This window comes from Bacillus cereus group sp. BfR-BA-01350 (assembly GCF_022663775.1).
In the GTDB taxonomy this organism is placed as follows: domain Bacteria; phylum Bacillota; class Bacilli; order Bacillales; family Bacillaceae_G; genus Bacillus_A; species Bacillus_A paranthracis.
This window is the reverse complement of sequence record NZ_JAKUGD010000001.1, coordinates 634,386-692,056: the sequence shown is the minus strand read 5'-3', so window position 1 is coordinate 692,056 and position 57,671 is coordinate 634,386. Positions and strand designations below refer to the sequence as shown.

Genomic DNA, 57,671 nt, shown 5'->3' with positions numbered 1-57,671 from the left:
ATCTATCAATATAGCAATATGTGTTCTTTCTTTTTGCATTTTTAAAAATAAGTCGTGTATTGGGATGGAGTCGATAACTAAAATAATCGGCCTAATATATTGCTCTACTTTCTTATTACTAACCGCATTATGCTGCACAAAATCTGTGAAAATATCTTTAAAATTCACAAAGCCTATTACGTGATCTTTGTCGCCATCAACAACTGGATATCTCGTATATTTTTCCCGAGACATTTTTTGCAACGCTTCTTCAGCAGGCATTTCTTTACTTATAATATGCATCTCAGTTCGGGGTACCATTATCTCTTTTGCTATACGATCATCAAATTCAAAGATTTTATTTACATATTTATATTCAGACTGATTAATCTCTCCATTTTTGTAACTTTCTGAAACTAATAACCGTAATTCTTCTTCTGAATGAACTTCATCGTGCCCTTTCGGTGGTTTCAGCCCTAGCAACTTCGTAATTATTCGGGCTGATCCATTTAATAGCCAAATAAATGGAAACGCCATACGATAAAAGAAAGTTAACGGTTTAGCAACAAATAAACTCACCTGTTCAGCTTTTTGAATCGCAAATGTTTTTGGAGCCAATTCCCCTATTACAACATGTAAAAATGTAATAAACAAAAACACTAAAATTACAGCAAAAATATCTGCTAGTTGAGTAGAAATGTTCAAATTCACAAAAAATGTGTCAAACATTTGCTTTAACGCAGGTTTACCGAACCACCCAATTCCCAGTGCTGTAACTGTTATTCCTAGCTGACAAGCAGATAAATATTCGTCTAAGTTTGTAATGACTGTTTTGACAGATGTTGCGCGATTATTTCCTTCTGCAATTAAATAGTCAATTCTTGAACTTCGCACTTTAACAATTGCAAATTCTGCTGCAACGAAAAATGCCGTTAAGGCAATTAAAACAATCACTATACTTATACTATATATGTCCAAATACTTTTCCTTACTTACATTGTAAGCAAGGAAGCCACCTCCTACTTAATTTTATTCAAGTGAAGTAAGCATTCTAATACTCTAACAAAATTCTACATTAGCAACCACCTTTTTATATATTATATGCATACATAAAAAAGATATTTATCATTATGATAATCTAATTCATTTCCCTCAGTCAAATGATTCTAAATTTTAAGATAAAAACTTTTATATTCACGATATATTCTTCCTAGCTTCATTTCGTGAAAAAACACTTTCTTTGCCGATTCCACACTTCTTTTGTCACACTGGAAGGGAACTTACTTCATAGATCGAAATCATTCAACAGGATATATATAGGAGGGATTATTTTGGAATATAAAACACCATTTATCGCAAAAAAATTAGGTGTTAGCCCAAAGGCTGTTGTCCGGATTGCACAACAATTAAATCTTACTATAGAAAAAAATAAATATGGTCACTTTATTTTTACACAAGATGATTTAGACCAAATGTTAGAATACCATCTTTCACAAATAGAGAAGTCCCAAAACACTCACCCTACTCAAAAAACATCATCAAATGATGTTGAAGAATTGAAAACTCAAGTAAATACAATTGTTCAAAACATATCATCACATGATTTTGAGCAATTAACCGCTCAATTAAACACAATTACGAGAAGACTAGATCGAATGGAAGAACAAATGCAAGATAAGGCAAATGATGTTGTTACGTACCAACTTTTACAACATCGCCGTGAAATGGAGGAAATGTTAGAGCGAATTCAAAAACTAGAAGCTACCCTCAAGAAAGAAGAACCAATCTATATTACTCCCGATACAAAGCCAATATATGAACGTGAAAAGAAACCGAAGCGCCGTAAAATGATTTTTAGTATATTTGGATTATAATTTTTAGACCCTTATTAAAATAATAAGGGTCTTTTTCATGAAGAATGATTTCATTTTAAAATCGCATTCTCTTTATTATACATATTCATTTCGTTTTATTTGGTTAACATAATATTCTTACTGTATTCTGCGATTAATGCCTGTGCATGGGCATTTCCTTGAATTACATCTCGAAATTCTTTTAAAGAATACAAATGCGTAGCCCCTTTTCGGGCATGAATTCGTACTGGTACACCTTGTAAAGTATCATGAAATTGAAATGGCTTATCTATCGGTTCAATTGGGAAACCGAGTGTTAATAAATACATATACATTCTTTTTGTAACCGCTGCGATATACCATTCTGCTTTTGTTTCTAATGCATGCATAAATAAAATAGCTGTTAGTCTTTTGAAGTGCCCTCTCCCACGAGACGTTTTCGCAATACTTAACTTGCCTATTTCATATACATTTTGCAAATCTTTCACTAAATCATTTTTAGAAAACGGATAGAAAAACTCAGAATTTGATTGTTCTGGTACCGTATACTTCATACATTCTACTGTACCGATATGATGTTCATCTTCTATTAATAAAAATCGTGATGGATTTAAATTACGTTCTACGAACATTAAGTTTCTTTCTTCACAAAAATCTCCCCACAGTTGCTCGAACCAAAAATGTTCTTCCTTTGTTTGAACACGCTGGAACATATTTCCCCGCCTTTCCCATCGCCGCTCTGTTTTTGATAACGCTTTCACTATCTATCATATAAGAACAAATCTTCGTATGCAACTAAAAATATTTATGACTTATTATATTCTGCAAAACGAATTAAATTCCATCTTAATCGTCTTTTATCCCTCATGTACGGTTCTTCTAACAACATATTTATATTACTACCAAATTCATACCGTATGGAACTTTATTCCACACTGCATATAATTCTTCTTAATCTAAAAAAATCCTTTATAAAAAAGGATTTCTTTTACTTCTTCATGCTTTTTAACCACTTCTCAAAAATTTGTACCATTCCATGTTTCCCCGCTAATTTCTCTTCTCCTTGTTTCGTTTTATATGGATATAATTGCAAAAAAACACCGCATCCAGACTCAATTTTTTTACTATGCATATGACTTCCTGGGTATACACAAATGACTTCATAAATGGCCCTTCGATGATAGATTCGCTTTCCATCCTGTTCTTCTACAAATTTTATAGACCAGTACTTATACATTTGCTCAGTTGCTTTCGTATTCCCAACATGTTGAAAAATATTGTACATTGGGCTATACTTCACTTCAATAATAATAGAAGATTGATATACGTATTTCTCTTCCTCCTTTACATAACAGTCTAATCGAATATCTGGCTTCTTCGTGTCTTCTCCATTATAAAAATTACTCCCTTTACTTAATGCAATAAGAGGATGTGTTTCAATTAAATCATTAAATGCGACATGGACTTTCATATCCTCTCGATGTAAAACTACTGTCGTTCCATCTTGTAATCCATCTACATAAAAATGTTCTTGTATTTGTTCACGAATGGAATTTCTAGCTTCAAAACCAATTTGCTCTAACATGGAAATAACGATAAAAAAAGCGTAATATTCATACACTAAAAAAGTTGGTTTATAAACAAATAATAAAGATGGAGATTGATCTGTATATTGTGGAAGTAAATCTAAATGCTGTAGTAATTGTTGATGTGGTATCGGTAAATTATACGAATTCATCTTACCCGTTTCAGAAACTTCTCTCCAAAATGGAGAATGCATTAAAGTTTGAAAGTATTGTACACTATCATGTACAAAATGCGCTAAAATTTTATATTCTTGTATCTTCATAGAACTTTTTCGTAAATCCGCCTCTTTTAGTAAATGTATATTTTTATATTTTTGTTTCTCTCTATCGGTCACTGATCCATTACGCTCAATTGTTTGTATAATCGTTTTTACAGCTTGAAATTCTTCTGATTTCTTCTTTTTTTCTCTTTCTAATATTTCAATTGTTTGACACAAAAAATTTTCCGCTTCAAGTAAATAGAGATAAAATTGCATCGCTTTAAATTTAAGAAATGCATTTTCCATACTATTTTTTTGTTCAATAAACTTACGATTATAATATTTTGCATACGGTTTTCTTTCCGCTACTACCGCTCCTTTCCTCGTTGCTTTCCGCTCCTTTTCTTCCCATTTATATTCATGTATAAATTTTGAACTTGATTCTATTTTCTTAAAAATTCGCTTTATCTTTTTCATTTTTTGCGGCAACTTTCTAAGTAACACTAAATAAGAAGAATCTTCAATATCGCTAAGTGCAGAGAAAGTCTTTTTATAATAACCTCTATCTAAAATCAACTCATTTAAAATCGACTTCACATAGTTTTGAATCATTTCAAATTGATCATCAAAAAAATTTTTGGGGACGACTTGAAAAGCGCCATAATACGTTCGCTCTTCTATATTCACTTCAAAATGATATAAACCACAACGCCATGGATAAAAGAATTCCGTTTTTCCATGTTCATATATTAATACCTTTTGTTTTTGGTCATTTATTTCATATTTTGTCTCTTTTATATTCTTCTGTCCCTCATAGACTTTATTCCATATAAAAGTAATATTCATTGGATTTTCATAATGGTATTGCAATCTAATTGGTTTTAATTCTTGCACTTTATAAATACATTGAGCTAATGCTGTTGCAGAGGTACAAAGACGATTTAATAAAATATATTCTCCTTTTGACTCCGTTCCAATAATTAACTTTAATACAAAAGGAAGCGTTTCTTTCGTATCAACGATTTCTGTTTCGTATCGCCCATCATTTTGCATAACCATACAACTCCAGTTCTCTACGCTTTTCTCTTATATATGCTAAAGAGTGTTCAAATGTAGATACTCTGTTTGCAAGTGGAGATTGCAAAAGAGGTACTAATGTTGCCCCCCTTTTTACTTCCTCTGAAAGTAAAGACCCAACCATCATTTCAGTCCCTCTTATTTTCGTCAATACACGTTGCTTTATTTGTAAATCAAATCCTTCCTCTCTACTAATCATATAAGAATGATTATTTTGGAACGGTATATTTTGCAAATAAGTAGCAATTGCATTTGCACATCGAAAAGAAATTCCCTTTGACGTATCGTGTGATGACAATACACCATGTAACTTATCTAATAGCTCTAACTCTTCTTCAGAAAACACCTCAATCATCGTTTTATTCCTGACCCAATTTATGCGAAATTCTCCTGCAGTTACTTTCAGAGGTGGTTGTAATACAACTTTCTCTTGCTCCATACACATCTCACAAAACGGAATCTTTCGTAAAGTTATTACATTCGTCCGATCTAATAATCGATCTGAGAGCTCCTTCGTTGTTTCATCAAAATTCACAGTACCAACAAATATAATATTTTCTCCAATTTCAATTGTTGGCGGAATTGAATTTTCTTTTTCTTGCAAACCTTCATATAAATTTAAAATACGATTTTGTTTTTCAAGTTGAAGAACAGATAGAAATGGAGTAAACCAATGCTCAATATGTGACATATTCATTTCATCAAAAACGATTATATACAGCTGATTTTGATTTTCTTTTGCCTTCATTAACGCCCTAACTAATTTTGTTTCACTTTCAATAAAAGTACCATTTGGATGAAGGTAACCAAGTAAATCATGTGGTTCTTGATATGATGGTGAAATCGGGATCCAAACCAATTCTTCCCCGTATTGTAATCCAAGTGCTTCTGCATAAGCTTGCACAAAACGGGATTTTCCAGCACCTGGTATCCCCCCCAGAATCGTCAACATATTTGTTTTTGTACTTATATGAAAGTTATAAATATCTGTTTCATCCAAATATAGCCCTTTATTACGTACAAAACTTTTCACATACTGTAAAAAGACGGATTCACGCTCATCCCATTCCCATTCATCCTTTTGCACTTTTATTTCCTCTACCTCTACAAGCTTACCTTCTTCAGTTATTCGTTTTTTTAATTGCTCATACACATGATTACTTACAAAATATAATTGATCTTCTACCGCTATTTCTACATACTTCATCCAATCATTAAGTTCTATATACTTACATTCCCGCTGCTGTTCAAAATATGCGATTGAACTAATTGACGATGACTTTAAAGATATATTTCCATATAACCTTCCCTCATGCCACAATAACTCAGGAGGCTCAAAGTCTTTCGGATATTTTGGCATTAGAAATGACAAATAACCATTATTAAGTTTTCTTTCTAAAGACTCTCCCTTTTTATAATCGGAAACTTTAGGTACTGGAATCATTTTATAACCGTTTGCTATTTCTCGCGCTTCTTCTGTACAAATTAACTCCACGTATATATGTCCTCTTTCATAATAGAGACGAAACATAATCAATTGCTTTTCTAGTTTTCTTTTCTTTAATTCCGAAAAGACTTTTTCATTCTTTTTATTGCTACATAAACCTTCAAATACATATGGTTCATTTTTCAATTGCTCTTGCAATGTGAATGGTATTGGCGATAGGCATTGTACAAAGAAATTCTCTCCACTCTTCTCACTCTCTGCTTTTGTAAACTTCCCAATAAACCTCATATAGTACATTCGTTTTATAAAACTTGGCTGAAGAGCTTTATGTAATTTCACCTTCGTCACCTTCTTTTTTTCATACTATTCTTAGTGTATGAAAGAAACGCAAAACTAGAAACAAAAAACCTGACGTTATCCGCCAGGTTCAAAATGAAATCGTATATTAATGAGATGGAAATGCGTTTTTCTCTTGTAAGATGGCATTATGAGCAATTTTCATTTTAGCAAGTACATATCGTAAACGATCTTCAGCGTTTTCATCTTTATGTTGCTGTAATTCCGCCAAATTCTCTACCGCACTCGCTAAATTTTCAATCACTCCTCGCAGTTCAGGATGATGATTAAAAAAAGATTCTTGCACTAACACTTTCCTTACTTCACTCGCTAAATCAACAATTCTCGTCAACTGTTCTTTTCCTTCCATTTTCATCCCTCCTGAATATCTTATGTATTAAATATTCTATAAACAAAGAAAAAAGCCCTTTAAATGAAAAGGACTTTTACATTTTTATATTTCCAGTCAATAACATATAAAGAGATGTAACAGCTGCTACAACAATTGCCCACATTACATATCTCTCTATACGAGTAAAACAACGATTTCCTTTTTCTTTTCTTGCGTACACATAAACAATGATCCCAATTCCGTATACGATTGAAACGAGCAATAAATTCTTCAAACCAGCTGCATAAATAAGCCATACAGAGTAAAGTGAAGCAATTAAAGCTAGCGAACCATTTTTGACTTTTGCATCTTTTAGTTCATTTGTAATCACTAATTTGAATTGGAATAACGCTGATAATAAATATGGTACTAAAATTGATGTTGACGCTATGAAATACATAATTTGATATGTTGACTCTGAAAACAGAACGATTATAAATATAACTTGGGCAACGCCATTTGAGATCCATAATGCCATATGCGGCGTTTGTTTTTTATTTGTTTTCGTAAAGACTTTCGGAAACACACCATCTTTTCCTGCTACATGGGAAATTTCAGAAACAAGTAAAAACCAACCTATTAATGTACCTACAAGTGAAGCAACTAACCCGATGTTAATCGCTACTGCGCCCCACGTCCCAACAACATGTTCTAATACATGTCCCATTGACGGCGTTTCTAAAACAGAAAGCTCTCCTCTTGTCATCGCTCCCATTGACAAGACAGAAATTAAAATATAAATAGACATTACTAAAATAAGTCCTAATACTGTCGCTTTACCGACGTCTCGACTATTTTTCGCTCTTCCAGATAATACTACCGCTCCTTCAACCCCGATGAAAACCCAAAGAGTTACAAGCATTGTATTCTTCACTTGACCAAGTATAGAGGAAACTGAAATAGTTCCTTCTCCCCAAAAATCATGTGTAAATGTATCCCAGCGAAACGCTGTTACCATTACAACAATAAATAATACGATTGGAACCAATTTCCCTATTGTTGCAATCACATTCATAATAGATGCTTCACGAATGCCAAATAAAATTAGAAAATGAAGTGTCCATAATAAAAGTGATGCTCCTACGATAGACGCAACACTATTTCCACCTTTAAAAATGGGGAAGAAATAACCTAATGTACTAAACAGTAACATGATTGTTGCAACGTTTCCTAAAATTCCTGCTAACCAGTATCCCCAAGCACTGTTAAATCCGATATATTCACCGAAACCAGCACGTGCATAACTATAAATCCCGCCCTCAAGCTCTGGTTTCTTTCTTGCTAACGTTTGATATACGAGCGCGAGTGGAATCATTCCCATCGCTGTAATACACCAGCCAATTATGATAGAGCCGCTATTTGCTCCTACTGCTAAATCATGCGGTAAACTAAAAACACCGCCACCAACCATTGTTCCGACTACTAATGCAATTAATGGAAAAAATCCTAACTTCTTTTCTATTTGTACCACCCCATCTGTCATTCTAGGTGTTATGTTCGTTCAACTATTAAAGTCACCTTTTTCTCTAATAGACGCTTCTCTTATATTTTTTCAGGAAAACATTACTTATTCTAAAAGAAAATGAAGAAAAATGGAATACTTTTTTGAAAAAATGTATAAGTATGCACAAAAAAAACCGTTCATTTTATAATGAACGGTCATTTCATACATATGAATTTGTATATTTTTTGTAAATTTAACGAAGTAAATTCTCTTTTTGTAAAAATTGTTTTGCGACTTCTTCACCACTTTTACCATTCACATTTACTTCATAATTCATTTTTCGCATTTCTTCATCTGTAATTTTTCCAGATAATTTATTTAATACTTTTTCAAGTTCAGGATATTTTTGTAATGTCTCTTTTCTTAATAACGGTGCACCTTGATATGGTGGGAATAACCCTTTATCATCTTTTAACACTTTAAGTCCGTACTGTTCCAATTCACTATCTGTTGAATATGCATCGATTACATTAACATCCCCTGATTGAATTGCACTGTAACGTAATTTCGGTTCCATCGTTTTCACATTTGAAAATTTATAGTTATATATTTTTTGCATTCCTTTATAACCGTCTTCACGATCAGCAAATTCTAATGTGAACCCTACTTTAGCATCCTGTGCAATATTTCCTAAATCAGAAATTGTACTTATATTCTTTTGATCTGCTATTTTTTTCGGCATAGCTAGTGCATATGTATTGTTATACTCCATTGGTTTCAACATAACCATACTATATTTCTTTTCCATTCCAACTCGAGCCTGCTCATATACTTCATCCCGATTTGTACTTTTTGGCTCTTCTTTCACGAATGTAGATAAAGCTGTTCCCGAAAACTCAGGGTATATATCTACTTCCCCTGATTTCAATGCTTCGAATACAAATGATGTTTTTCCAAGACCTGGTTTTAATTGTACATGTAAATCGGTATCTTGTTCAATAAGCTGCTTATACATTTGAATTAAAATTTCAGGTTCTGATCCAAGTTTACCCGCAATAACAATATCTTTCTTTTCTGTATTCCAAAGAAATGGAGAAGCAACCATTATACAAACAATACATATCGTCAATATAACACGCTTAGACGAACGTTTTGGACTCTCAAGTACCCGAAGTACTATATCAAAGAATAAAGCAAGTAACGCGGCTGGTACGGCCCCTAAAATGATAAGCGCATGATCATTCCGATCGATACCAAGCAATATGAGTTTACCAAGCCCACCAGCACCTATAAGAGCTGCTAATGTAGCCGTTCCAACAATTAATACCATTGCCGTACGAATACCGGCCATAATAATTGGTAATGCAAGAGGAAGCTCTACCTTCCACAGTCTTCTCCAACTATTCATCCCCATAGCTTTCGCTGCTTCGATTAAAGATTCATCTAACTCCCGTATTCCTGTATATGTATTGCGTAAAATAGGTAATAGTGCATACACAACTAATGCGATAATCGCTGGAAGTTTTCCGATTCCTACTAACGGAATTAATAGTCCGAGCAATGCAAGTGATGGCACTGTCTGCATTACTGCAGAAGTTCCTATTATAAATTCAGCCATTCGCTCTTTTCTCGTTAATAAAATGCCAAGCGGTACCGCAATAATTACTGCAAAAAATAATGAAATAAGCGATATTTGTAAATGCTCACTTAATGCAGTTAGTAATTCTATTTTTCGTTCTTGAAACGTCTGTATAAAATTAGTCACTGTTTAGCCTCTTTCCTTCATTTGTTCAACGATATAATTGACAATATGACGACTTGTTAAAGCTCCAACATATCGACCATTTTCTTCAACTGGAACGACTTCATCAGCTCGCAGGCGAACTAATGCTTCTTGTAAAGAAGAATGTAATGATAGTGCCTCCCCTTCTATCCGCATACTTTCATCAAGTGGCAATACATCTTCAATACTTTTCCCCTCATACCAAGGTCTTCCACGATTCCCAATGAATTCTTCTACAAATTCATTTTTCGGGTTATGTATAATTCCTTCTGGCGTATCTAATTGAACAACTTTTCCTTCTTTCATAACACAAATGCGATCTCCAAGTGATAATGCTTCTTGCATATCATGTGTTACGAATACAATTGTTTTTTGAATCTTCTTTTGCAATTGTACGATATCCTTCTGAAGTTGCTCTCTACTTAACGGATCTAACGCACTAAATGGTTCATCCATAAGAACGATTTTCGGATTTGCGGCTAATGCCCGTACGACACCAATACGCTGCTTTTGCCCACCTGATAATTCATCAGGCATGCGATCGCGATATACATCTGGATCTAGCCCGACCATCTGGAGCAACTCATCGACACGAGCTTTTATTTTTTCTTTGCTCCACTTTCTCATTTCAGGAACAACTGCAACATTTTCAGCAATTGTCATATGAGGGAACAAAGCGATTTGCTGCAACACGTACCCTATATCCCAGCGTAATTCATTAATATTGTATTCTTGAATATCTTTTCCATCGATTAAAATTGAGCCTTCTGTCGTTTCAATTAAACGATTCATCATCTTCATTGTCGTTGTTTTCCCGCAACCACTCGGACCAATGAGAACAAAAAATTCTCCTTTTTTAATTTCTAAATGCAATGAATCCACTGCTTTTGTGCCATCTTCATATGATTTTGACACTTGATTAAACTGAATCACAAATACAACTCCTTTATCGTTGTTTCCTTTATTTTGATGGAATATGGAATTCATTTCAAATGATACGCATTATTCAACAAAAAAGAGCTCACATTTGAGCTCTAACGGTCTAACAATATTGTTTTCATTATAGCGGCATATTCACGCACATACATTTTTCTCTTAGAGCGCATTGGCGTTTCAGCAGCTAGTGCCTCCATCCTCATGCCTAAACGCTTTGCAATTATTTTCGTTCTATATAAATGATACGTATTGCTTACAACTACCGCATGTTTCACATCATATAAATCTATACTAAACTTTAAATTCTCATACGTATTTGTAGATTGATCTTCTATTAAAATACGACTCTCATCTATACCATGTACCATTAAATAGTTCCTCATACTATGAGCTTCCGGTATATCTTCATCTTCTCCTTGACCGCCTGAAACAATTACTTTCGCTTCAGGATGAGAAACTAAATATTCCAATGCTACATCCAAACGGTTTTGAAGAGATAAAGACGGTCTATCTCCAAATAACTTTGCACCTAATATAAGAACGTACGGAGAGTGATGGCTCAACTTTTCACGAGCAACTTTCTTCATTCGAAAGGTCATATAAAGGATGTATAGTGGTGGTAATAATAAGATTATAAGTAATATCCATTTGTTCATATATACGTTTGCACTCCCTTTCTTTTTAATTATATAGAAAAAGATAGGAAGGCAGAAGTATTTTTTATCCCGCTTTAATGGGCAGTAAGACCCCCACCTCAAAATTCAGCGAAAGCAAAAAAGTTAAGTGGGGATCGGGCTGCCCATTAAAGCCCGATTGGTGAGGGCTGATAATCAGTGGGATGGAAAAAAACCTACTGATTATTAGTTTCACTTTATATGATTGATTTATTAGAAACGTTCGTTCTTACTTTACGCTGTGAAAGTACATAATAGATAGCGATTCCTAATGAAAAGATCAATATGCAGCTTAATACGTAAAAAGGAAGCATTACCCCAGCTTTAGATACACCAGCTGTAAACAGCATTAATAATACAATTCTTATTCCTGTACCAATTAATCGAAATAAGCTGTCAACACGTCCCATTACTTCGTTTGGGATTTCCTCCATCATCAATACATTTCTCGCCACTCTTGTCCCCGCATTTCCAATCGCATGAAAAATCGCTAGTCCATATAACAACATTATGGAAGGTTCAATAATCATTGCGGTAATTGAAATTACATAAATGCACATCGTCATAACGATTGAAACTTCTGTTTTGACATATTTCATTATGAGTGGAATACAGATTCCTGCAACAACAGCTCCAACACCGTACATCATTCCCTCTATCGCGTATACAGAGGCATTAGCTTTAAGTATATCCGAAATATAAACTGGTATTAAATAATTTGCCATCATGACACCTATAAACGGCATATAAGTAGCAAGTAAGAACCAAAAGAGCTTAGGACAGTTTTTCATAAAGTGAATTCCTTCGAACAATTGCTTCTTAAATGTTATTTTCTTTTTAATCTCTTTTTTCTTGACATACGGTATACATAAAAATAGCAATAATGCTCCTGCAAAAGTTAACATATCTACTAACAATATCCACTTCAAAGACACAACTTCAATTAGGAAGCTCGCGGCTGCTCCTGAAATAACTTGTGTTAACTGTCCTTGTATTTCCATCGTTCCACTTAAACTTTTATAATGTTCTGCTTGAAAAATTTCTTGGTTGAACGCAAAAATTGTAGGATAAAATAATAGATAGTAAAAAGAGCCTGCTATATAAATAAGAATATAATGAATAGAATGATAGGATTGCCCAGCAAATCCCCATATAACCATTATTCCGATTACGGCTATCCCAATACCTTCATTGCATAATAATAAAGATTTTCTTGAAAAACGATCAATACTTTGCCCGATAAACGGAGTTAACAAAAACATAATCAGTGTTGAGATGATGGAAACATAACCAAACGTTGTCTCTCCTCCACTCTCTTTAATTAACAACCATGGAATCGTTATCATTACAATACCGGAACCAATAGCTGATAGACTATTGGCCCCTAGAATGAAATACAAGCGTGAATCTTTATAAAGAGATGACATATCACTCAACCCCTAGTTGCTTTTTCACCTCTTTATATACGCTCATATATGCTTTCAATTCTTTAACTAAATCATGAATTAATGGTTTTGCATCTTCACCCAGTTCACCGTCTTGTACATGAAGTCCATCAAGCACAACTTGTTTTGGGATGGCATTGGCGTATACCCCTCTAGCAACAGTACGCATACTGTTTAATGCGTTAATTCCACCTTTACCGCCTCCTGCAACTGCAAGTAATGCGACAGGTTTATGAACAAATTCACTACTACTTAAGTAATCTAGCGAATTTTTCAACGCCCCACTCATTGCATTATGATATTCAGGTGTACATAGCACTACGCCGTCTGCATTTTTCACTAACGCCTTTAATTTTTTCACCGCTTCTAATTCACGTTGTGATTCTTCCCCATTATATAAAGGTAGTTCTTCTACTGCTAAATCGAATAACTCCCCTTCAAATTGGTCAGCAATATATTTTGCCACCACGCGAGTTCTACCAAATTTTCTTGGTGTACCGTTAATAACAACTAGTTTCATGATTATTTCTCCCCTTTGTTTTCAATTTCTACTTATATATTATCAGAAATTTCTATACAAAACACAATATAAAAAGTTAACTTGTTTCATAAAATAGTATGATAAACAAAAAAGAACTCATACTTTCGTATGAGTTTCGTACAATTACTTTGTTTCATCTCTCATGCTCAATATACCTAAACTTTCATTTGCTTTAAAATGGTTATATGCTTTTTCCGCTAATCTTTTCCGTTCTTCTGGTAATTCTATATATTTCATTACGTTTTCAATTATTTTTTCATACGGAGTAAATACAATACCCGGCCAATCTATTTCGTCCTCTGGGTTGCTATTTTCCGAAATAATAAATTTCTTATTTGCCACTGCATAAGAAACTCGAGGAGTTTCAAGAATACCAGATAAGTAAAAGTGGATATTTAATATAATTTTAGACCTAGCAATTAACTCATTTCTAACAATTCCCCATGCATTATTTTTAAAAACAATATTTAAATTCGGGGCAACGACTTTTAATTGATCCAATATAGCTTGCCGTCTTGGGTTAAGAGCACCTATAAACAGTATATCAATGTCTTCAATTAATTCTTCATCAAATGCATCTTTTTTTATTTCTAAAGTTGGTGCATAGTTCATGCCTACATGTTTTATTTCTTTTCCTACTCCTCTTTGTTTTAACCATTCTATATTTTGTTTACTATAATCCCAAATTTCCTCATCTTTTAATAACATTAAATAAAGAGGATGCGCATAAGGGCTTCCTTCATATAGCTGTTCTAAATTATAAATAATTGCATTTTTCGGAAGGAGATGTGGGCTATGTGCATATGTATGCGCTCCAAAAACAATTGTATTCCCCACATTTTCGAGTATTGTTTCTGATATGATTGCTGTATTTCCCTCTTGCTCCAATCGCCATTTCAAAGCTCGCGCAACATCTATAAAACTACCATACGTCTTTGGGCATATAAACAAACAATAATCATATTCTTTATTCAAATAAGCTTCCATTAGCCTTAAATTATTCTTATATAAATCTACATCCGGATATTTCAGTAAAAGATCCTTTGCATGTTTTTTTGCTACTTTATATAGTCCAGCATAATAAGCAGCAATGCACCTTCTTAATTCAATTCTTTGCTGATGTTCATCTGATACGTCCATGTTTAACAGAAGATTTGCGATACAATACGCCTTTAAATGATCACGATCATAATAATAATCTAGTAGTGGCAACAATTCTTCATACGTATTTCCATGCACAGATTCTCCTAGTTCTAGCGCCCATCGTATTAATTCCATTATTACTCCACTACTCCTTTAACCGAAATTGTATTTAATAAAATTTCGCATTACTTTCTACCATATTTGCTATATGCAACGGTAACTCATCTTTTTTCGATTCCAAAAATTTTTGTGACACTGCACCTAAATGTTTTTTATGTGGTATATAAAAAGCACTTATAGAAATCTCATAGTCAAATAAGTAATCATATACATGATAATCTACAAATAGAAGATCATTTTTTGGAAAAGGAACTTCCTTCCCTTGCAGAGCATACATCAAAGCAATGTTATTTTGAGATTTTAATCGATACATTCTTGCAAGTTGATATAACGGCTCAGCCCTAGTTGGTCTATATTCCCACGCTTTTTGAAAATAAAGAACAGCTAATGCTGTAAATTGCTCTTCTTGTTTCTTAGCATTTTCTTTTTCATCCGCTTCTGTTACTTCAAGTTGTTTATTTGCTGAACGAGTTGCTAATTGTTCATAACAAAATCCTATTCGCAATAACGAATAGAATACCTCTTCAGCCCATCCCCCTGCTTCCACTCGTTTTTTATACCATTTAATCGAATCTTCAAATTGACTTAAATGAAAATACGTTTGGGCTAAATAAAATAAATATCTTATATGCAAATCTGGCGTAGTTTCTGGATCACTCAGCCCTTGTAACAACAGCCTCTCATCTCTTTCAAATTTATCCGCTTTACTCCCACCATCACCAGGGTCATTAACGACAAGCGTCTCCAGCCTAGCTACTCTCGTATTGTAATTCTCTCCAACTTTGGAACGATCTATATCCCAATACTCATGAGTAACACCGACTGATTTCCATGGTAAAGACGCTTTTAAAAGCCGTGTAAGCCAATACTTAATATGAATATCATATTGTAATGTAAGATAATGATCTTCCGTTAAGTTCGTTTTATCGAAATTCGGATCAACCTCTAAAATCATATCCGCATCTAATATTAATAAATAATCTGCTTCTGGGTATGTTTTTTGCGCTAACGAAACAGCTAGGCTTCTGTTATAACCAAAGTTTTTAAACGGCTCATGATGAACCGTCCCAGGTATCTCATTTTCCTTACACCAATTTTCAATAATTTCAGGCGTATTATCCGTCGATCCAGTATCACAAATAGAAACAAAATCTACAATTGATTTCGTAGCATTTAAACATCTTTCCATAATTCTAGACTCGTTTTTAACAATCATACAAAGACATAACTTTTTTTCTTTCTTTACAGACTTCACTTGCTCATTTCCCATTTAACCACCTCATATTTTATTAACACGCTCTTTTCATATGTAACATCATTTCTTAGCTACACTGATGACATAACCATCCTTTTACTATTTATGAAAACTTCATTTTATTTATTCTTATTTTTATGTTGGGACATATTTCATGCAGCGCTTTATACTTAATACAATCAATACAAAAAACATAATGCGGGAATCCGTACATTTCAAAGTCTAAGAGGAGGTTATATTTTGTTGGATTACATTTGGCTAGATGACAAATCGCCAATTTTAGAACAACTACCATGCACCTTTAAATCTGCAGCTATATTACTACACCCTTTTGTCCAAATGCCTTTAGGATGGGAAAAGTCTGTGAGAAAAAGATCATATGAGCACATCTATCCTAGCGCTGAAGAAATCATTCATAATGGGAAATCCGTTTCTTGGAAGGAAATGATGTCTTATAGTGGATTACATTCATACGCAGAATTAGCAATGGCCATGTTGACTTCCATTGGTGCTTTTACAGAAGAATATAAAAGAGAGGATTTAGCTGAAAAACTACATTCAAACTTAAAAGAAGATCTTTATTATCCAACAGAAGATTATACGTCTATATTTTTATTACATAAATTACTTAAACTCCTCGGTTCTAAAGGTGCAAAAAATTTATATTTCTCTGAACCAATTCTTGATATAAACGGATTATTAGAGGTAGATAATACTACTCCATTAGATATTTGGGACATTAGCAATAATGAGTTAATTATTACTGGCGAAGCCAATGAGTATGCATTTATGAGTATATTTGATTCCTTTACAACCTTATTATTAGCTAAAGAAGAAAATATAGAATATATTGTTCAATCAATGAACGTTGAAGCTGTCATTTGTGACAAAAAAACGATGATTGATTGGTATTTTTAAATTAGTAATTTCTTAAACTATAAAAAAGAAACTTGCGCTTATGCACAAGTTTCTTTTCAAAAACATCCTTATTTTTTCACAACTTCATGTCCACCGAACTAATTACGTAATGCTGAAACTACTTTTCCATGGAATGTATCATCTTCCTGAGAACGATAGCGCATAAATAATGACATAGCGATAACTGGTGCTGCAGCTTGCAGTTCAAGTGCAGTTTCAACAGTCCATTTTCCTTCTCCTGAAGAGTTCATTACACCTTTAATGCCATCTAGTTTCGGATCTTCTGCAAATGCTTTTTCAGTTAAGTCCATTAACCAACCACGGATAATGGATCCGTTCGGTAAAGTTACATAATATCCGTTTCGAAACAAACTCTTTTTCTAGTTTTTGAGTAACTTGTTCTTTAGCTTAATAGGTATGTGGTTTGTTGTACAAACTCAATATTTTTAGTAAGATTTCGTAAGGTGTTAGGGGACAAAAAGTTTTAAATTTCGTGAGCAAATTGTAGTAATAGATTAGATCAAAAAACGCCATCCTTTCCTATGATTCTATAGAAAGAATAGCGTATTTTTTCATTTTAGGTAGAATTTTATTTTGTTAACTTGATGATACTGCGCTTCTATCCCACATCGTCTCTAATTTGAAAACATTTATTCCATTTAATAATTCTTTAATGAAAATAACCTAACTGACATATTCAAACAACTCTATTGACACTTAACACTACACTTCATTAAGGTACATTATTCTAAATTTATTGATGTAGTTGAGATGGACTCACTTTTTGAATTTGAACAAGTATATCAAACGCTTTACCTAATGATATATCAACTGTTTTTGGTATATCAGGCCCTTCGGTAGTTACTCCAGCGAAAATTGGATGTTGTTCGTTCAACCAATTTTTTGTCACGCCGTTCGCCTTACGTAAATCAATAAAAAATTGATCTTTTTTAACTTGTCCAAAGATATAGTTATAACTGTTTGGATCATCCGATTTTAATATTCCATATGGGCCAAATTCACCATCGCTATTCTTGACATTGTATTGTCCTTCATAAACTGACGTTCCAATAGATACGTACCGTTTTCCATAATACTCTGCTAAATACTGCCCAGCTACTTTAGGATATACAAAAGGAAGCATATTTGTTTTCGAAACGTGGCCATTATGCCCCCATACAATAGTTTTTCCTAAATGTTCTTCAGTCCACTTCGCATTTTCATACATTGCAATATCATGTTTCAAAAATAAATCAGATGGTTTATCAGGAGGTGACGTTAACATAGTAGTAAACTGTTCAATAATACGGGCATTTTGTTTTATCCATGCGAACTCTTTAGATTTCCCATTTAAATAACTTTTATTTTCCTCTAATACAGCACTAATTTGTTTAGCATCTGAAATATACTTTTCTTTTTCTTCTTTCGTAAGGCTTTCAAAAGTATTCATATCCTTTGTTACAGGAATAAGACCTTTTATCTTCTCTTCTATCCTCGGCACAAGTTTTGAATTGGTTCTTTTAACATATTCTATTATATTATTATAAACATTCTCGTTTACTGATTGAATGTCCATCCCGATGATACGTACTTTAGATTTATGTTTTGGATTAGCATTATATTGCCGAATCCAATCAAGTAAATCTAACATTTCTTTCGTCTTAAATACAGGTGATAGATGCTGGCTTGGATTTCCCTCACCAGTAAGAACATATCGATCAAGTTCTAAAGCTCTGTCCCACCCCTCTTCTAAAACTAGGTTGGTAAAGCCCTTTTCAGATACTAAATAATTCACAATACGGTTTTTCATCGTAAAAACTTCATGAGCCCCATGCGTGGCTTCACCTAAACCTACAATTGAAGCTGAACCCACCATATTCTTAAATGGTTTTAAATCATTAAAAGGTGTATTTGGATTGGTTGTTTTTAAAGGCTTCGCGTGCATTTCTAACCATTCCGCTATTTGATTTTTATTGTAGGGAGCTGTAACAGAAACTCCTATTTTCGAGTCTGCATAAGTACTTCCTACAAAATTAGTCAGTATTATAGCAGAAACACCAAGTGCAGTAATCATTTTCTTTTTCATAAAACCCTCCTGAAATATTTACTTAAAACGATAGCGTTCTTTTATACTTAATTACGAGTATTAAATTTTTTAGAGCAAGTTGTTTTTTGCACCAAAATGATATATTTTAAACTATAAACCTATGACAAAACTTATCCATTTCGCCTTTTTGCCTACTTCCTAAATTCAGCAAGTAAAATATTTTTAAATGGATCAGGACTATCAGCTTTAAGACTATTCAAATTGACGGCCAATGTATGCTTGCCTCCAAGTGTGCCACCAGCAAAAGTGGTAAACCCTAGAACCTTACCCTGGTGTCCCCATATTGAGACACCATTTGGAAGCTTAGTTTCATAGATTCCAAGACCATATCCGGTTCCTTCTCTATCTGTAGAAACTGTAGTAAGCATTTGTTTTAGTTGCTGTTCCTTCAGCAATTTACCACTGAGTAAGTATGAGAAGAATTTATTTAAATCGTCAGCATTAGAAATCATATCTCCATCCGAGCTACCTGGGTTAATATACGTAACGTCTTTTAGCTCACTTGCTCCGTCTAGTTGGATATAGCCACGGGCATGCTTGGTGCCTGGAATCACGCTTGAATTACCAGGTAGGAATGTATTGGACAAATCCAGCGGTTCAATAATTCGATTTTCAATCTCTTCCGCATAGCTGTTTCCAGTTACTTTTTCAATAAGGATTCCTAGTATTACGTATCCTGTGTTTGAATAAGACCAACCCTTTCCTGGGGCAAATTCTGGGGGAAGTGAAATCCCCATCTTTACAAATTCTTCAGCCGTATACGATTTTTTTGTATCCATAATATCAAAGTCTTTTGAATTTATATAGTCAGCAATACCACTTGTATGATTCAATATTTGCCGGATTGTAATCTGGTTACCATCATATCCGTTTCCTTGAATGACACCAGGCAACCATTTTTCAATGGAGTCATCTAGATTCAAACGGTTCTCTCCAGATAATTGAAGTAGAACTGTTGCAATGAACGTTTTCGTCACACTGCCAATACGAAAGCGAAAATCTGCTTTCATTGGTTTCTTTGTTCTCACATCTGCTAACCCAGCGGTATAACTCCAAGTTTTACCACCCTTAGAAATGTTAGCGAGTATTCCCGGGTATCCAAGTTGTAGTGCATCCCGTATTGCTTTCTTAACGGAAGTACGATCGCTTTGCATACTTGTTTGTAACGAACTAGATACATTTTGCGTAGGTTCTGCTTTTACAATTGAGGCTGGTGTTATGTATAACAGGGAACTTCCAGCTATTAAAAGTGATAGACTTGCACATGTAATTTTACTGCATGTTTTCATAAAGCATCCTCTTCTCTATTTAAATTGTATTGATGGTTGATAGGTATGTCATATACTAACCACACAGCTATCAACTCTCCCAATGATAAAAGTCAACACTGAATTTGCAATCATCTATAGATCAATTATTTCTACAAGCAACCCTCTGACCTAATAAATGATTAATCCCTCTTCTTCAGATGTTTGTTAATTTCTATAATTTCTTCTTTTTCTTCCATAGAGTTTTATTAATTTGTTTTTCTAAAAATATATTGTAACTATTCCCCCTCCCGTTCTTCTCTATATTTTAATCATATACATTGAAAATCTCTTTTTTCTTACTCCTTCCTTACAAATTCCTTACGTTCAAAATCACTTCTATATTTCGGTGGTTTTTATTTAAGAAAACTTAGTTCTATTAACTTGATCGCAATGAAATAGCACCAAATACCCATCAACTGAAGAAAAGTAAATGCCTCAAAAATGGAAATACTGTACATTTTGCTTGATGGACATAGGGACTGGCTCCCCACTATAACCTTTTTACCGTATAAATATATATTCCATATTAAAATTATAAAACTCAATTAATTTCTTATTTTTCAGAAAAATAAGACAGTAACATTGAATTTATTGTATAATGTTGTAAAAAGATGTCGGAGGGATTTAATGTTACATAAAATATCTCAATTCACAATGAAGCTTTCATCCATTCTTTTATCACTCTTATTATTATTAAATTTACCTTATTTATTTATCACTCAAAATGGATTTACCTTTCAACCAATTCTTTTTTTTAATCAGATTGTTACAATGTTAAAGGAAGTTTTCTCCCCTGAATCATTAGTGGTTATAGGATCAGACCCGAAATTTGGTAGTTTCAAAAAAACACCTTTATTCCCAACTGTTTTAGAACCTTACCTATATTCATTTACTGTATTATTTTTAGCCTTTTTACTTGCGCTCTTTCTATCATCTAGCATGGCATTTTTTTATTTTTTAGCAAAAGATTATATAAAAAAATGGATAAATCGAATTGTGTTCATATTAGAAGCTGTCCCTGATATGATGATGATGATTTGTTTGCAAATATTTTTCATATGGGTACTTAGGAAATTCGGGGAAGCTCCTTTCACCATTATTTCTTTTAATGAAAATCGAGCTTATTTACTCCCAATTGTATCTTTAGCAGTCTTACCTACATTACAAATGTTTCGGATGATGGTGTTATACATAAAAGAAGAACATGGAAAAGATTATGTAGAGGTTGCCTATGGAAAAGGCCTTTCATCAAGTTATATACTATGCATTCATTTATTCAAAAATATATCTATCCACTTCTTCCACCATTTAAAAACGATTTTTGTTTTCTTACTTTCTAATTTATTCATTTTAGAATTTGTTTTTAATATGGAAGGCATTATTCAATTCTTATTTAATAAAGCGTTTATTTCACCTCCAGCTGCATTTATCATACTGGTTATGATTATTTTACCGTTTTATACTATTTTTCAAATAATCTCATTCATGATGAATAGATGGCAAAAGCACTTGAAAGGAGTAGCATTATGAGATCTATTTGGAAATCAAAACGCTTTTTAATCGGCTTTACATATTTATTTATACTTATTTCAGCTAGTTTTATTTATAGTTGGTTCTTTAAAGATAACATCCCAAAACCTCCTCAGTTACTTTACAATGACAATAACGAATTACTTGGAAAGGCCCCCTTTCCGCCATCGTTAATTCCGCCTTTTGGATCTGATCGTTTTGGAGAGTCTGTTTTCTTTCAAATTATAGAAGGAGCAAAATTTACTATTCTATTAGCCGTGGCAATTAGCTTCTTTCGAATTTTATGCGGAACATGTATAGGAATCCTCTTAAGTTTATTTACTCCAAAACTCAAGAGATTTTTCCAGGGATGCTCAGAAGTTTTTTACTATATTCCAACTCTATTTATCGCATTCATACTTATTACGCCCGTTAATATTGTAATCACATCAAATGCTGATGGGTTAAATCCAAATATTTCATTTACGTTTTATCAAGTACTCGTACTTATTTTCGTCGCTCTGCCTACACTTTCTTTATATATATCCTCAGAGGTTGATGAATTTATGAAACGAGATTACATTTTAAGTGCACAATTATTAGGTGCTAGCCGTTTTCATATTATGAAAAAACACTTACGAGTCTTATTACTTGACCGCTTATTTGTATTATTTATGGAACATATCGTCCAAACACTCATACTCGTTATCCATTTAGCGTTGCTTAACATTGTAATTGGCGGGATACAAATGCGTGAACTATATGACGGAGTGCTCAAACCTGTTTCTCTATCTAATGATTGGGCAGGCCTTATTGGCTTAAATCGTAATGAAATGAATCTTTCATGGTGGATCATTTTTTATACTCTCGCTTCATTCTTTATTACGATTCTATTTATTAAGCTTATGACACTCGGGATTCAAGATGCACTGAAAGCAAGAGATTCGCAAACTGTAGCAATTCAAACCGTTCCTGATCATAAAAAATTTGTTAAACATAAAGATTCTTTTTCTTTTGCAAATAAAGTGAACCTTTAATCCTGTCTCATTAATCAAGTATGGATTGGCATTGATATTAGTAGAATATAAAAAAGATGATCCCTATTGCATACAGGGATCATCTTTTTATGCAGTCTAACTTTTTTACATGTACTTTGTTAGACTTATATTTTTTATATTTAATGTGAATTATTTGCAATCACAATTATGCTGTTTAAAATCGATTACCATACGTCCTTGAATTCGACCTTGTTCCATTTCTTCGAATACATTTTGTACTTTATCTAGAGAACAAGTTTGAACAACAGGTACTACTTTTCCTTCTGCACCGAACATAAATGCCTCTTCTAGATCCTTACGAGTACCGACTAGAGAGCCAACCACTTCAATTCCATCTAGTACAAGTCGCGGAATGTTTAAATCCATCGTTTCTACTGGTAAACCTACTGCAACGACTTTACCACAAGCACGTACTGCATCAACTGCAGAGTTGAATGCTACTTTTGAAACAGCTGTTACTACAGCAGCATAAGCACCACCAAACTCATCTTGAACAATCTTATCAGCAGGACCTTGAGAAATTGGATTGATTGTCATATCAGCTCCAACCTCTTTTGCTAAGGCTAATTTATCGTCATTAATATCTACTGCAATTACCTTTGCACCAAATACGTTTTTAGCATATTGAATAGCTAGGTTACCTAATCCACCACAACCATAGATGACGATAGGTTGGCCAGGTTTAATATTGGATACTTTTATAGCTTTATATGTAGTTACACCCGCACATGTGATTGATGATGCTTGAGCTGGATCTAATCCTTCTGGTACTTTCACCGCATAATCAGCTGTCACAATACATTGTTCAGCCATACCACCATCTACTGAATAACCAGCATTCTTAACTTCACGGCAAAATGTTTCTCTACCAGTCACGCAATATTCACAACGTCCACAAGATTGGAACATCCATGCAATACTTACACGATCACCTACCTTTAGTGAAGTTACATCATCAGCAATTTTCGTCACAATACCTATACCCTCATGACCAAGAATACGGCCATCTGTGTTTCCAAAATCATGATTTGCAACGTGTAAATCAGTATGACAAACCCCGCAATACTCTACATCTACTAGCGCTTCACCTGAGTGTAACGGACGTAATTCCTTTTCAATAATTTCAATGTTTGCTTTACTATTTTTATTAACTACTACTGCTTTCATATGTGATCTCCCCTTTAGTGTTTTAGAATTTTTCATGAGTTCATCTCACAACTTCTGTCTTCACTAGTTTGGCTAATCATTATGCCAAATGTAAGTGTTCAATCATCATTACATGTTCATCATAACATGACACTTCAAAAACATTTTGTGAAATTATGAACAATATTTGAATTATTGCATAAGTCGGTTTTTATTTTATATTTTTAAAAATGAGAGTCTATCACTGGCTATAAGTAAGCCACATATTTCTACAAGAAAATAAAAAAAGCCCTTCATTTGAAGAGCTTTTCTTATTTTCGCCTCATCGAAATCGTTTCACGTATACTTTGTAAATGTTTTAACGTTTCCACCTGTCGTTGCAACGACAACCCTACATACAAAGTATCAATTAAACTTAACTGTGCTAATCGTGATGAACTTGCTTCTGTGCGGAATTCTGTCTCACGTGTTGAAGTATAGAGCGTTATATCAGTAAGTTGACTTAATGCCGATTTCTGATAGCTCGTAATCGCAATAATTTTAGCTCCTCTTGCTTTCGCTACTTCTAACGCTTCAAGTAACCCTTTATTGCTACCAGAATGAGAAATGCCGATAACAACTGAATTTTTCGAGAGTAAACCTGCTCCCATAATTCGGAAATGCAAATCGGTATGAGCGATACATGAAATACCAGTTCTCATAAACTTATGCTACGCATCCGTCGCAATAATACCAGAGCCACCATTTCCATAAAACTCAATTCGATTCGCTTCTTGTAAAGCTTTTACAGCTTGCTCTAGCGCTGTATCATTTAACAAATGCAATGAGTTATTCATACTTATTATTTCTCGCCGTGTTTCACTGCGTACAGTGCAGCTTGCGTACGATCATCTACTTCCAATTTAGCTAAAATATTTGAAACATGTGTTTTCACAGTTTGTTCTGTAATATGAAGCTCTGCTGCAATTTCTTTATTGCTTCGCCCTTTCGCAATTTCCTGAAGTACTTCTTGCTCTCTTTTCGTTAACATAGAAAAAGGGTTTTCTTTTTCTTTTTCTTTCTTGACTACTGATCGTCCTAATAGTGCTGGTGTTACTTTCGGATGAAAATTCGTATTTCCTTCATGTACTGCAATAATAGAAGCTACAAGTTGCTCAGGTTGTACTTCTTTTAATTGATAACCATCTGCTCCGGCTTCAAGTGCTGGTAAAACATAATCTTGCTCTGAAAAACTGCTTAATATTAGTATCTTTATCGTTTCATCATATTGTTTTATTTGTTTTGTTGCTTCGATGCCATCCATCTTCGGCATTGATAGATCCATTAATACTACATCTGGCCTTTTTGTTTGGACGAATGTTAACGCATCTTCTCCATTTTCTGCTTCCCCAACAATTTCAAATTCTTCTCTCGTTTTCAAAAAGAATACAAGTCCTCTTCGAACGATATGATGATCCTCAACTAGTAGTAATTTAATTTTCAACCTTCTTCTCCCCTTCAAACTGGCAACTGAATTTCAATTTTCGTACCCTTTTTCAGCTCCGTTTTTATTTGAAATGATCCCCTCATTAACTGAATACGTTCCTTCATACTTTTTAAACCGAGTGCTGACTCTCTTACTTGCTCTTGTATAAATCCTATTCCGTTATCCTCTATGTAAAAATACAACTGGTTATCTTCTATTTTTAAAAGAACATGTACCTTTTCACATGAAGCATGTTTTTTACAATTATGTATCGCTTCTTGACTAATACGCCATAAAACTTCTTCTATTTCATCACCAATTGAAACCATTCCATCAATTCGAACTTCTACGTGAATCCCTAACAACTTTCCGTAATTTTTAATTGCTTCAGCTAACCCTTTCTCTAATCCTTCCGGTCTTAATTGCCAAATCAAAAGTGTCATCTCTTGTAATGCTTCCTGTGATAATTCTCCAATATAGCTCAACATCTCTTGCAAGTCTCTATCTTGCGTCATATTTAGAGTACCTTTTGCGGTTAACATGATAGAAAATAACAATTGTTTTACTGAATCATGTAAATCACGTGCAAGTCGATTTCGTTCAGCTACTACTACATATTTACGTTCTTTTTCCACTAGCTGAATACGTTGGATTGTCGTCCCTATTTGAAATGCAATTGATTCTAATAATGCTAATTCTTCCTCTGAAAAATGTGTTTTTTGAGGAGAGGCGACATTTAATAGACCAAACTTCTCCGATCCAGACCTAAGGGGAATTGTCGCATGGTGCGTAACATTTTCGGTATCTCCCCAATTACATTCAATCGCATCCTCTATTCGCTTACATTCAATAATATTTGTCGCTTTTTCCAATCTGCCATTCACAAAACGCTCTACACACCAGCAATCTCCTTCACACATCGGCTTCTTCTCTTGCCACGTAAGAGCTGGCGGTAAGTTTTGATCTACAAGCATACGGTGTTTTCCACTGTCATCAATAAAAAAGATCCAGCCTGTTTGTAAATTCATAACTTGTAACAAAGTATGTAACACTTTTTCTAACATATCTTGTAAATTTGTTGCTTCATTTAATAATTCAGCAATTGCTTTTAATGCCTCTAAACGATGCATCTCTTTTTCTTCAAAGTTCATTTTCATCACCGTCTACCATTATAACATTAAGAAATTTCTAAATTCTACAAATTAAAAAGAACTGAATTCCTTCAGCTCTTTTTTATATCAATCATTTTATTATTATTTTTCTATCCAATGCTGAAAGCAGCATTTCCGTTACCAAAATATTCTACTTTAGCTGTCCGATAAAGATTGTCCATCTTGGCTATGCTGTAAACTTTCAGTAGTAACAAGCATATTTGCTGCTGGCATTTGTACTTGATTCTTATGGAACATAGACATTAATTCAAATCTTACTTGTCTAGAAGTTTCAAAATAATCTTCTGGCTTTATTAAACCTGTAATACAAAATTCATATCCAACGTATTTCAGATTCGGGTTTAAATCTGTAACACCTACATATTTAAAAGGTTCAACAGCTTCATCCTCTACTTTATAAAGACTTGGGGCCAATTTTTCATTACAATTAACACAAACTTCCTCTAACAATTCCTTAACTCTTGTAGGATCTTCCTGATAACTTACCGTAATCCGTTCAATTACTCGCATCCAGCCTTTATTAAAATTTTGTATCGTTCTAATCTCTCCGTGTGGTATCGTAAGAAGTTTTCCTGACCATTCACGAATTTGCATAAAACGAATACTAATTTCCTCAATCGTTCCTGAGTTTGTTCCGTTAAAAGTAACAAAATCGCCAACACGAAACTCTTTGTCCGCTAATCTCGCAAAGCCTAATATAACATCTTTCAGCATCTGTTGTGCAGCAAAGCCGATAACAACCCCCGCTATCCCAGCACCTGCAATGATACTTTTTATATCTACAAATTGGCTAATTAAATATATGATTAGACTAATGATAATGATATATCTAAAAATAGATCGAATCACACTTTGAATCGTTTGCTCTACCTCTTCATCAAAAAAGCTTGATTTCCTAAAAAACCAATCAATAATGCGGTTTATGACAAATGAAATAATGATTAGAACGAAAGCAAATAGTAAAAATCTTAAAAGTAAAAACTCTCTTACATAATTAAAAAATTCTTCAGTATACGTTAATAAACTCATCTAACCACTTCCTTACTAATTAAAAAATTCATAATCGTCTCAGTTTATTCTAGGAAAATCTATTATCTTCTCTAAAACGTCGCTACCCTTACTATGTATTTTGACTTTATTACTAATTCACTTTAAACAGTATGTCTAGATGTTCTTTTCCTTTCCCTTTAAATATACCCTTTTTAATAACGTAAGGGGAGCTAATCGTGAAATTTTTAAGCGTTAAAACTTTATTCTACTCATTACGATTTCAACTAATTTATTCATTAACTAGATAAAAAAAGAGCTGAATTTATCAGCTCTTTTATTCGATATTAATTGTTGTTTTACTGTTTTTTTCTTCTTTCAATTTTGGCAATTCAATTGTCAGTACGCCATCTTTATAATTTGCTTTAACATTTTCTTCCTCAACTCGTTGAAAATTAAAGCGTCGAGTTACAGAACCTATAGAACGTTCTTTACGAATATATATGCCATTCTCATTTTTTTCTTCTACTTCATTATGATTAGTTGCTTGAATCGTTAATACATCTTGTTCAAATTCAACTTGAATGTTTTCTTTTTGAAAACCAGGTAAATCTGCTTTTACTGTATATTTATCAGACTGTTCATGAACATCTACTTTAAAAGTATCCATGTTCATCGGTTTAAAGAAAGCATCTGTCATCCCTTCTAATAAAGAAGGCCCAAAATCAAAAATACCATTTTGACGTTTTGTTATTTCTGGAAATAAATTACGCATATTTTTTCCTCCTTATTATTTATGAATGAAAGATTATCTCTTTCTGCCTTTATTATAACACTTGGTCAAAAAAGGTCAAAGATTTTATTTGACCTTTTTTGATGTATATTTTACCAAATAAAACAAATAAGTTATATGACTTCTCTCCCTCTTATAAAGAGGAAAATATTCACATAACAACGAATAGTATATTTGCTCTTATTTTTTCTTACGGAGGTTACATACAATGGGGTATATTGAAGAACTTAGAAAAGTTGTCGGATCAAGACCACTCAATCTAGCAGGAGTTGCTGTAGCTGTTTTCAATGAACAAGGACAAATATTACTTCAACAAAGGCGAAATGGTATTTGGGGTGTTCCTGGTGGATTCGTTGAACTTGGTGAATCAACAGAAGAAGCTGGGAGACGAGAAGTGTTCGAAGAAACAGGGATTGAAATAGGAACCTTACAGTTAATAAGCGTATTTTCTGGAAAAGAATTTTTTGTAAAATTACCAAACGGGGATGAGTTTTATCCTATAACAATCGCATATCTTTGCAAAGACATTAAAGGCGGCTTACTAAAAGCTGATGGGATCGAATCATTAAGTGTACAATTTTTTGATTTTGATAAGCTACCAGAAAATATTAGCCCATTTATAAAAAAATTAATTGAGCAAAACCTCGTCTCAATTTAAACGTAAAAAGAGACCTTTTTTAAAGGCCTCTTTTTTTCACTTCACTTCTGCATGTAGGCATGACTTAAAATGTCCAAGTGCAAATTCATGCCCTTGCGCATTAAAAGATGCAACCGCCTTTTCATAAACTACAATTTTAAATCCTTTGTTATAAGCATCTACGGCCGTGTGAAGAACACAAATATCAGTACAAACCCCTACAAGATGCACTTCTTCTATTCCTCTTTCTCGTAACTTCATCTCTAAGTCTGTTCCTGCAAATGCACTATATCGCGTTTTATCCATGTAATATACATTCTCATCATCTTGATATGTTTCATATACACCTTGTAATTCACCAAACAAATTTCTTCCATTTGTACCTGCTATATTATGAGGCGGGAATAATTTTGATTCAGGATGATATACATCACTCTCTTCATGTTTATCAATAGCAAAGACAACGTAATCTCCATTTTCGATATATCGCTTCGTTATATGTACAAGTTCTTTCTCAATTTCTTGACCGGGTTTTCCGCAAGTTAAAGCACCTTTTTCCGCTACAAAATCATATGTATAATCAATATTTATAAGAGCTCGTTTCATTACTATCTCTCCTTCTCCTGTTTCACAGTAAACAATAGAAAATTTGTTATTACGACATCGTATGTACTATTCGACATTTCAAATGAAATACCTACATTTTTCTTCTGAAACTTACCTTATTCCGAGTTTATCATATAATAGCTAAACAATGGTAAAACAAATAGACCCTATTGATAAGTCATAAATTTGATAATGGAACGTAACTTGCATCATAAACCAAATTACTGACATCATCATATTAATCAAGAAGATACAAATACATCGGTTCACCTCTTCAACCGCTTTTTCTGTCATAGTAGTAACAAGTGGTCTCTTCCTAATTTAATCATATTAGAAAACGAAACAAGTGATTCACTATTACAACCTCTAGTATAAACAAAAAGTACACTACTTTTTGAGTAATGTACTTTTTATTCTTCTTATGACGCTGGTTTTGTTTCGAATGTTGCTTGATTAAAACTAATAACCTTTCCTTTCGGATCATTGTTTTCATACTGAACTGCCGTAATCGTATGACTACCTGTTTCAAGCGTCTTTTCTTTTAATTGTACTGTTGTCTGTGTTGTACTAGTTACTTGATATTTATCTGCAAACACTCGATCTACAAATACGAATGTTTCTTTATCATTTTGAAAATTAGAGAGCTCTAATTCAACGTGTTGAATTAAAGTATCCTTTTTAATGAATACAGCTGGTATATTACCATTCTCAGAAGTACCGTCTGGTGTAATAACTTTTACTTTTCCTTCTCCGACTGGCACTGCTCCTTCAGGAAATACTACTATATTCTCATTACTTGCGTTTACAACTCTTTCTTCCTGCTTTGATTGCGCACCTTCTTTTTCTTGTGGAGCTCCGCAACCGGCTAATAACAATACAGACAATCCAGTGATTATGAATTTTTTCAAAATTCATCCCCCCTGTCATTTCATTATAATTTATTATACAAAAATAACTTTTAAATTTTAAGACTACTTTCAACACTTTCATGAACAACTAGAATCTTGCTCACGATTAATGTATCATACTTTCCTTAATAGAACATTAATTTTTTTTATGAAATAAATAGTAATTCCCTCTTATCTATCATTTTAGCCTAACGGATTAATTACATACCTATCCAAAATAAAAAGACATTGTTTCATTCAATGTCTTTTTATTTTCGGCTTTAAAAAACAAATGTTGTAATCTCATCCACTTCTTTTCTTGGAAGTTTCTTCGGCTTATCCTTCGGAAAACCGAGTGAAATAACCATATTTATTTGTTTTTCAGGCTCAATTTGTAAATATTGTCGTAGTTCATCTTGAGCTAACAATACCGGTCCTGTCATTGGGCATGTACCAAGCCCCTTCGCATGTGCAGCCAACATTAAGTTTTGGGCCGCTAAACAGCTGCTCTTAATTCCTTCTTCTTCCCAAACTGAATCTGGAACAAAAGCAATCGGATCAAATATTTTTTCACGAAACTTTGATTCATATGGCGTTGCCAAACATACGATTAATACTGGTGCCTCCGAGAAAGCTGTTGCATATGGTCCGAAAGAACGTGTAAGTAATTTTCCTGCTTTCTCTTCTCCGTTTTCTGCCGCTTTTGCCGCAAGTTTATGTAATGCATCCCATGTCATTTGTTCAATTTCTTTAATTTTTTCTCGGTTCATAATGACCAAGAACTCCCAAGTTTGTGAGTTCGTATCACTCGGTGCATAACGAGCACAATCAATAATTTCTTTTATATCACTAGTGGATACTTCTTGTTCTGTGAACTTTCTAACACTTCGTCTACCGTGAATTACTTCTTTAAAATCTTCATAATTCATACATTAAATCCCCTTTTTACAGCGTTTTCAAATCTTGTCCTATGTTTGAATTATATCATGAAAAAAAGCTGGAGTAATACCAGCTTTTTTCTTCAATATTAGTTCGTAACTTTAAACAAACGAATACTTTCTTCATATGCAACTTGGAGTTTCTTTGTGATCGGTCCTCTCTCCCCGTTCCCGAACTGCTCGTCACCAATTTGAACGACTGGGAATATTTCAAGTGGCGTCGCTGTGAAGAAGCATTCATCGGCCTCATATACTTCTTGAAGTGAAAATTCTCTTTCTTCTACTTCAATATGTAACTCTTTCGCTAATGTAATAACATAGTGACGGGTAATGCCGTGTAGAATGAAATTGTCAGCCGGATGTGTAATCAATTTATTATTTTTCACCATAAAGAAATTTGAATGACAACCTTCCGTTACAATTCCATCTCGCACTAATATCGCTTCTTGATAGCCTTGTTCGTTTATTTTATTTTTAATCATAATATTAGGTAGCAGGTTTAAGGATTTTATATGACAGAACTTCCAGCGTATATCCTCTTCTACAGTAACTTTTATTCCTCGTTCCATAGAAGCAATTGGTCGTGGAAAAGAAACAATGTTTGCAAAATATGTTGGTTGCATATTTGACTCATATACATGATTACGTGCTTGAGCCCCTCTTGATATTTGCAAATATACATTCCCATCTTCTTGAAATTTATTTTTTTCAATCATTTGATATAACTCTTCCACTAACTCTTCCTTAGTAAACGGTGGAATTAATTTTATTTCTTCCATAGAATGAAAGAATCGTTCTAAATGTAAATCTAATAAATGTGGCTTCCCATCATATAGTCTGAATACCTCGTATATACCATCACCAAATTGAAAGCCTCTCTCCTCTAATGGAATCATTGGCTGTTCTTCCTTCGTATTTACAATTCTTCCGTTAAATAAAATCCAATCTTTATGAGTAGCTTTCATTTATTCCCACTCCTTTATTACATGATTGTTTTAATTGTACAACTTATGCACGATCAAAAGAAGCAATTTTCTGTATTTTAACAAAATAAAAAGTGCATCACCTATTTAAAGTGATGCACTTTTTATTTACTTCAGAAAATATTTTTCAATATCATCTAACATAAGATTTGCAGCTACAATACCACCTGCTGTATTCCAAATTACTTCATCTACTTGGAATACTTTATTCTCTTTAGAAGCCTGCAGTTGCTTAAAGAGTGGATCTTCTGTCCATTCTTTTGCTAATGTGTTTCCTTCATTATTCTTATCCGCGTCTTTATCTGATGTGAAATAGAATAAATAGTCCCCGTCCATATTTGGAATTTGCTCTTTTGTAATTCCTTTAATTGCAAATTCATCTTTATCTTGTAATGGTGGTCTTTTAAATCCAATATCATTTAATACAACACCTGAGAATGAATTTTTTTGATAAATACGAACGTCACCAGGGACGAAACGAATAATAGAAACTTTAGAGTTAACTTTATCACCTAATTTTTCTTTTATTCCTGCAATACGCTTTTTATAATCATTAAGAGCATTTTGCCCTTCTCTTTCTTTATTTACAGCTTTCGTATAAAGTGTAAAGTTTTCTTTCCAATCACCGCGTAATGTTTCAGCATATACTGTTGGCGCGATTTCTTTTAATTGCTCGTATATTTTTTCGTGACGCATTTTATTTCCGATAATTAAATCCGGCTGAAGCTTCATTACTGCTTCTAAATTAATGTCACGCTCAGTTCCTACTACTTTCGTATTTTTTAACTCTTTCGCTAAATGAGGATACCATTCATCACCAGCTCGTGGTTTCGTCGTTCCAACCGGCGTTACTCCAACAGATAAAAGTGCCTCAGCGCCCTCATTTGTTAAAACCACAACTCTTTTTGGCGTACCATTTACTGTCGTTTCTCCCATTGCATGCTTTATACTATAAGAACCTTTTGCCTTTACTGATGTATCTTTATCTTTCTTCTCTTCTTCTTTACCGCACCCTGCGATTACGACCATTAGTAACATAACGCAAAGTATAAGAATATTTTTAGTGCGTGTCATAAGCCCTCCTGGATGAAATTGATTATCATTTACACTTAAAGGTTAATGTATATCTCATACATTGTCAATAGATATATCAGAAAACTTTTTCAATATATATAATTACACCCTCATTTTTATTCAAAATATTTTTGTGCCTATTTGCTACTCAAATTTTTTTTAATCGTAACATATGAAAAATAAATGGACATAAGAAAGTAACTGTAATTCCAGTCACTGCATAACGTAAATAATACATATCAGGTATTACTTTTTTGAGTATAAACTGCATTATTAGCATGATACTTAGGCCCAATACTGTTTTTACCACTTGCATTTTAAAATCATTACTTTCATTCATATTAATAAAATGATTCTCTAACATGATACCAATCGTAGAACCTGTCAAAACTCCTAGTAATTTAAGATTATCTACTTGGCTTGTCATAACATACATAATGAGTGAAACAGCCAATATAATTCGTTGTAACAATATAAATTTCCTATCACTTAATCCCATTGTTACCTTCGTATATAAATAAACAACTATGACACTAAATAAAACGGCACCTATTATATCACTGAGCCAATGTACACGTAAATATAGACGAGAAATAGCAACTAATATAATAAAAACAATACCAATGATCCAAATGATTCTCTTTTTACATAAAATCATAAATGAACCCCAAAACGTTGTTGCTAACTGCACGTGTGTACTTGGGAAAGAATAACTTGCAGCTGATTTTTCATATAAAGATTGAATTCCGTCGTATGTATACGGTCGCGGAATTTTCATAAATTCTTTTATCACTATCCCTATATATCCAGAGAAACAAAGCATAACAATCATATGAAATGCTTTTCTTTTAGAAACGCACCAATACGAAATTGAAATAACAATTAAATATAATGTTTCATTTGCAATAATAGATACAAGCTTAAAAAATGCTGTAAGTACACTTCCCTCCAGACTGATCATCCATTCAAGAAATAACATATCAATATTAAACATACAAACACGATACCTCCCTAAAATTTAATTCTGCTATTTTTCAGCACTTCATATAAAGTGAAACTTTAATCAGTGGGGGTTTTCTTCATCCCCCACTGATTATTAGCCCTCACCAATCGGACTTTAATGGGCAGCCCGATCCCCATCTAACTTCTTTGCTTTCGCTGAATTTTGAGGTGGGTTCTTACTGCCCATTAAAGTGGGATAAACTAGTTGATTAACATTTCAAATTTATACACCTACTTACTTTACATGTTAAGAACATATAGTACCACATACTAATAATAGATACTATGTTAAAACATCCAATCATTTTTATAGATTTCCAATGATTTTTGGGCTTTATATACAAAATCACTCTAATTACAAATAAAAAAAACGCCCTTAAGTAAGGCGGTTTCTATCATTTTGCTTTAACCAATTTAATATAAATATATACGATTGATAGTGAATATAACGTATGCAAAATAAAAGAAATAAAAGGGCTATTCCAGTGGTACTATACAGCAAACCGAACTTTAAAAAAACATTTAAAAGCGGTGGAAAGTTCGTTATGCTTTGTAATGTAAGTAGCATACAAAACAAAAGGAAAAACACTGGAGCATATTGTAATTCATACGGCTTTCTCTTCTTATTTATTCTTTTTCGAATAAACATATGGCTTAGCTCCGCTACTAAAAAACACCCTCCAATTAATACAAGACCAGAAGTCATCGTCATACATCCACCTGCCTTATATTTATCCCGCATAACTACTCATCACTATATTTTCTTCACATATATTCCGTCTTCCACATTAAATCCAAAGCTCTCTATGAAAGATTTCGCTTGTTCTGTTAATTCCGTTTGTAACACCTTTATCTCTTTCACATTTCTTTCTTTCATCATCATTTCAAATGTGAAATACGTATTTGTCCCATAACCATAACTTTGATAGTCAAAGTGAATAATTAACTGAGATAAAATCGCAGTCTCCTCTTGTACATTATAGTCTATTACACCAATATATGTATCATCAACCTTCACACAATACTGTACTTGATTCTCAGTTAAACTATGTGAGCGAAACATTTCTTTCACAACGTTTTCATTTTCTACAGTTACTTTTTCAAACGTAATCATATGTTGTCCATCCTTTTACTATTATTGTATCAATAATACGTCCTATTTATGAAAAAAACCTTAAGACCGTATGCGATCTTAAGGTTTTTCTAATTAAACTAAGCTATACGCACGTTTCGTTTCTTCGTGGAACTTATTCGTATCGTATTTATGCTCAACATAAATTTGATGCCATACCATAAACGCAAGTACAGTCCAAATTTTACGGCTATAATCGCCTTTATCTGCACAATGTGCTTCCAGTAAGTTTAATACATACTGTTTGTCGATTAAATGCTCTGTCTTACTCTCGTTTATAATATTGATAGCCCAATCATGCATTTCGTCTTTTAACCAGTGACGAATTGGTACTGGGAATCCAAGTTTTTTACGATCTAATACGTGATCTGGAACGATTCCGCGTGCTGCTTCACGTAAAATAGCTTTCGTAGTTCCGTTAGCAATCTTAAATTCAGTTGGAATTTTAGATGCAACATCGAATACTTCTTTATCTAAGAACGGTACACGAAGTTCTAATGAGTTTGCCATTGTCATTTTATCAGCTTTTAATAAAATGTCACCGCGTAACCATGTGAACATGTCAATGTACTGCATTTTGCTTACATCATCATAATCTTTAATTTCGTTATACAATGGTTTCGTGATATCCATATAGTTAACACTTTCATTGTAATACTTCATTAATTCAGCTTTCTCTTCTTCACGGAAGATTTTCGCGTTTCCATAGTAACGCTCTTCAATTGGCGTACATCCACGCTCTAGGAAGCTCTTTCCTTTAAAGCCTTCTTTAAGAGCACCACTTAGTGCTTTTAGAACGCTCTTACCTGGGCTAGGAATGTAAGAGAACATTTTCAGTGAGTTTGGCTCACGATAAATGTTATAACCACCAAATAGCTCGTCTGCACCTTCGCCTGAAAGAACAACTGTTACATGCTTACGTGCTTCTTTTGCAACGAAGTACAACGGTACAGCTGCTGGATCTGCTAAAGGATCATCCATATGCCAAATGATTTTTGGGAACTCATCCATAAACTCTTTCGCTGAAATGAATACGTTATGGTTTTTAACACCTAATTTCTCAGCAGTTTCTTTCGCAACATCAACTTCACTGAAACCACGTTGCTCAAAACCAACAGAGAATGTTAAAAGATTTGGATTCATTTCTCTTGCGATAGAAGCGATGATAGATGAATCGATACCACCAGATAAGAATGAACCTACTGGTACATCACTGCGCATATGCACTTTTACTGAATCATATAACACATCACGAATTGCTTGGATATGCTCCTCTTTCGTTGCACTTGAAGCATTGAAATAAGGTTTCCAGTAGCGATGGATTTCCATCTCTTTACCGATTTCTTTTACGAAATAATGACCAGGTTCGATTTTATTAACATCAATTGTTAATGTTTCTGGCTCTGGACCATATTGGTACGTAAAGTAATGTTGTAATGACGTTGGGTTAACGCCTTTATCTTCCATCACATGCATAATACTTTTCTTCTCAGATGCGAAGAATGTAGTATCACCTTGTTGTGCGATGTATAAAGGTTTAATACCGAAATGGTCACGTGCACCGAAAAGTTTCTTTTCTTCACGATCCCAAATCATAAATGCAAACATACCACGAAGGTAGTCTACACATTTTTCTTTCATATGTGCATACAATGCAATGATAACTTCTGTATCAGATTGCGTTGCAAACGTTGCACCTTTTTCAAGTAACATTTCACGTAATTCTACATAGTTGTAAATTTCACCATTAAAAATAATTACATATCGATCATTTTCATAAGTTAGCGGCTGATGTCCTGCCTCTAAGTCAATGATACTTAAACGGCGGAAGCCAAATTGTACATGCTCATCACGAAAATATCCTTCGTCATCTGGACCACGGTGGAAAATCATCGTGTTCATATTTTCAAATTGATGTTTTTCTGTTTCTGAAAACTCTCTAGGGTTTTCACATAAACATCCTACAAAACCACACATACTTCTTACCCTCTTTCAGTTTTCATTCTGTCTCTATACTACTATATCAACCCTATTTATACTAGCATAATCAACTGAATATGGCGACCAAAAACTATAAAAAAATCACTCCATTTCACATTTTTAACAATTTTTTATGAAAACATGAAAATTAGGCAATCACCTTTCTCCGCTTTTGTCATATGATATTGCAAATTGATTTCTAGGAGGGAATACCATGAGTGAAGAAAAAAAAGACTCTTCTCGCCCACCGGTTCGCAATTATTTAAAGCAAATTGATGATTTCTTCGAGCAAACACCACTTCGCAATGTAATTGCTGATTTAAATCATTTTTTCCAAAAAGGAAATCGTTTATTAACATTCCCTGTAGATTTATATGAAGTTGGTGAAGAACTCGTTGTGACAGCTGAACTACCAGGTATACAAAAAGAACAAATTCAAATTGAAATACAAAGTGAATACTTAAAAGTCTCTGTAAAAGAAGAGATACTTGAAGAAGAAGAGCAAACATCCCATAACTATTATCGCCGAGAACGTTCTATTTCAGAAGCATCCAGATTAATTAAATTACCGTACTCCATTAATAAAAAAGCAGCAAAAGCTTCGTATCAAAATGGCGTGTTAGAAATTCGGGCACCAAAACTTCCACAGCAACATGACATTTTATCCATAGACTAATGTAAAAAAGAAGGGTGCTTTAATCTGCACCCCTCTTTTTATTCTGCTAATCGTTTCATATCACGTATAATGTCTTCATACGGCGTATTGCTAATACCATTATACTTTTTCATTACTTTTCCGTTTTGATCAATTAAATAAAATGATGTTCCATGTATAACTTGACCATTCTCTGGTTTATCTACAAGTGATTGGAAATTATCTTTTGAAAACTTTGTAATATCTTCTAACGAATACCCCGTTAATAAATTCCAGTTACTAGTATCCTCTGTAAACTTTTGAATGAAAGCCTTCAAATTCTCTGGCTTATCTAGGTCTGGATCTACACTAAACGAAACAAACTGAACGTCTAATTTCTCTTCTTTTGCCATCTTTTGCAGTTTTGCCATATTAGCAGTCATTGGCGGACAAACTGTTTGACAGTTTGTGAACATAAAATCTGCAACCCAAACTTTCCCTTTTAAATCTTTTGTACCAAATGGCTTTCCATCTTGATTTGTAAATTGGAAAGTTTCTAAATCCCAATTCAATGGTTTACGAAGCTTTGAACCTGATCCACTACATCCAGCAAGTACAAAGAGACAAAATACAACCATAAGACCAATTACTTTTTGATAACGCTTCATTTATAAACCTCTTTTCTCTATCCTAAATTTAAATAGGTTATGTTTATCATAACAAAAGTTAACACTACGAGAAAATTGTTTACTACATTTGTTCACGAAATCGTACGAATTTACGTATGTTACTTCTTTATTTCAAGCGAATTACTAGACAAAATAATTTTTTCACTATTATTTCTCTAAATAATCGTCGCAAAACTAATTCTATTGTTATTTTTGTAAATGCACCTTCCTGTTTTTTTACAATTATTTAAACATTCATCCATGTTATACACTGTATTCCTTAACAACATTTCGGTACAATACAATTACAACGATTTTAAATGAGGTGATGTTCATGGCAAAGCGCTATGAAAATATGGATAATGTGAGTACAAAAAAATCAATTCGCTCTTTTATACGCTGGCGTAAAGAACGAAAGCAAAACAAAAAAGATTTTTCTTTCTTAGTAGAACAATCACCCGTTAAACAAAGTGCATTTTTGCAAAGTAATATTGAAAAAACGACTGTCACATGGATTGGGCATTCTACTTTTCTTATCCAAACGAATGGACTTAATATATTAACGGATCCAGTATGGGCCAATAAATTGAAGCTAGTCTCAAGACTTACTGAACCTGGTCTTTCTATACAAGAACTGCCTAAAATTGATATTGTCCTCATTTCACATGGTCATTATGATCATTTAGATTTTTCAACACTTCGCCAACTTAATGATGACGTATTATACTTAGTACCCATTGGGCTAAAAAAATTATTTACTCGTAAAAAATTCAACAATGTAGAAGAGTATAAATGGTGGGAAAGTACGACTATTGATGATGTTTCCTTTCACTTCGTACCTGCTCAGCACTGGACGAGAAGATCATTATTTGATATGAACACATCTCACTGGGGTGGATGGATTATTAAAAATGACAATGTGGAGGAAACCATTTATTTTTGTGGAGACAGTGGCTATTTCCAAGGTTTCAAAGAAATTGGCAAACGCTTTTCAATTGATATTGCCCTTATGCCAATTGGAGCTTATGAACCAGAATGGTTTATGAAAATATCTCACGTTTCACCTGAAGAAGCAGTGCAAGCTTATTTAGATTTAAATGCTACACACTTTATACCAATGCATTACGGAGCTTTTGCACTCGCTGATGAAACACCTCGCGAGGCAATAACAAGGCTTCGAAATAATTGGAATTTACGTATGTTACCGTGGGAACAACTGCATGTACTCTTTTTAGGTCAAACTTTCATTTATAATAGCGAAACACATTATAAGAAAGTAAATGAAAAAATCGAAACATTACATGTATAACGTAACTACTGATTTTCTATATTCAACATATAATATAGAAAATCATAAAGGGTGTTTTTTATGAATGAATATTTACAGACTCGCTATATCATTAGCGGGAGTGCCTGTATAGCCCTTCTTATTTCTTACTTTCTATTCACATAAAAAAGCTACTTGAAATAATTTTCAAGTAGCTTTTTATTATTCTGCTAAATACATAAATCCGATTGCACCCGGACCTGTATGAGTACTAATAATAGGCGTTGTAAAGAAAATTTCTGATTTAGCAAATCCACTTACTTTTTCAACAGCCGCTTTTACATTTTCAGCTAAAGGAATTGCTTTCGCATGCGGAATTGCCACAGCTTTTACAACTTTTCCAGCTGTATCTTCCTCAAATAACTTAGCTAACGTTTTTACAATTTGACCTTGGCTACGCACTTTCGTTACAGGGTTATAAACACCATCTTCAAGGCTAGCAATTGGCTTTATATTAAGTAGCGAACCGATAAACGCTTTTCCTTTACCGATACGCCCACCCTTCACTAAGTTTTCTAATGTATCTACTACTACATATAATCGAGTATTCTTCCTTACTTCATCTACACGTTTTAAAATTTCTTCTAGTGAGCGTCCTTCATTTGCCATTTTCGCAGCTTCAACTACTTGATATGCTAAAGCATGTGTAATAAATTGCGAATCAACAACTGTTACTTTTGTGTCGGTCATTGATGCAGCACTATTTGCAGTTGCCACAGTACCACTCATTCCACTTGTCATATGAATGGAAAGTACTTCACTTCCATCTTCCCCTAACTTGTCATACATTTCTACAAATGTACCCATTGCTGGTTGTGATGTTTTTGGTAGTTCCTCTGATTTAATCATTTCTTCAATAAATTCATCTGGTTGTAGATCAACGCGATCTAAATATGTTTGTCCATTTACAGAGATTGATAATGGTAGAACATGGATGTCATACTTCTCAATTACCTCTTGTGATAAATCTGCCGTTGAATCTGTTACAATTTTAATTTTTTGCATATTATATTCTTCCCTTTCCAATACGCTCTCCTTGTTATTATACTAGTATTCCCATTGCTTTCAACAATTTGAAACGAAATTTCATTAAATTAATTATATTTTTATATCTAAAATGAAAAAGACAGAGCTCTTAACCCTGTCCCCACTCTATATCATGCATTTTTTTCAAGAGTATTTGTTTTATATACATTTAAATAATCATTCCACTTCAAACAATTTTGTAAATATTCACGGAAAGAATACGAAAATCTTGGGTGCTTTTGTTTTTGAATTTTTGCAATAAATAATTGAAGACGAGACTGTATTAGAAACGATAATGGATGCTGCGCTTGTAGGACAGGGATTTCAAATATTTTAATACACTCCCCTGTTGAATGAGTGAAATAAAAACTTTTCGTAATCACAATATCAATCCTCTTTTTCATTGGATTTTTGAACTTCTTCTACTTTACACTGTAACACGTTGTTTAAAGTGGCGACTCCCATGAATACAAAAGTATCCTTAGACAATCTCTGTAGTCCTTTTGGTTAGAAGATTTATACTCTATTCATCTTCACCTAATCCATCCCCCACCCTAAATTCCTAATAAGATAAGGACTCGTTATCCGTATATTGCTTAATATATTCAGTATAAACTTATAAAAGCGCAAAGTTTGTCTAAATTTTGGAGATTCTATAATTTTTTTCTTCTCTATATTGTATACGTTTATAACTAGAGTATAACAAATAAATAAAAAAAGTGCCTTTATAACGAGGCACTTTTCGACTGAATTTCTTCTTCTCTTTTCTTTTTTCGCTTACTAACAATCTTTGATAAAGCGATACTAATTTCATAAATACAAATAAGCGGTACCGCAACTAAACTATGTGATAAAAAATCTGGCGGTGATATACACGATGCAATGATAATCAATGCTACGTAAGCATACCTTCTTATTTTTATTAGAAATTCCGCCGTCAATAGTCCAATACTCGTTAAAAACATTACTACTACTGGCAATTCAAAAATTACAGCAAATGGAACTGTTAAATTAAGAACAAAATGAAAATACTTTTCTGTCGTAAACATCGTATTAAACATTTCATTACCTATCGTAGTTAAAAAATGAAATAAAAACGGCATTACAACGAAATATCCAAAGCATAAACCTGCAATAAATAATATAGACAATACCGGTATATACATTAACGTCATCTTTTGTTCATTTGGATGTAAACCCGGTTTTACAAATAACCAAATTTGTATAGTAGCAAAAGGAATTGTACAAACGATAGCAAATACTGTAGCAATCGAGAAAAAAATCCACAATACATCACTTGGACCGAGAACAGTTAATTTCATTGGTAAGTCTTTTACAAGCCAAAAATAAATATCCTTCGTAAAAGTAAACCCAACAATTAAAAATAGTACAAAGGATAACACGGTATATATTACTCGTTTGCGAAGCTCAACTATATGTTCTACTACACTCATTTCCCGATCTTCCATCTCGTTCACCACACTTTATTTATCCATTTCGAAGAAAATTCATTACATTTTTTCTTTCTTTTCCTTCTCTTGAAATGCATCATCAGTCAATTCTTTCGTTGATTTTTTAAATTCTTTTAACGTTTCCCCTAAAGCCTTTCCGATTTCCGGCAATTTTTTCGGCCCAAATAAAATAAGTACAGCTACTAAAATTAAAATTAATCCTGGAAAGCCAATATTTGAAAACATTTCTCCATCCCCTTTATTAGTAGATTCCTTGTCCTACTATTGCATAATTTTATTTTGTCAAAAAAGTTTGAAAACGTCAACAAAACCATTACCTTTTGTCAAAAAAATTCAAAAATATAATCAATTATACAAATTTCATTTTCTATTGCTCTTGTGTATGATATGGTAAGGGAAATGACATATTATTTTATCCCGCTTTAACGGGCAGTAAGAACCACACCTTAAAATTCAGTGCAAGCAAAGAAGTTACGTGGGGGGTGGGCTGCCCGTAAAAGCCCGATTGGTGAGGGCTAATAATCAGTGGGGGGATGCCCCCCACTGATTAAAGTTTCACTTTATAATAGTAGAAAGGATTACCATTATGACTGAAAAAATGACACGAATGACCCAATTTGTAAAAGAAGAAATTGCAAATGCAATAACACATGGTATCGGTGCCATTTTAAGCATCCCTGCCTTAATCATATTGATTATTCATGCTTCTAAGCACGGTACCGCATCTGCTGTTGTTGCATTTACGGTTTACGGTGTAAGCATGTTCTTACTGTACTTGTTTTCGACATTGTTACATAGCATTCACCATCCAAAAGTAGAAAAATTATTTACTATACTAGATCACTCAGCCATTTATTTATTAATCGCTGGCACATATACTCCTTTTTTACTTATTACGCTTCGTGGACCATTAGGTTGGACGTTACTCGCAATTATATGGACACTAGCAATCGGGGGTATCATCTTCAAAATTTTCTTTGTACGTCGCTTTATTAAGGCATCAACGCTATGTTATATCATAATGGGATGGCTCATAATCGTTGCTATTAAACCACTTTATGAAAATCTAACTGGACATGGTTTTTCACTACTTTTAGCAGGTGGAATTTTATATTCTGTAGGAGCTATATTCTTCCTTTGGGAAAAGTTACCTTTCAACCATGCCATTTGGCATCTTTTCGTATTAGGTGGTAGTGCGATGATGTTCTTCTGCGTACTCTTTTACGTCTTACCTACAGCATAATAAAAAAGGTTTCAGCTTAATGTAAGCTGAAACCTTTTTTATTACTTATGTAATTGCGATGCGATAACATCCTGTGTATACTTCGTTAACTCTTTAATATCCATAGTCGCATACTCTTCAGGTGTAATCGGCTTAGAAATTGTTACTGTTGCACGAGCTCGCTTCATATGATTTCCATTTGCTTCAAACATTTTATATGTCCCATCTAATGTTACAGGTAAGATTGCTACACCAGATTTTACAGCAAGATGAAAACTACCAGCCTTAAACTCTCCAACTTCCCCACCCTTACTTCTCGTTCCTTCAGGGAAAATTACGATAGAATGTCCATTCTTCAATAGTTCAATCCCATCTTTAATCGCTTGAAGTGACTGGCGGCGATCGCTACGATCCATAAATACACAATTCATAAGTTCCATCCAAGTTGGTACAACTGGGAACTTTTTAATCTCTGCCTTTGAAACGAAGCCAATTGGTTTATTTAAATAACCTAGTAAAACAGGGATATCCATATTACTCTGGTGATTACTTACAACTAGTACCGGCTTGTCTTTCGGAACATTTTCAAGTCCTTTAACGTCTACTGTTCCTCCAGCTACACGTACCATTTTCTTACCAAACCAATTTGTCGTTTTGTACACAGCATTATCTTTTTCTTGTGGCGACATCGTATTTACTTGTCTTTTAAGACGCCACATTCTCGGTGTAATCGCAATTACGATTAAAATTAAATAAAAGATTTTAAAAAACGTTTGAATCATACAGAACCCCCACCTATTATCATTCCGACCTTCATTATACTAGACAAACGAAGGAAAAAGAAGAAAAAATGTCCAAACAACAAGTGTTTGGACATTTTTAAGTATGATATATTAGAAACGTTTTGCTAATTCACGAGCATTAGCAATTGCTGCTTCTTTAATTTCTTGTGCTTTTTCAGGGTTTGCATTCATACCTTCAACTGCAATATATTCAGTATCATTTACACCGACAAATCCTAATACAGTTTTTAAGTGATTGCGTCCGAAGTCTACAGCTGCGTATGCTCCTTCAGAATATACGCCACCTGTTGCTTGAATGTGAAGTGCTTTTTTACCTTCTAACAAGCCAACTGGACCATTTTCAGTATATTTGAATGTTTTACCTGCGATTGCTACGTTGTCTAAGTATGCTTTTACTACTGGTGGGTAGCTAAAGTTCCACATTGGAGTTACAAATACATAACGATCTGCATGCATAAATGTTTCTAAGTTTGTGTTCATTGCTGCAACTTTTTGCTGTTGAGCTTCAGTTAAAGCTTCAAAGCCTTCACCTGCTGCAAATTTACCCCAAGCAGCGAATACATCTGCATCGATTGCTGGTACTGTAGTGTTGAATAAATCAATTGTTACAACTTCGTCTTGTGGATGTTCGTTTTTATAAGCTTCGATGAAAGCTTCCCCTACTGCCATTCCGAAAGAACCTTCTGCTGAATTTGGATTTGCTGTAATAAATAGTACTTTTGTCATTGTATTCTCTCCCTTTTTTCTCTTTATCTTTAATTCAAGATTTGTTTTTTAAAAGTTAATAACTTACCTTATGTAAGTATAATACAAAAAGTTTTAATCGATGTCAATAAAAAATAGCTACTTTTTTTTCGTAAGTTAATGATTTATTTTGTTTCCTTAAAATTTAGTATATAGATATTAAGAATTTTTCATAGAAAAAGGCTAGCTCTACAAATTATAGAGCTAGCCTTTTATTACATATTATTTTTGAAATACATGCTTTACTTTTTCAGCTGGAATATTACTTCCGCCTCTACCTTTTACATCTTCAATCATCATAGTAATGACCATATCTGGTGAATTTAAATCAAATGCAGCGAACCAACCTAGTTCTTTTCCTTCGGCTTCTTTTGATACTTTTAATTCCGCTGTGCCTGTTTTTCCAGCAAGAGTCATGCCATCAATTTTAGCAATTTTCCCTGTACCATCTGGATCATTAATTACTTTCGTCATAGCAGTTTTTAATATATCCTGATTGCCTTTTGAAATTACATTCTCTTTCCAAACTTTCGGTTGCTTATCTGTTTTAATAATATATGGAGAAGGTATGTTTCCTTCATTAACAATTGGTGCGTACGTTAATGCTAGATGGAGTGGCGTCATTAATACTTGCCCTTGTCCATAACCTGTGTCTGCCATTTGAATATCATTTTTAATACCATCATTTGCGATTTTAGAAGCTGGGAATCCATATTCAATTGGTAGTTTCTCATCGAATCCGAATTTTTTCGCTTCACTCATAAACTTGTCTTTTCCGATTTTTAAAGCTTCTTGTGCGAAGTAAATATTATCCGAGTATTTCATCGCCTTATCAAAATCAATCGGATTTGCATCTTTTACACGCGTTACATAATAATTACCCCAAGAAGAATCTTTTGTCCATTTTAATCCTTCAATTTTTAACTCTTCTTTTGGATCAATCGTTTTCGTTTCAAGACCGATTGCACCTGTAATTGGTTTAAATACAGAACCTGGAACTGATAATTGTGTAAATCGATTCGTCATCGGTTTTTTCGGATCATTATTTACCGCATCACGTTGCGCTTTTGACGCCCCTCTTGTAAGGGTATTTGGGTTATAAGCTGGTGTGCTCACAAGTGCAAGTGTTTCTCCAGTCTTTGGATTAATTGCTGCACTTGATCCTACCTCATTTTTCATTTCATTATAAATTTCGCTTTGAACTGCACTGTCAATCGTTAAAGTTACATTTTCTCCATCAACAGCATCTGTTTTTGCTAAATTTTTAATTTCTTTTCCTTGTGCATCTTCTACGAAGACACGACCACCTTTTTTACCGCGTAGCTTTTCTTCCAGTACTTGCTCTAAACCAGCTTTACCTACTGGATCATCTGCTTGATAACCTTTCTTTTGTAACGTTTTTAAATCTTCAGCATTCACTTTTCCAATATAGCCAGTAAGATGTGCGGCTTCTTCTCCTAATGGATATGAGCGAACATTTACTGGCTTTGTCGCAACACCTGGTAAATCTATGTACGTATTTTGTGTTGCTCCTTCAGGCAATATTCCAATTGGTACAAGGTAATTTGGTTTTACCCATTTAGCTGCTAGTTTTTGGTCAATTTCTTCGACAGACATATTTAGTAACTTCGCTACCGTTTCTTTCGTTTGCGGAGCTGCATCCCCTAATTTTTCAGGAATCAATCCGATTTCAGAAGCTTTACCATTTACCGCAAGATATTTACCGTTACGGTCATATATTTCTCCGCGCTTCGGCTCTGTCGTTTGCATACGCACTTTACTATCTTTCGTCATACCTGGGAATATAAAATCAGGAGTCCAATCTATTTTCCAAGATTCTTTATCTCCATCCTTTTCTTTCACCATTTTTGCTTCATGGGCAAAATTGATTTTACCACCAACAGTATCCATGCTTACTTTAAAAGGAACAGGACCTTCATCTTTTTTATCTTCTTTTACTTCTCCTGCTTCTACTTTTAAGTCTTTCACTTCAATGCCAGAATAAATTTTTTCATATTTCTCAGTAAATTCTTTCTTTGAAATATCTTTTTTTGCCTTTTCTGATAATTGATCATACATTTCTGCAAATTTTTGTTTATTCCATGCTTTTGCATATGTATCAAATGCTTCTTGTGGTTTTTCTTCTTTACCACATCCGACTAACATGAATGTTAAGCAAAGAAAAAGAATCCCCCATATCTTTCTCAATCGATTCTCCTCCTCTTTCTATCTTAATACTCTTGAAAATTTTAGCATTTTCACATGCTCCCTTTCATTATAGCACTATCGAATCTCATCTATAAACCTATATTGATGGATATAAATAAAAAGACTGATGCGAATATTCACATCAATCTTTATTATTATTGTTGCTTTTCATATACATGATAATAGTACGTATACGGATTTTTTTCATCCGTTAATCCTTTTTCAACAAAAGTTTCTTTCCAATTTGTCATATCTATTTCTGGGAAGAATGTATCTCCTTCAAATGCATGATGGATTTTTGTTATATATAACTTGTCTACGTAAGGTAAAAAGAGATCATAAATTTGCGCTCCGCCAAAAATAAAGATCTCTTCTTCATTTTTGCATAGCTCAAACACTTCTTCTACAGAATGTGCTACTTCACAGCCTTCAACATGATAACCTTCATTACGAGTTACAATAATATTACGTCTTCCAGGCAGCGGTCTACCAATCGCTTCATAGTTTTTTCTTCCCATAATAAGCGAATGACCCATCGTTGTTTTCTTTACATATTGTAATTCACTCGGTAAACGCCAAGGTAAATTATTATCTTTACCAATTACTCTATTCTCGTCCATTGCGACCATAAATGAAACTATCATCTTTTCATCTCCTCTACAATTACACTGCAACCGGTGCTTTAATTGCTGGGTGTGGATCATATCCTTCAATCGTTAAATCTTCCATTTCAAAATCAAACACAGATTTCACATCTGGATTTAATGTAAGTTTTGGGAACGGACGTGGTTCACGCGCCAATTGCTTTTCTACTTGCTCAAAATGATTCGTATAAATGTGGGCATCTCCAATTGTATGAACAAATTCTCCCACTTCAAGTCCGCATTCATGTGCAATTAAATGTGTTAGTAACGAGTAACTTGCAATGTTAAATGGAATTCCAAGGAATATATCACCACTTCTTTGATATAGCTGACAAGAAAGTTTACCGTCTGCTACATAAAACTGAAATAACGTATGACAAGGTGGTAATGCCATACTTGGTACATCTTCAGGATTCCAAGCAGATACAATTAGGCGACGTGAATCTGGCGTTTTTTTAATCATTTCAATTACATCTTTTAATTGATCAAGCGTCTCACCAGCTGTCGTTTTCCAAGCACGCCACTGCTTACCGTATACGTCTCCTAAATAACCATATTTATTTGAGAAGTCATCATCTTCTAAAACGTTCTTTTTAAACAATTCCATTTGCTCATCGTACTGAACTTTAAATTCCTCATCTTGTTGTGAGCGAAGACCGAAATCAGTCATGTCAGGACCCGTATACTCGTCACTTTCTACCCAACTCTTAAATGCCCATTCATTCCAAATGTTGTTATTATGCTGCAATAAATAACGAATATTTGTATCACCTTTCATAAACCAAAGCAATTCACTTGCTACAAGTCGAAACGGCACTCTCTTTGTTGTTAATAAAGGAAAACCTTTACTTAGATCAAAACGCATTTGATATCCAAATACAGATACAGTGCCTGTCCCTGTACGGTCTTCTTTCTTCGTACCATGCTCCATTACATGGCGGCATAAATTTAAGTATTCATTTTCAGCATGTTTCATATGTAGAAAAACCTTCTTTCAAATCTCTAGTCTATATGGATTTTATCATAAATTTAATGCTAACAGATTGAACAAACTAAATTTATAAAAAAACATTTCTATACTTAACAAAATTCTACTTCTGTATGTTCTTACAAAATCTAAATTCATATGCGCCTGAACCTAATTTCATTTCAGGCATATCACTTGCCCTCCAATCATCTTCCACTATTCGTAATGTGGCAGATGTATTTGTTGGCACATCAACGTTTAATACTGCTTGTCCATGTTCTACACGCCAATCAATTTTAATTTCCCCATATGCTGTTTCACGCTTAATACAAACCCAATCTAGATTAGAATTTAAATGAGGCTGAATATAAAAATGTTTATATGCTGGTTTTGTTTCATCCACTTCTAATCCAATAATATATCGATATATCCATTCAACGATAGAGCCATATGCGTAATGATTGTACGAATTCATACTATCATTCCAAAGTGTTCCATCCTCTTTCACACCATCCCAATGTTCCCAAATCGTTGTGGCACCTTGTTTCACTTGGTATAACCATGATGGATAATCTTCATGAAATAGAAGCTTACAAGCAAGGTCATGACGGTTAAACTTGCTTAATATTAAATTTAAATACGGTGTTCCTATAAAACCTGTTGTTAAATGATTTTTATTTGCTTTTAAAAGATCAATTAATCGATTAAATACTTTCTCCTTCACATTATCTTTCACTAGTTCAAAAAGAAGTACTAATATGTGGGCTGTTTGGGTATTTGAAATTAACCTACCATTCGGTGTAACAAATTCATTTTGAAACGCTTGAACAATATTTCCATGTAGCTCTGCATAAAACTTAGCATCTGTATTTTCACCTAAAATCTCAGCAACCTTTCGTAAAAGTGATGTAGAATACGCGTAATAAGCTGTCGCAATAAAATGCTTGTCTGTTCCGCCTTCATATACATCAGGTTTCGTATCTAATGCGAGCCAATCCCCTAAATGATAGCCTGTATCCCATAAATACTCATTTTCACCTTGTGAACGTATGTAATCTATATACTTCTTCATACTGTCATATTGTTCTTTTAAAATCGATACATCTCCATAATGTAAATAATGAACCCACGGACATATAATTGCTGCATCGCCCCAACCGCCAGAAGTATGTAAATCAAAATCCGCTCTTTTCCCAAACGCATCTGGAATAACTAACGGCACAGCTCCATTCACATTTTGATCTAATGATAAATCTTGGAGCCATTTTTTAAAGAACAATTGCACATTCATAATTTGCGTAGCTGTCCCAATAAACATTTGTGCATCTCCTGTCCATCCAAGTCGATCATCTCGCTGCGGACAATCTGTTGGCACATCAAAGAAGTTCCCTCTTTGAGACCACTCCACATTATGATGAAGTTGATTGATTAATGGATTAGACGTTTCAAATGCTGTCGCTTTTTCCATATCTGTATGTAATACACACCCTTCAAAATCTGCTATTTGAGGGGGCTGGGTTAATCCACTTATTTTCACATACCTAAAGCCTTGATAGGTAAAATGAGGTTCAAACGTTTCCTCCTCTTCTCCTTTTGCTATATACACTATTTTTTGTTTTGCCTTTCGGAGATTCCCAGTATAAAAGCTACCGTCTTTATTTAATATTTCAGCATGATGCAATTCTATCTTTTGTCCAGTATAAACATGACGGACTTTAAATCGAACCCAACCTACCATATTTTGCCCCATATCAATAAGCCATTCATGATTGGGTAGTTTTGAAATAGCGATTGGTTTTATAATTTTCATTTTACGAATTGCTTCATTTTCTTGTGCAACAATTATTTGTTTAGAATGCACAATTACTTCAACATCTTCTAGCTTTTGATCACTTTCTTCTAGCCTAGCGTCATAAACCTCCCCTTCATATATTTCCGAATACAAAATAGGGCTTGGCATTACTTTCCATGATTCATCTGTTACAATTTTTTCTTTCGTTCCATCTTCATATGTTATATGTATTTGAGCAATTATCGCACGTCTTTTCCCGTAATAATTACGTACATGCTGCATAGTAATCGGCCCTTTATACCAGCCGTTACCTACCAGAGTAGAAATATCATTATACCCAATCTTTAATACATGCGTTATATCATATGTTTGATACAATATCCTTTTATCATAACTTGTCCATCCAGGAGTAAAATAACAATCTCCAATACGCTCTCCATTTATAGAAGCCTCGTATACTCCTAAACTAGTCATATATAAACGTGCTTTTTTAACTAATTTTTTAATAGAAAAGCTTTTATGAAAAGACATAACTTGTGTGCGCTCTTTTTTCGCAGCAATCCAGTTCCCGCTCCAATTATCTTGCCCTTGTAATCCAGTCTCCCAAAATGCTAGTTCTGACCAAGCTGACTCTTCTTCATGATTATCCCATGCCTTCACTCGGTAAAAATAGCGTGTTTCCGTACTATATGAAAACGAATTGATTGGTATATATAAACTTTGATCTGTCTCTACCTTCTGCGAATCAAATACTATAGTTTTAAACTCTCTATCCTTCGCAACCTGCAATTGATACGCAAGTTGTTTTACATTTCGATTACTCGACTCGAGTTGCCAACTAATTTTAACAGCTTTCGAATCTATACCTATCGGATTATTTTTATTATCACAGCGCAATTTCTTTATTATTAGCACACTTCTTCACCATCTTTTCTAAATATTAATTTAAAATAATTATAATAAAAATAAAATTCTAAATAAACAATAATTTTATTCATCCTTACAAAATTATTAACTTTCCATAATTATAAAGGGTTTCATTTTCTATTACCGAAAGTATAGTGCGGTAGAACAAAAATTATATTTGGAGGTTAGAAGTATGTCTAAAATTGAAACGCCTGTTATGACGTCTTTACAAACAACAGTTGAAAAAATGATGAAGGATTTAAACGTTCCGGGAGCTGCTGTAGCTATTATAAAAGACGGTGAAGTTATTATTTCAGAAGGATTTGGCTATCGAAATCTAGAGACAAAAGAACCAGTTACACCGCGTACTTTGTTTGCAATTGGTTCCTCAACGAAAGCTTTTGGCACACTTTCATTAAGTTTGTTAGTACAGCAAAAAAGGTTTAATTGGGATACTCCTGTCCAGTCTTATATACCTAACTTCTCTTTGTCTGAACTACTTGCTAGTTCACAAGTTACAGGACGAGATTTAGCTTCTCATCGTACCGGGGTAAGTCGTCATGATGCTCTTTGGTATAGCTCTTCCTTGTCTCGAGAAGATCTTGTCGAAAAAATAAAACATTTACCACTTGATGCACCGTTTCGAACTTCCTTTCTATATAACAACTTAATGTATGCGACAATTAGTTATATTGTAGAAAACATTACGAATCAAACGTGGGAGCAATACGCTACAGAACATATTTTAGAGCCTTTAAATATGAGGCATACAAACTTCTCTGTTATAGATTCACAAACTACAAATGATTATGCTTTACCTTACATCGAAAATGACGGTGAAATAAAAGAAGTTCCATTCCGCAACATCGATACCGTTGGTGCTGCTGGTTGTATTAATTCTACAATTGAAGATATGGCCAATTGGGTCCTTCTTCACTTAAAACAAGGGAAATTTGGAGAGCATGAATTAATCTCCTCTGAATTATTACAACAAATGTATACACCGCACAATTCCATTCCAGATCAACCAGTTTTATCACTTCCTGAATCTCCATTAAATAGTTACGGTCTCGGTTGGTTTATTAGTGCTTATCGTGGGAATAAGGTGATTCATCACGGCGGTAATATTGATGGATTTTCAGCACTTGTTTCTTTCATACCAACAGAAAACATCGGCCTTGTCATTTTAACGAATGCTGGAGGCACATTACTGCCTACTTATCTCGCTAATCAAATTTATGACGAACTGCTTGAATTAGAATCCATTGATTGGCGTAAACGCGCTGTAGAAGATACTGCAAAAATGAAGGAAATGATGAAAGAAGCAACTGAATCCATTCCAGAACAAATTAAAGGGACTACACCTTCTCACAAATTAGAGGATTATACTGGTACTTTCGAACATCCTGCATACGGAACATTACAAGTATACAAGCGTGATGATTCATTATTTGTGCAATTCATGGAAATGGACATTCAATTAACACATCATCATTACGACATCTTTTCTGCAAAAGTTGATTTATTCCAAATGAAGATGAATCTATTATTTGCATATGAAATGAGTGTGAACGGTGAATTCCCTTCCCTTCAGTTACATGTACCAGCTACGCTAAGTACTCAGCCGCTTGCATTTAAGAAAATTAAATAAATTTTTAATAGAGGGATGATAACACTTCCCTCTATTTTTCATTACAATCTCCATCCAAATAAAGGATAATACGTAAAGGATACGGAATTCTATTATTTAACTAATTAAATTATCAGGGGGAAAAGCCGTGTATACAGAAATTTTCAAAGAAATTGTTTCAATTACTCATCACGATTATTCAGGTTGTATAGATAAAAAAGGATGGGACGATCCCACTACTTATTTACAGACAATCGAGAAACTAGAGAGACAAGGAGAACTAACACCAGTACAATTTACTGAAATTGTACGTGATTACTTATTAGACTTTAAAGATAATCATATGTTTTTCAAAATGATCTCTACTAATCAACCCCTTAATAGTGTTGGCTTTCAAGTAAAAAGATACGAAGACCGACTATATATTACATCTACTTCACAGGAAATAAGAGTGAAAAAGGGACAGTCTATTCTAGCATTAGATAATATGAAAGTTCCTGAGTTATTAATAAAATATAAGAAGTATTTAAATGAGAATACATATGAACGTGAAAAATGGGATTATGTTTTATTAAAATCATCAAATTGTACACTTATAGATGAAAACGGAGTAACCGAAACCATTCGTTTACAAAAGTATAAACAAAACGAATACACACCTATTTATTCATTTAAACAACATAACAAAGATACACTCTTAATTACTTTGACGGACTTCGCAAATGCTGAAGCTATCAATACATTATTAGACTCACACAAAGATGAGCTTAATGCTTTTCCGAATTTAATCATAGATGTGCGATTAAGTCATGGCGGAAGTGATGATGCATTTTTCAACCTACTTCCTTACTTATTTGAAGACAAAGAAATTTCTCTTTTCGATTCTTCAGAAACAATGCAATTAAATCATACAGAACGAAACTTTCATTTACGTATGAAAGACATGAAAATGGGAATGGAAGATTATGATTCTTTAGACGAACTTTCCAAATTATTCACTAATATGTTTATTCAAGATTTAAAAAAGAATTATAAAAAAGGATTCGTTACATTTAATACTTCTAGTTTACCAAAAGAACTTCAATCATTAAAAATACACGGACGAAAATCACCTAGTAGAGTAGTTATATTAACAGATGTTACATGTGGGAGTTCTGGCGATTCTTTTGTAGAAGTTGCAAAAAAATCATTGAAAGTAAAAGTAATAGGTCGTCCTACTGCTGGTGTAAATGATTATTCTAATTTAGCAGTAATGGAATGGGCTGATACATTCGCACTTTACTATCCTACTTCAAGGCTTTCAATTATAGATAAAGGTGAAGGAATGTCCGGAATTGGTATTCAACCACATATACATATCCCGTGGACTCCAGAACATATACAAGAAGATGTGGATTTAAAATTAGCATTGCAACTACTTCAAAACGAAGAATGGTAAAAAAATAAAGGTAGATGTGAATCACACCTACCTTTTTTATTTCATCTTAATCTTTTCTGGTTGAAACCAAGTTGGCTTTAATAACTCAAAGTTTTTATGATCCTCTAATACGATAGTAAGACGTTCTAACGTATCATCTAACATATGTGGTGCTGCTCGTAATGACCAGACAACTGACGAGAAAACTGTCATGCCAACGTACACCGCATATAATTTCCAAAACTCCTCTGGTATTCTCCCGTTAAAGTATCCTTCTATTTGTCCGATTGAATATGGAATACTAATGTCCCTTGCAAATAGTGCAATTTTCACGAAATCATGAAGCGGATCACCCCAGTCGTAGCCATTAAAATCAACAACACCTACATATTTCCCATCACGTACAATTATATTTTCTAAATGAAAATCATCGTGTTGAAATCGATTTGGGCGATTCTTTAAGTGTATTTCATTTTCATCTATAAACTTAATGATTTTATCATCATTTTTTACTTTTATTCCACATGTTTTATATGCCTCTACATATTTTCGATGTTTTTTCATTGCTCTTTCATACCATGGAAGTAAATCATTAGGAGCTTCATATGTATGCATTTTTGCTAAATCTTTTCCTGCCTCTATACCAATTTCATATTGTTCTTTTGGTGAATACGTAGGCAATAGCTTCTTTGCATCTTCCCCTTCTAAATATGAAAAAATACTATAGCATACACCTTCTTCTTCCAATATACCTATTTCAATCGGCGTTTGTGCCTGTACGTTACGTTTTGCCATTTCATTTAAAATTTGAAACTCTATTTTCCTTCTTTCATACTCTTGTATATCGCCAATCCGTAACAAATATTTTTCATCATCAATTGTCGTAACTATATATTTTTTATCAGGTGAAAACCCTTTAGAAATTTCTTCAATATTAACTGCATCTTTTACTATTTGTATATTGTTTTGCCATGCTGTAATTGTTTTCATGTATATTCCCCCTTACATTTCTATATTTGGTGTGTAAGCTACTTCTATAATAAACCCATTTGGATCATAAAAATCAATCGTATAATACCCTTCCGAATAATGATTCATTTCAATCGGACCACGTATTACGTTAACTTCCGTACTAGAAAGAAAATTTGCTACCTCATCAACAACTTCTCTTTTAATAGCTTGGTAACAAATATGTCTTGGTCCTAAAGTCCTTACGATTTCTTCATCTACTTCTTTAAAATATATTTCACTTTCTCCTGTGCTATATGCTACTTCATTTAACTTTCTCCAGCCAATTATTGAAAACAGCTTATCATAAAAAGAAATAGATTCCTTTAAATCTGCTACCCAAAATTCCATATGATGAATGCCCGCTCGAAGTGTATTCATATTAAGAATACGCCCCTTGTACTACTTGTACAATTTCCATCGGCTTATGAACCATATAATCTGGTGCATCTTTTTTCACTGTTTCAATGACATCATATCCCCAAGATACCCAAATTACGTTCACCCCAGCCTTTTTACATGCTGCTACGTCTCGCTGTTCATCACCAACATATAACATATCTTTCTCTGTTATTTTTTTCGATTTTAAAAACCTTTTTATCATTTTATCTTTACCAAACAAATTTTTAGAACAATACACTTCTTGTATATTTTCTATACCATTATTGTGTAAGAATGCCCGAATGTGCTCTTCTGAGTTCGAAGATATGACTGCAATTCCGTACCCCTTTTTATGTAGTTCATCTAATACTTCCTTCATCCCATGGAACAAAATAAGATCTTTTATGGCAGGTTGATACAATTTATAAAACTCTAGTGCTAATATTGGTAGTTTATACAGCGGTACATCAAGTTGTTTACATCTTTCTGGCATCGTTAACTTGCGTAAATACTCAATTTCTTCTTCCCTTACCGTTTTATATCCGTGCTTTTCAGCAAGTTGATTATAAATTGGTACAAATATATTTTGTGAATCTACTAATGTGCCATCAAAGTCAAAAACAATATATTTTTGCATTCCCATGCTCCCTTTGCCTCTTTTTCTAAACCTATCTTATTCAACACCGTAGTTGTCTTACCCTTCTATACACATAAAAAAGAACAAGATTTTCTCTTGTTCTTTTTAAGAAAGCCACTTTGGCGGTACATTCGTATTCCAATAAATATTCCCTAACTCATGGTGTCCAGAGTATCCATCATCAAAACGGTGGTAGTGGAAATTAAAATAGTAACCATCTTGCGGTGGATGATCTCTTCTTACGTGGAAACGCAATAAGTCATTTCCTGTT

The 57,671-nt window shown here is 33.7% G+C and carries 53 protein-coding genes and 3 pseudogenes (2 of these 56 cut by a window edge); 10 read left to right on the top strand and 46 right to left on the bottom strand.

The genetic code is table 11. The features are described from left to right. Window positions 1-957, bottom strand: partial view of a hemolysin family protein gene (locus tag MR147_RS03480; RefSeq protein WP_048556973.1) — the 5' portion only. The gene continues 399 nt to the left of window position 1, outside the view; only the first 957 of its 1,356 coding nucleotides appear in the window; the start codon lies at window positions 955-957; the stop codon falls past the left edge of the window. A 353-nt stretch (window positions 958-1,310) separates the two neighbouring features. On the opposite strand from MR147_RS03480, the gene racA reads away from it, so the two are divergent. Continuing rightward, window positions 1,311-1,853, top strand: coding sequence for a chromosome-anchoring protein RacA (gene racA / locus MR147_RS03475; RefSeq protein WP_000456007.1), 543 nt, complete (start codon window positions 1,311-1,313; stop codon window positions 1,851-1,853). Window positions 1,854-1,948: 95 nt separating this feature from the next. On the opposite strand, the gene MR147_RS03470 is transcribed toward racA, so the two are convergent. The 12 genes from MR147_RS03470 to MR147_RS03415 all read right to left on the bottom strand — a co-directional run bounded on the left by MR147_RS03470 (window position 1,949) and on the right by MR147_RS03415 (window position 16,225). Further along, entirely contained in the window at window positions 1,949-2,545 is a 597-nt protein-coding gene (locus tag MR147_RS03470) for a hypothetical protein (protein ID WP_000487805.1), read from the bottom strand. A gap of 275 nt (window positions 2,546-2,820) precedes the next feature. Further along, on the bottom strand, window positions 2,821-4,671 hold the full coding sequence (locus MR147_RS03465) for a hypothetical protein (protein ID WP_074610382.1): 1,851 nt from the start codon (window positions 4,669-4,671) through the stop codon (window positions 2,821-2,823). Further along, complete coding sequence (locus tag MR147_RS03460; RefSeq protein WP_139302905.1) at window positions 4,661-6,481, bottom strand: AAA family ATPase; 1,821 nt, start codon at window positions 6,479-6,481, stop codon at window positions 4,661-4,663. The genes MR147_RS03465 and MR147_RS03460 overlap by 11 nt, the downstream gene beginning before the upstream one ends. A 106-nt stretch (window positions 6,482-6,587) precedes the next feature. Continuing rightward, complete coding sequence (locus tag MR147_RS03455; protein ID WP_074610378.1) at window positions 6,588-6,848, bottom strand: LemA domain protein; 261 nt, start codon at window positions 6,846-6,848, stop codon at window positions 6,588-6,590. A 76-nt stretch (window positions 6,849-6,924) separates the two neighbouring features. Beyond that, window positions 6,925-8,352, bottom strand: coding sequence for an arginine-ornithine antiporter (arcD, locus tag MR147_RS03450; RefSeq protein WP_000129464.1), 1,428 nt, complete (start codon window positions 8,350-8,352; stop codon window positions 6,925-6,927). Between the two features lie 214 nt (window positions 8,353-8,566). Next, window positions 8,567-10,078, bottom strand: coding sequence for an ABC transporter permease/substrate-binding protein (locus MR147_RS03445; protein WP_074607770.1), 1,512 nt, complete (start codon window positions 10,076-10,078; stop codon window positions 8,567-8,569). Between the two features lie 3 nt (window positions 10,079-10,081). Further along, complete coding sequence (locus MR147_RS03440; protein ID WP_074607771.1) at window positions 10,082-11,029, bottom strand: ABC transporter ATP-binding protein; 948 nt, start codon at window positions 11,027-11,029, stop codon at window positions 10,082-10,084. Between the two features lie 101 nt (window positions 11,030-11,130). Next, window positions 11,131-11,688 (bottom strand): YdcF family protein, encoded by a 558-nt coding sequence (locus MR147_RS03435; protein ID WP_001045793.1) that lies wholly within the window; start codon window positions 11,686-11,688, stop codon window positions 11,131-11,133. Window positions 11,689-11,903: 215 nt separating this feature from the next. After that, a complete protein-coding gene (locus MR147_RS03430) occupies window positions 11,904-13,133 on the bottom strand; it encodes an MFS transporter (protein WP_242303658.1) in 1,230 nt (409 codons plus the stop codon). Between the two features lies 1 nt (window position 13,134). Beyond that, window positions 13,135-13,671 carry an NADPH-dependent FMN reductase gene (locus MR147_RS03425; RefSeq protein ID WP_074607773.1) on the bottom strand — a complete coding sequence of 179 codons (537 nt, stop codon included), beginning with the start codon at window positions 13,669-13,671 and terminating at the stop codon, window positions 13,135-13,137. A gap of 144 nt (window positions 13,672-13,815) precedes the next feature. Further along, window positions 13,816-14,970 (bottom strand): CgeB family protein, encoded by a 1,155-nt coding sequence (locus tag MR147_RS03420; protein ID WP_074607774.1) that lies wholly within the window; start codon window positions 14,968-14,970, stop codon window positions 13,816-13,818. 34 nt (window positions 14,971-15,004) lie between these two features. Then, the gene (locus tag MR147_RS03415; protein ID WP_074607776.1) at window positions 15,005-16,225 is read right to left on the bottom strand and encodes a tetratricopeptide repeat-containing glycosyltransferase; all 1,221 of its coding nucleotides are present in this window, start codon (window positions 16,223-16,225) and stop codon (window positions 15,005-15,007) included. 139 nt (window positions 16,226-16,364) lie between these two features. Between MR147_RS03415 and MR147_RS03410 the strand changes: the two are divergent. Further along, a pseudogene (locus MR147_RS03410) lies at window positions 16,365-17,128 on the top strand (DUF2711 family protein). A gap of 98 nt (window positions 17,129-17,226) precedes the next feature. Here the strand turns inward: MR147_RS03410 and MR147_RS03405 are convergent. From MR147_RS03405 to MR147_RS03395, 3 genes and pseudogenes are all read right to left on the bottom strand, one after another. Beyond that, window positions 17,227-17,466, bottom strand: a pseudogene (locus MR147_RS03405) (hypothetical protein); the annotation flags it as partial. 416 nt (window positions 17,467-17,882) lie between these two features. Further along, window positions 17,883-19,214 (bottom strand): erythromycin esterase family protein, encoded by a 1,332-nt coding sequence (locus MR147_RS03400; RefSeq protein WP_242303657.1) that lies wholly within the window; start codon window positions 19,212-19,214, stop codon window positions 17,883-17,885. Between the two features lie 152 nt (window positions 19,215-19,366). Beyond that, the gene (locus tag MR147_RS03395; RefSeq protein ID WP_242303656.1) at window positions 19,367-20,524 is read right to left on the bottom strand and encodes a serine hydrolase domain-containing protein; all 1,158 of its coding nucleotides are present in this window, start codon (window positions 20,522-20,524) and stop codon (window positions 19,367-19,369) included. A gap of 648 nt (window positions 20,525-21,172) precedes the next feature. Here MR147_RS03395 and MR147_RS03390 point away from each other — a divergent pair. Together MR147_RS03390 and MR147_RS03385 are read left to right on the top strand one after the other, a co-directional pair. Then, window positions 21,173-22,075, top strand: a complete 903-nt coding sequence (locus MR147_RS03390) for an ABC transporter permease subunit (protein ID WP_074607783.1) — start codon at window positions 21,173-21,175, stop codon at window positions 22,073-22,075. Further along, complete coding sequence (locus MR147_RS03385) at window positions 22,072-23,091, top strand: ABC transporter permease (protein ID WP_139302774.1); 1,020 nt, start codon at window positions 22,072-22,074, stop codon at window positions 23,089-23,091. The genes MR147_RS03390 and MR147_RS03385 overlap by 4 nt, the downstream gene beginning before the upstream one ends. 150 nt (window positions 23,092-23,241) lie before the next feature. Here MR147_RS03385 and adhP read toward each other — a convergent pair whose 3' ends face one another. The 6 genes and pseudogenes from adhP to MR147_RS03355 all read right to left on the bottom strand — a co-directional run bounded on the left by adhP (window position 23,242) and on the right by MR147_RS03355 (window position 28,657). Continuing rightward, window positions 23,242-24,279: an alcohol dehydrogenase AdhP gene (adhP, locus tag MR147_RS03380; RefSeq protein WP_074607785.1), complete on the bottom strand. Its 1,038-nt coding sequence runs from the start codon at window positions 24,277-24,279 to the stop codon at window positions 23,242-23,244. A 290-nt stretch (window positions 24,280-24,569) separates the two neighbouring features. Next, window positions 24,570-25,085 (bottom strand): annotated as a pseudogene (locus MR147_RS03375) (MurR/RpiR family transcriptional regulator); the annotation flags it as partial. Window positions 25,086-25,099: 14 nt separating this feature from the next. Next, complete coding sequence (locus tag MR147_RS03370; RefSeq protein WP_242303655.1) at window positions 25,100-25,741, bottom strand: response regulator; 642 nt, start codon at window positions 25,739-25,741, stop codon at window positions 25,100-25,102. Between the two features lie 14 nt (window positions 25,742-25,755). Further along, the gene (locus tag MR147_RS03365) at window positions 25,756-26,874 is read right to left on the bottom strand and encodes a GAF domain-containing sensor histidine kinase (RefSeq protein WP_472927052.1); all 1,119 of its coding nucleotides are present in this window, start codon (window positions 26,872-26,874) and stop codon (window positions 25,756-25,758) included. 156 nt (window positions 26,875-27,030) lie between these two features. Next, complete coding sequence (locus tag MR147_RS03360) at window positions 27,031-27,924, bottom strand: mechanosensitive ion channel family protein (protein ID WP_242303654.1); 894 nt, start codon at window positions 27,922-27,924, stop codon at window positions 27,031-27,033. 295 nt (window positions 27,925-28,219) lie between these two features. Continuing rightward, window positions 28,220-28,657, bottom strand: a complete 438-nt coding sequence (locus MR147_RS03355; protein WP_001245061.1) for an Hsp20/alpha crystallin family protein — start codon at window positions 28,655-28,657, stop codon at window positions 28,220-28,222. A gap of 226 nt (window positions 28,658-28,883) precedes the next feature. On the opposite strand from MR147_RS03355, the gene MR147_RS03350 reads away from it, so the two are divergent. Further along, a complete protein-coding gene (locus tag MR147_RS03350; RefSeq protein WP_000540517.1) occupies window positions 28,884-29,333 on the top strand; it encodes an NUDIX hydrolase in 450 nt (149 codons plus the stop codon). Window positions 29,334-29,369: 36 nt separating this feature from the next. On the opposite strand, the gene MR147_RS03345 is transcribed toward MR147_RS03350, so the two are convergent. The 9 genes from MR147_RS03345 to asnB form a co-directional block, all read right to left on the bottom strand. Further along, complete coding sequence (locus MR147_RS03345; protein WP_242303653.1) at window positions 29,370-29,918, bottom strand: cysteine hydrolase family protein; 549 nt, start codon at window positions 29,916-29,918, stop codon at window positions 29,370-29,372. A gap of 419 nt (window positions 29,919-30,337) precedes the next feature. After that, window positions 30,338-30,826 (bottom strand): putative periplasmic lipoprotein, encoded by a 489-nt coding sequence (locus MR147_RS03340; RefSeq protein WP_000713485.1) that lies wholly within the window; start codon window positions 30,824-30,826, stop codon window positions 30,338-30,340. A gap of 260 nt (window positions 30,827-31,086) precedes the next feature. Next, complete coding sequence (locus MR147_RS03335) at window positions 31,087-31,734, bottom strand: nitroreductase family protein (protein WP_001105300.1); 648 nt, start codon at window positions 31,732-31,734, stop codon at window positions 31,087-31,089. A 98-nt stretch (window positions 31,735-31,832) separates the two neighbouring features. Beyond that, entirely contained in the window at window positions 31,833-32,708 is an 876-nt protein-coding gene (gene dat, locus MR147_RS03330) for a D-amino-acid transaminase (protein ID WP_074607796.1), read from the bottom strand. Window positions 32,709-32,834: 126 nt separating this feature from the next. Then, on the bottom strand, window positions 32,835-33,800 hold the full coding sequence (locus MR147_RS03325; protein WP_074607798.1) for an ABC transporter substrate-binding protein: 966 nt from the start codon (window positions 33,798-33,800) through the stop codon (window positions 32,835-32,837). Window positions 33,801-33,948: 148 nt separating this feature from the next. Next, window positions 33,949-34,794, bottom strand: a complete 846-nt coding sequence (locus MR147_RS03320) for a phosphatase PAP2 family protein (protein WP_242303652.1) — start codon at window positions 34,792-34,794, stop codon at window positions 33,949-33,951. A gap of 384 nt (window positions 34,795-35,178) precedes the next feature. Further along, window positions 35,179-35,508 (bottom strand): hypothetical protein, encoded by a 330-nt coding sequence (locus MR147_RS03315; RefSeq protein ID WP_014481650.1) that lies wholly within the window; start codon window positions 35,506-35,508, stop codon window positions 35,179-35,181. A 48-nt stretch (window positions 35,509-35,556) separates the two neighbouring features. After that, complete coding sequence (locus MR147_RS03310) at window positions 35,557-35,916, bottom strand: GNAT family N-acetyltransferase (protein ID WP_044790704.1); 360 nt, start codon at window positions 35,914-35,916, stop codon at window positions 35,557-35,559. A 93-nt stretch (window positions 35,917-36,009) separates the two neighbouring features. Then, complete coding sequence (gene asnB / locus MR147_RS03305; RefSeq protein WP_000333816.1) at window positions 36,010-37,911, bottom strand: asparagine synthase (glutamine-hydrolyzing); 1,902 nt, start codon at window positions 37,909-37,911, stop codon at window positions 36,010-36,012. 217 nt (window positions 37,912-38,128) lie between these two features. Here asnB and MR147_RS03300 point away from each other — a divergent pair, with 217 nt between their 5' ends. Further along, window positions 38,129-38,590, top strand: coding sequence for an Hsp20/alpha crystallin family protein (locus MR147_RS03300; RefSeq protein ID WP_001288087.1), 462 nt, complete (start codon window positions 38,129-38,131; stop codon window positions 38,588-38,590). Between the two features lie 38 nt (window positions 38,591-38,628). Here the strand turns inward: MR147_RS03300 and MR147_RS03295 are convergent, their stop codons facing one another. Beyond that, window positions 38,629-39,216 carry an SCO family protein gene (locus tag MR147_RS03295; protein ID WP_074607804.1) on the bottom strand — a complete coding sequence of 196 codons (588 nt, stop codon included), beginning with the start codon at window positions 39,214-39,216 and terminating at the stop codon, window positions 38,629-38,631. Between the two features lie 334 nt (window positions 39,217-39,550). Here MR147_RS03295 and MR147_RS03290 point away from each other — a divergent pair, with 334 nt between their 5' ends. Then, on the top strand, window positions 39,551-40,525 hold the full coding sequence (locus tag MR147_RS03290) for an MBL fold metallo-hydrolase (RefSeq protein ID WP_046197521.1): 975 nt from the start codon (window positions 39,551-39,553) through the stop codon (window positions 40,523-40,525). 180 nt (window positions 40,526-40,705) lie between these two features. On the opposite strand, the gene MR147_RS03285 is transcribed toward MR147_RS03290, so the two are convergent. The 4 genes from MR147_RS03285 to MR147_RS03270 all read right to left on the bottom strand — a co-directional run bounded on the left by MR147_RS03285 (window position 40,706) and on the right by MR147_RS03270 (window position 43,266). Then, the gene (locus MR147_RS03285) at window positions 40,706-41,548 is read right to left on the bottom strand and encodes a DegV family protein (RefSeq protein ID WP_025991670.1); all 843 of its coding nucleotides are present in this window, start codon (window positions 41,546-41,548) and stop codon (window positions 40,706-40,708) included. Between the two features lie 152 nt (window positions 41,549-41,700). Beyond that, the gene (locus MR147_RS03280; protein WP_000629015.1) at window positions 41,701-41,952 is read right to left on the bottom strand and encodes a DUF2535 family protein; all 252 of its coding nucleotides are present in this window, start codon (window positions 41,950-41,952) and stop codon (window positions 41,701-41,703) included. A 342-nt stretch (window positions 41,953-42,294) separates the two neighbouring features. Beyond that, window positions 42,295-43,038, bottom strand: a complete 744-nt coding sequence (gene tatC / locus MR147_RS03275) for a twin-arginine translocase subunit TatC (protein ID WP_074607807.1) — start codon at window positions 43,036-43,038, stop codon at window positions 42,295-42,297. 42 nt (window positions 43,039-43,080) lie between these two features. Beyond that, entirely contained in the window at window positions 43,081-43,266 is a 186-nt protein-coding gene (locus MR147_RS03270; RefSeq protein WP_000492443.1) for a twin-arginine translocase TatA/TatE family subunit, read from the bottom strand. 361 nt (window positions 43,267-43,627) lie between these two features. Between MR147_RS03270 and trhA the strand changes: the two genes are divergently transcribed. After that, window positions 43,628-44,284 carry a PAQR family membrane homeostasis protein TrhA gene (trhA, locus tag MR147_RS03265; protein WP_000136894.1) on the top strand — a complete coding sequence of 219 codons (657 nt, stop codon included), beginning with the start codon at window positions 43,628-43,630 and terminating at the stop codon, window positions 44,282-44,284. 41 nt (window positions 44,285-44,325) lie between these two features. Here the strand turns inward: trhA and MR147_RS03260 are convergent, their stop codons facing one another. The 6 genes from MR147_RS03260 to MR147_RS03235 form a co-directional block, all read right to left on the bottom strand. Beyond that, window positions 44,326-45,045, bottom strand: a complete 720-nt coding sequence (locus MR147_RS03260) for a lysophospholipid acyltransferase family protein (protein ID WP_242303651.1) — start codon at window positions 45,043-45,045, stop codon at window positions 44,326-44,328. A 111-nt stretch (window positions 45,046-45,156) separates the two neighbouring features. Further along, window positions 45,157-45,792, bottom strand: coding sequence for an FMN-dependent NADH-azoreductase (locus tag MR147_RS03255; protein ID WP_078418583.1), 636 nt, complete (start codon window positions 45,790-45,792; stop codon window positions 45,157-45,159). Between the two features lie 240 nt (window positions 45,793-46,032). Further along, window positions 46,033-48,018, bottom strand: a complete 1,986-nt coding sequence (gene pbpC, locus MR147_RS03250) for a penicillin-binding protein 3 (RefSeq protein ID WP_242303650.1) — start codon at window positions 48,016-48,018, stop codon at window positions 46,033-46,035. A 155-nt stretch (window positions 48,019-48,173) separates the two neighbouring features. Then, a complete protein-coding gene (locus MR147_RS03245; protein ID WP_098670196.1) occupies window positions 48,174-48,662 on the bottom strand; it encodes a dihydrofolate reductase in 489 nt (162 codons plus the stop codon). A gap of 19 nt (window positions 48,663-48,681) precedes the next feature. Next, on the bottom strand, window positions 48,682-49,638 hold the full coding sequence (locus MR147_RS03240) for a thymidylate synthase (protein ID WP_000679600.1): 957 nt from the start codon (window positions 49,636-49,638) through the stop codon (window positions 48,682-48,684). A 115-nt stretch (window positions 49,639-49,753) separates the two neighbouring features. Next, entirely contained in the window at window positions 49,754-52,336 is a 2,583-nt protein-coding gene (locus MR147_RS03235; RefSeq protein ID WP_242303649.1) for an alpha-L-rhamnosidase, read from the bottom strand. 184 nt (window positions 52,337-52,520) lie between these two features. Here MR147_RS03235 and MR147_RS03230 point away from each other — a divergent pair, with 184 nt between their 5' ends. Both MR147_RS03230 and MR147_RS03225 read left to right on the top strand, forming a co-directional pair. Further along, complete coding sequence (locus tag MR147_RS03230; RefSeq protein WP_242303648.1) at window positions 52,521-53,978, top strand: serine hydrolase; 1,458 nt, start codon at window positions 52,521-52,523, stop codon at window positions 53,976-53,978. Between the two features lie 127 nt (window positions 53,979-54,105). Then, the gene (locus MR147_RS03225; RefSeq protein ID WP_242303647.1) at window positions 54,106-55,395 is read left to right on the top strand and encodes a S41 family peptidase; all 1,290 of its coding nucleotides are present in this window, start codon (window positions 54,106-54,108) and stop codon (window positions 55,393-55,395) included. Window positions 55,396-55,431: 36 nt separating this feature from the next. Here MR147_RS03225 and MR147_RS03220 read toward each other — a convergent pair whose 3' ends face one another. The 4 genes from MR147_RS03220 to MR147_RS03205 form a co-directional block, all read right to left on the bottom strand. Then, window positions 55,432-56,364 (bottom strand): aminoglycoside phosphotransferase family protein, encoded by a 933-nt coding sequence (locus MR147_RS03220; protein ID WP_242303646.1) that lies wholly within the window; start codon window positions 56,362-56,364, stop codon window positions 55,432-55,434. 12 nt (window positions 56,365-56,376) lie between these two features. Continuing rightward, window positions 56,377-56,763 (bottom strand): VOC family protein, encoded by a 387-nt coding sequence (locus tag MR147_RS03215; protein ID WP_074607815.1) that lies wholly within the window; start codon window positions 56,761-56,763, stop codon window positions 56,377-56,379. A 1-nt stretch (window position 56,764) separates the two neighbouring features. Further along, on the bottom strand, window positions 56,765-57,400 hold the full coding sequence (locus MR147_RS03210; RefSeq protein ID WP_029438115.1) for an HAD family hydrolase: 636 nt from the start codon (window positions 57,398-57,400) through the stop codon (window positions 56,765-56,767). A 105-nt stretch (window positions 57,401-57,505) separates the two neighbouring features. Further along, window positions 57,506-57,671, bottom strand: partial view of a YpjP family protein gene (locus MR147_RS03205; RefSeq protein ID WP_001134414.1) — the 3' end only. It continues 422 nt past the right edge of the window; 166 of the gene's 588 nt are visible here — the last part of the coding sequence; its start codon lies off the right edge, out of view — the gene reads right to left on this strand; its stop codon occupies window positions 57,506-57,508.

Coding starts and splice junctions, on each gene's coding strand:
- MR147_RS03470 (WP_000487805.1), bottom strand. CDS start 2,545: ATGTTCCAGCGTGTTCAAACAAAGGAAGAACATTTTTGGTTCGAGCAA.
- MR147_RS03465 (WP_074610382.1), bottom strand. CDS start 4,671: ATGCAAAATGATGGGCGATACGAAACAGAAATCGTTGATACGAAAGAA.
- MR147_RS03455 (WP_074610378.1), bottom strand. CDS start 6,848: ATGGAAGGAAAAGAACAGTTGACGAGAATTGTTGATTTAGCGAGTGAA.
- arcD (WP_000129464.1), bottom strand. CDS start 8,352: ATGACAGATGGGGTGGTACAAATAGAAAAGAAGTTAGGATTTTTTCCA.
- MR147_RS03435 (WP_001045793.1), bottom strand. CDS start 11,688: ATGAACAAATGGATATTACTTATAATCTTATTATTACCACCACTATAC.
- MR147_RS03430 (WP_242303658.1), bottom strand. CDS start 13,133: ATGTCATCTCTTTATAAAGATTCACGCTTGTATTTCATTCTAGGGGCC.
- MR147_RS03425 (WP_074607773.1), bottom strand. CDS start 13,671: ATGAAACTAGTTGTTATTAACGGTACACCAAGAAAATTTGGTAGAACT.
- MR147_RS03420 (WP_074607774.1), bottom strand. CDS start 14,970: ATGGAATTAATACGATGGGCGCTAGAACTAGGAGAATCTGTGCATGGA.
- MR147_RS03415 (WP_074607776.1), bottom strand. CDS start 16,225: ATGGGAAATGAGCAAGTGAAGTCTGTAAAGAAAGAAAAAAAGTTATGT.
- MR147_RS03400 (WP_242303657.1), bottom strand. CDS start 19,214: ATGAAAAAGAAAATGATTACTGCACTTGGTGTTTCTGCTATAATACTG.
- MR147_RS03395 (WP_242303656.1), bottom strand. CDS start 20,524: ATGAAAACATGCAGTAAAATTACATGTGCAAGTCTATCACTTTTAATA.
- MR147_RS03390 (WP_074607783.1), top strand. CDS start 21,173: ATGTTACATAAAATATCTCAATTCACAATGAAGCTTTCATCCATTCTT.
- MR147_RS03385 (WP_139302774.1), top strand. CDS start 22,072: ATGAGATCTATTTGGAAATCAAAACGCTTTTTAATCGGCTTTACATAT.
- adhP (WP_074607785.1), bottom strand. CDS start 24,279: ATGAAAGCAGTAGTAGTTAATAAAAATAGTAAAGCAAACATTGAAATT.
- MR147_RS03365 (WP_472927052.1), bottom strand. CDS start 26,874: ATGAACTTTGAAGAAAAAGAGATGCATCGTTTAGAGGCATTAAAAGCA.
- MR147_RS03360 (WP_242303654.1), bottom strand. CDS start 27,924: ATGAGTTTATTAACGTATACTGAAGAATTTTTTAATTATGTAAGAGAG.
- MR147_RS03355 (WP_001245061.1), bottom strand. CDS start 28,657: ATGCGTAATTTATTTCCAGAAATAACAAAACGTCAAAATGGTATTTTT.
- MR147_RS03350 (WP_000540517.1), top strand. CDS start 28,884: ATGGGGTATATTGAAGAACTTAGAAAAGTTGTCGGATCAAGACCACTC.
- MR147_RS03345 (WP_242303653.1), bottom strand. CDS start 29,918: ATGAAACGAGCTCTTATAAATATTGATTATACATATGATTTTGTAGCG.
- MR147_RS03335 (WP_001105300.1), bottom strand. CDS start 31,734: ATGAATTATGAAGATTTTAAAGAAGTAATTCACGGTAGACGAAGTGTT.
- dat (WP_074607796.1), bottom strand. CDS start 32,708: ATGAAAGCTACTCATAAAGATTGGATTTTATTTAACGGAAGAATTGTA.
- MR147_RS03325 (WP_074607798.1), bottom strand. CDS start 33,800: ATGACACGCACTAAAAATATTCTTATACTTTGCGTTATGTTACTAATG.
- MR147_RS03320 (WP_242303652.1), bottom strand. CDS start 34,794: ATGTTTAATATTGATATGTTATTTCTTGAATGGATGATCAGTCTGGAG.
- MR147_RS03315 (WP_014481650.1), bottom strand. CDS start 35,508: ATGACTTCTGGTCTTGTATTAATTGGAGGGTGTTTTTTAGTAGCGGAG.
- MR147_RS03310 (WP_044790704.1), bottom strand. CDS start 35,916: ATGATTACGTTTGAAAAAGTAACTGTAGAAAATGAAAACGTTGTGAAA.
- asnB (WP_000333816.1), bottom strand. CDS start 37,911: ATGTGTGGTTTTGTAGGATGTTTATGTGAAAACCCTAGAGAGTTTTCA.
- MR147_RS03300 (WP_001288087.1), top strand. CDS start 38,129: ATGAGTGAAGAAAAAAAAGACTCTTCTCGCCCACCGGTTCGCAATTAT.
- MR147_RS03295 (WP_074607804.1), bottom strand. CDS start 39,216: ATGAAGCGTTATCAAAAAGTAATTGGTCTTATGGTTGTATTTTGTCTC.
- MR147_RS03290 (WP_046197521.1), top strand. CDS start 39,551: ATGGCAAAGCGCTATGAAAATATGGATAATGTGAGTACAAAAAAATCA.
- MR147_RS03285 (WP_025991670.1), bottom strand. CDS start 41,548: ATGCAAAAAATTAAAATTGTAACAGATTCAACGGCAGATTTATCACAA.
- tatC (WP_074607807.1), bottom strand. CDS start 43,038: ATGGAAGATCGGGAAATGAGTGTAGTAGAACATATAGTTGAGCTTCGC.
- MR147_RS03270 (WP_000492443.1), bottom strand. CDS start 43,266: ATGTTTTCAAATATTGGCTTTCCAGGATTAATTTTAATTTTAGTAGCT.
- trhA (WP_000136894.1), top strand. CDS start 43,628: ATGACTGAAAAAATGACACGAATGACCCAATTTGTAAAAGAAGAAATT.
- MR147_RS03260 (WP_242303651.1), bottom strand. CDS start 45,045: ATGATTCAAACGTTTTTTAAAATCTTTTATTTAATTTTAATCGTAATT.
- MR147_RS03255 (WP_078418583.1), bottom strand. CDS start 45,792: ATGACAAAAGTACTATTTATTACAGCAAATCCAAATTCAGCAGAAGGT.
- MR147_RS03245 (WP_098670196.1), bottom strand. CDS start 48,662: ATGATAGTTTCATTTATGGTCGCAATGGACGAGAATAGAGTAATTGGT.
- MR147_RS03240 (WP_000679600.1), bottom strand. CDS start 49,638: ATGAAACATGCTGAAAATGAATACTTAAATTTATGCCGCCATGTAATG.
- MR147_RS03230 (WP_242303648.1), top strand. CDS start 52,521: ATGTCTAAAATTGAAACGCCTGTTATGACGTCTTTACAAACAACAGTT.
- MR147_RS03220 (WP_242303646.1), bottom strand. CDS start 56,364: ATGAAAACAATTACAGCATGGCAAAACAATATACAAATAGTAAAAGAT.
- MR147_RS03215 (WP_074607815.1), bottom strand. CDS start 56,763: ATGAATACACTTCGAGCGGGCATTCATCATATGGAATTTTGGGTAGCA.
- MR147_RS03210 (WP_029438115.1), bottom strand. CDS start 57,400: ATGCAAAAATATATTGTTTTTGACTTTGATGGCACATTAGTAGATTCA.